The organism is Shewanella sp. Isolate13 (assembly GCF_022398325.1).
GTDB lineage: Bacteria > Pseudomonadota > Gammaproteobacteria > Enterobacterales > Shewanellaceae > Shewanella.
In genome coordinates, this window is the sequence record NZ_JAKEVD010000001.1 from 1 (window position 1) to 57,671 (window position 57,671).

The following is a 57,671-nucleotide window of genomic DNA, read 5'->3' on the forward strand; positions in this document are numbered from 1 at the left end:
ACACTGCTCAAACCTTAAAATAAAATTAAATTTTTTTCTATTTGCAAAAAGGTGAGCCTCTGGCTCACCTTTTTCATTTCCACTATGGATCTCTCATTACAAAACAAAAAGTTAACCATACGAGCGACAACTCAACCACCACGCAAAAAGCTTTACACCTCGTTTACACTTTTTGACATAGATCAAAAATGGCAATGATAACTATTTGCATTACCAACATCAGTTGTTAGAATTCAGCCAAATTTAGTAACCCTTAAATAACAACAGGGAAAAATGATGATGAAAAAAACCTTACTTGCCACAGCGCTAGTTGGCATGTTCGCGTCGCAAGCTGCTGTCGCGGCTGATGATTCTGCAGAGCTTCGTAAAATTATCGAGCAACAGCAAAAAGTACTGCAAGATCTTGAGAAGCGTCTCGATGAGACTGAAAAGCGTGTAGAGAAGACCGCTGACGTGGTAGAAGAATCTGCAACTGAGTCTAAGAGTGCGACAACTATCGGCGGTTATGGTGAGCTTCATTACAACAACATCACAGATAACAAGTCAGGTAAAGATAAGAAAGCTATCGATTTTCATCGTTTCGTATTGTTCTTTGGTCATGAGTTTACCGAAAACACCCGCTTCTTCTCTGAGCTAGAGATTGAACATGCACTTTCAGGTGACGATAAGCCTGGTGAGGTAGAGCTAGAACAAGCGTATATCGAGCATGACTTTAATGAGATGTTTACAGGTAAAGCGGGTCTATTCTTAGTGCCTGTTGGCATCATTAACGAAACCCATGAGCCACCAACTTTCTACGGCGTTGAACGTAACCCTGTTGAGAAAAATATCTTGCCCGCAACTTGGTGGGAAGCCGGTGCAGCACTTAATGTTAAAGCCGCTCCAGGTCTCGCATTCGATGGCGCTATCACATCAGGCCTTAAGGTTGATGATACTTATAATATTCGTGGCGGCCGACAAAAAGTGGCTAAAGCCGATGCTTCAGATCTTGCCTATACCGCTCGCGTTAAATACACAGGCGTTCCTGGGTTAGAGCTGGCAGCTACCGCACAGTATCAGTCTGATTTAACCCAAAGCAAAGCGGGTGTTGATACAGCTTCTGCAACCTTGCTTACTGCACACGCTATTTACTCAATCCAAGGTTTCACTGTTAAGGCGCTATACGCTCAGTGGGATATCGATGGCAAAGAAGCTGAAGCATTAGGGCGCGATGAGCAAAACGGTTGGTACATCGAACCATCTTACCGCATCAATGAAAGCTTTGGCGTGTTTGCCCGCTATAACGAGTACGACAACAATGCTGGCAACAGCGAAGACACCAAAGTCGAGCAAACCAATGTGGGTATCAACTACTGGTTGCACGAAAACGTGGTATTTAAAGCCGACTACGAAAAAGTGGGCGGTGCTAAAGATGCAGATGGCTTTAACTTAGGCGTGGGTTACCAGTTCTAAGTCAATCTCTGCGGCTTAGTTAGTAGCGCTAATAACTAAGCATTAAGGTGAGTGTCCGATTTGGACACTCATTTACCTCCCCAAGCAACAAGGCTCCAGTTATAAGTTATCGCTATGAAGCTACCTCTTGTCATAATAACCATCCTGAGTCTGTCGCTATTCGCTAACATAGCCAATGCCCGTGGTACTTACCAAACTGCGGAAGACTTTATTAACCAAGCCTATGATGGCAATCCACCAAAATCTAAAGTCCTCTGGATAGACGACGAGACCAAGGCCGTTATCGAGTCTATTCTCGCCCATAGTTTTAAAAAAATGCGCCTGCGTTACTGGCAGCAAGATAACCAAAGCGTGTGGGTCATGGACGAGATAGGTAAAGAGGCCCCTATTACAGTAGGCATTCACGTCAAAGATAGTGCAATCTCCCAGACGAAAGTGTTGGTTTACCGCGAGAGTCGAGGCGATGAAGTTAGGCACGAATTCTTCACAGATCAGTTCAAGTCAGCCCAGTTAACTGATGATTTGAAACTCGATACTCATATCGACGGCATTACTGGGGCGACTCTGTCCGTTAGAGCGCTGACAAAACTGTCGCGTATAGCTCTGTATTTAGATGAGCAGATCACCGCTAACAATTAAGTAATCCTAGGGATCTTAGATTGTGACTTTTATGACTGCAGGCCGACAGGTATCACCTACTAACGGGCCTAGCTCCTGGGGACTGACTTCAGTGAAAATTTAAACTTCACAGCCGTATTAACAGCGAGGGAAAAATCGCTATTGCTGCCAATCAAAACAATGCTAGATTGTGGTTACCGTTTGTTATATCTCAGAGTAGTCAATTAATGAATGCAAAAATAAAAGTGCTAGCGGCAGGTTTGTTATGCCTCAATCTCAGTGGTTGTGAATATATCGAGAATATTTTACATCCAGATGACGACAACGATGAGGTGATCGTTGACGATAACTTCAGGGCTCAAGCCCTGCAACTTGGATTATCAGATGAAACCATAATCCGTTTATGTGCGGCAACAGATGAGATCAGTACACGCTGCATTAGTCAATTTAACGATAAAACAAATCAACAAGAAGTGAGAGTTGAATATACTTTCAATGATGTGATCCACAAAAATAACTACGCAAAAAGCACTAGCGCAAGCCGAGTTATTTTTCAGTTACCGGCAGATGGTGCGACAGCAAGTATTACATTTGAAAACAGCCGAGTTTATCAGTTTGACGACGACTATCAGTACACTTGGCAGGAGCCCACTGACTTTAAAACGGCTAAGATTGCCAAAAGCACACAAGAAACCATTGCCGAACTCGTCAATGTCGCTGTCACGACTCGCTTATCAGACTCTAAATTATCCAATGTCTCAAGTGCAACCATGAGCAATAATGACTATTCTTTAACTGAGGCACAAGATGCCATTAATGCAGCCAACACAATGTTATTCCCAGAGTTAATTGTCAATGTCACCAGCAATGTTCTAACTGAACCTACTGATGCATCATTTGCGATGTTTACTGCTGGTCATAGCGCTATTTTTGCTAATTATTCTGCCACTTTGGCTACTGCGATTGAACAAAGTTGGTTTTAACTTCCAAGGCTAGCACTGGGTATGAAGCAATACTCAGTGCCTTACAATCGAGCACTTCACTAATATAGTGAAGAGGCGCAGCCACAAGGTCGCCAATACAGTGAGCTTGCCCTAAATGATGACAGTCCATTTGCCATGTACCCATCTACCTAGGCTAAAAACTAAACAAGCCCATTAGGATTACCACTTAACGGTTTTGTCATAGCATTGGTTGTTGTAAAGTAAATAGCTTGTATTCGCATTTGAGGCGCCACAATGATGATTTTAAATTTGGCGTTAAAACAATAATAATCGGTCAACAGGCCCAATAAAAATGACCCGAAAACATCCAAGCCTCAGAGTTAAACTGCTGCGTCAACTTCGCCCTTGGCACCGCCGCATAGGGATAGTTTCCACCCTATTGGTGGTCTTTATCGCCGTAACGGGCGTACTAATTAATCATAGCAACCACCTCTCTCTCGATACAGCTCAAGTCAAGCAAGGCTGGCTGCTGGATTACTACGGCATTAAAGCGCCTACCGATGTCGCCCTGTATCAAGCCAGCCCGCAACCGTTAATCAGCTCCGAGGCTCAGCTTTGGCTAGAGGATAAGCTTATTCTAGAGGCTAGCAGCCAAGTCTTAGGCGCCACAGTCCACAACGAAATGATCGTTGCCATCGACCGCCGGCATCTCTACCTTCTCTCTCCTCAAGGAGAGCTGTTTGAGACCCAAAGCCTAGCTACGGGCCTACCGGAAAACCTTGAGGCACTCGGCCAAAGTGAAGGACTATGGCTCAAAACCGCTACAGGCCTATATATGGCTGATACCGATCTTATCGAGTGGACACAGGCTCAGCCCTTCGCAGCTATCGACTGGGTTAAGCCAATCGATAGCCCTGAAACTGTCGAGTTTGCTCAGCAGATAAGATCGAGCCACCTTAGCTGGGAGCGAGTACTACTCGATCTTCATAGCGGCCGCTTCTTCGGCACTCTTGGCCCTTGGATAATGGATTTGGTTGCCTTAAGCATGCTTATCATGGCGTTTACCGGTTTCTATATTTGGCTACAACACAAGCCACCAAGAAAGAAGAAAGTAGGTTTAAAAAGAAGGTTCTAGGTTCTAGGTTCTAGGTTCTAGGAAAAGCCAAGAAAGGTCCTAGGGCCTAGGAAGAGCAAAGACTGGACAAGCTAAGACGCTACAAGCAGGACGGATAAAGACGGAAAAGCTAAGACGGTAAGAGCCGAACGGCCTGCGGCCTAGGGAGAAAGCGAAAAGCTAAAAAGGTAGTGATATTTGCTTTTGCTTTTCCTAGCAGGGCTTCAGCCCATCCTCGAAGCGGAGCGCTCTAGAGCCTAGATTCTAGACTCTAAGGCAAAGACGAGCTAAAACAATAAATGGAAGTTGAAATGACAGTAAAAGTAGATGTGCTCCATAACGAAGACCTGTCGGTGTTTGATGCCTTGGTCGATGGCGTCCGCCAGCATAACTTCGCTCATATGGGGCCTGAAACCTCAAAACCTCTCGCGGTAGTGGCCCATGATGACAGTGGCAAACTCATCGGCGGTGTCGCGGGACGCACTATCTATGACAACTTCTTGATTAACGTGGTATGGGTCGATGAAAACGCCCGAGGCTCGGGACTTGGTCGCGATCTTATGCAGCGAGCCGAAATTGAAGCCAAACAGCGTGATTGCACTATGGCACAAGTCGATACCCTATCCTTCCAAGCCCCTGTATTTTATCAAAAGCTCGGCTTTGAAATTATCGGTACAGTACCTAGTACAGCTAAAAGCCCCGAGCGTTACTTTTTATTGAAGAAGTTTTAAAGGGTTTAAAGAAGGTGCTAGGGAAAGCAGGTTCTAGGTTCTAGGAAGAGCAAAGGCGGGATAAGCTGAGACGGTACTAGCAGAGCCGAACGGCCTAGGGAACGTGACTGCGTCACTTACCGAGCACTGCGCTTAGAGAGAAAGCCGAAAAGCGGGAAAAGTAGTGATTCTTTGTTTTTTCTTTTGCTTTTTCTAGCAGGGCGCAGCCCGCCCTCGAAGCGAAGCGCCCTAAGTCCTAGCCCCTTCTTTTAAAACTACTGCTCTGCTCACAAATCAAACATTTTGCATTCTGACAATCACTTCCACACTCGCCAAAAATTCGATTTGAGCGTAGACTTGCCGCCCTTTCAATTTTGGATGTTAAACCCGATGAAACAGCGCCTTATCGCCTGGGCACCTGTGTTTTTACTGGCGCTTACCGCTTTTGTTTTTGTCTCGACTGAATTTGTGCCAGTGGGGATCTTAGCCGCTCTCGGCCAAAGCTTTAATATGAGCGCCGTTGCCATCGGACCTATGCTGACGGTTTATGCCGCCGTGGTCGCGCTTGCCTCCCTGCCTGCCGTGTTGCTGTTTGCTCGCTTTGAGCGTAAGAAACTCCTGCTAGGCATAATGTTGGTGTTTATCATCAGCCATGGGATCTGCGTCTGGGCACCAAGCTACAATATTCTACTATCGGGTCGCATCGGCATCGCCTTAACTCATGCGCTTTTTTGGGCTATCGCGCCAGCTTTAGTGGTGCGCCTAGCCCCTGACGGGCAAGGTGCAAAGGCACTTAGTATCTTCGCTACTGGCTGCGTACTTGCGCTTGTGCTGGGCATACCTATGGGCCGTGTAATCGGCCAATTAATGGGCTGGCGCAGCATCTTCGCCTTAATCGGCATACTCACGCTGGCAATGATGTTACTGCTGTGGCGCGGTCTGCCAAACCTGCCCGCCACCCATGGCGGCAGTTGGCGCAGTCTGCCCTCATTAGCACGCAATAAAGCCCTGCTCTGGTTGTATCTGTTGACGATGACTCTGGTTACCGCTCACTACAGCGTTTACACTTACTTGGAACCGTTACTGCAGGAACATTTCGGCTATTCGGCCAATATCACCACCATGATCTTGCTGACCTTTGGTGGCGCAGGATTAATTGGTAGCCTGCTATTTAGCCACTTTCAAGGGGCGCATGCGCAACGATTGCTGGCCATTGCGATAGCTACGCTCGGTAGTTGCATGGCAATTTTACCTGTTATTGCCAGTCACCTTTGGCTGTTACTGCCACTGTGTATCTTATGGGGCACTGGCATGATGTTGATGTGTCTGTCGCTACAAGCGAAAGCATTGAAACTGGCGCCAGATGCTACCGATGTCGCCATGGCAATCTACTCAGGCCTATTCAATGTGGGCATAGGCAGTGGCGCGCTCTTGGGCAGTATCATAGCCGCACGCTATGGCGTGATCCAAAACGGCAATTGGGCGACCCTTCTCATTGTTGTAGCGATTATTCCTTTGGTTTACCTAGTCAGAGCTCGCCGAGTGCAAACGCTAGCAAGTTAACCTTGATCGCTATCATTCTCGCACTTAAAAAATATGGCCCAGAGATGCATCACACCTCTGGGCCATATTAAGATTATTGGCTAACGCCTTAAGTTGAACTAACCGCCTATTAACTTCTTCCACCAAGGCAGCGGTTCGCCACAGTTAGCCACTGGCTGATAGCTCTCGGCTAAGGCGGGCACCTTAACCACATTGGCACACTGCGGTTCTTCGGCTTTACCGGTATCACGCTCAAAATAGCCTTGTACTACACCATCGACAGGCGCCATACGTAGGCTCAACGGCGCACGGTTGTTGAGGAAGGCTTGGTACACTGCCATCGCCCCGCTACTACCATATAACCCAGTCTTACCATTATCATCTCGACCAACCCAAATAGCCGCCACATTTCGCTCATCGAAGCCAGCAAACCATGAGTCTCGCGAATCGTTACTGGTGCCCGTCTTACCCGCTAGCGTCACATAGGGGAAGGCATTGCCTAGGCGTTTTGCCGTCCCTGAATCCACCACCTGAGTCATGGCATATTTAACCAAATAGTTACTGGCCGCCGGTAACGCTTGTTTCGCTTGAGGGCGAGATGCCACAAGCGGCTGATTATTAGCATCCAGTACCGTAGTCACCGAGTTCAAATGGCGATAGCGGCCATCATCGGCAATCGTTTGGAACACCTGCGCCACCATTAAGGGCGAGCCGTTTACTGCACCGAGCAGCATGGATGGATACTCTGGGATTTTTTCCCGCCAACCCGCCTTATCTAAGGTGGTCGCCACGCTGCTCACCCCTATCGCCATGCCTAAATTCACCGTCGGCACGTTCATCGACTTTTTAAAGGCGGTTAATAGCGGCACCTGCCCACGGAACTGCTTGTCCACATTCTGTGGCGACCAGGTCTTGCCTTGATCATTCTTAAGGGTAATCGGCTCATCTTTCAGTGGTGACACTAAGTTGTAGGTATTACCTTGACTCAACGCAGTGGCATAGACAAACGGCTTGATCAAAGAGCCTATGGGTCTGCGGATCTCAACTGCACGGTTAAAGCCTTGATAGCTTGGCACCTTATCACCAACCATAGCGGCAATGCCGGCAGAGTATTTATCGGTCAGCACCAAGCCTACCTGCAGACTCTTATCGTTTTTACCTAGCTGTTTTAAGGTCTGCTCAACAGCCTTTTCGGCAGCCTCTTGGGCCATAGGATCCAGCGTGGTATAGACCTTCACCCCTGATTGCTGCAGCAAGGCGTCACCATAGCGGCTAGCAAGCTCATGTTTTACCACGGAGAAGAAGGCCGGCAACTTTTGATGCACAGACTTATTAGCTTTACGTAGCCCTAGCGGTGACTCGACGGCGGCCTGATACTGCGCCACATTCAGATCGCCCGCTTCCATCAATAGGCGCAAGACTAAGTCTCGTCGCTCTTGAGCACGCTCAGGGTAGCGCCATGGGTTGTAGTATGACGGTCCCTTGATCACCGCCACCAAAAATGCCTGCTGCGGCACGGTTAACTCGGCAATCGGTCGGCCAAAATAGAATTGCGAAGCCAAGCCCATGCCGTGCACACCACGAGCCTTATCCTGCCCCATATACACTTCGTTGAGGTAGGCCTCTAAGATCTCATCTTTCTCGTAACGGAAATCAATAATGATCGCCATCAGGGCTTCACGCAGCTTACGGGTTATCGAGCGCTCGCTAGACAAGAAGAAGTTCTTCGCTAGCTGCTGAGTCAGGGTCGAGCCGCCTTGAACCGTACGCCCAGCGCTGATGTTAACCATGGCGGCACGCAAGATCGCAAACGGGTTAACCCCGTGATGCTCATAGAAGGTGCGATCTTCAACCAAGATCAGCGCGTTAACGATCGACTTTGGCATCTCCTCTGTCGGTACAAACAGTCTATCTTCACCATCACCCGTGATGATTCTATCTAGCAGTACTGGCTCAAGGTGGAACACGGCTAACTGGCGCTTATCGCTGTTACGGGCGACGGAGACCACGCCGTTGCTGTCGAAGGTGATCATCACCCTCTGCTCAAGCTGATCCCCTTGAGGATGGAGGAATGGACGACGCCAAAGATCGATCTTGGTCTTAGAGGCGGAAAACTCACCCACTTGGCGAGGATTCGCCACCTTACGATAACCAAGCAACTTAAGCTCAGACATCAACTGACCATGACTCACCGCTGCGCCAGGATAAAGTGCCATAGAGCGACTAAATACCTGAGCCGGCAGATGCCATTTTTGTCCTTCAAATTTGCGAGCTATGATTTGATCCAGATAGATCCCATAGGAGGCGATGGCCACGGCGAGAATAAGGCCAAGCTTCCAGCTAATAGACCAGATCTTCCTCCCCCAACTCGCACCCGCTTTCTTCGGCATCGACTTTTTAGCTCGAGGCTTTTTCGCGGCCGGGCGCTTCTTAGCTGGCGCTTTTCTGGTTGCCGCTTTAGGTTTTGGTGTAGCTTTATCTGTCATTGTACTTCCACGACGTGCTCAAGCTTACTGCGAGCTAAACGTCTTCTTTTTAGTAAATTTGGTCGGTTGAGTGTTGGCGGGATCATCTGGCCATAAATGTCTTGGGTAACGCCCCTTCATCTCTTTTTTCACATGCTCATAGGGACCTTGCCAAAAACTTTCAAGATCGGCGGTTAACGCCAGCGGCCTATGGGCAGGCGACAATAGCTCCATGGTGACCACTAACTTTCCCTGAGCCAGCCTAGGGCTCTGCTGCATGCCTAGCGCCTCTTGGAGTCTGACACTCAAAAGTGCTCGACCCGTGGCATCATACTCGATTTTTACGCTCGAGCCTGTTGCCATCGGCCACTTTCTTGGCAATAACGCCTCGAGTTGCTGCTGTAGCTCCCAAGGCAACAAATTAAGCAGCAGAGTATAACAATCTAATTGCTGCAATTGTACGAGACTACGCACCTCATCTAAATAAGGTGCGAGCCAATCATCAAGCTCACTCAGCAAGCTATCATCGTCTAGAACAGGCCAGTCGTGCTCTGGGCAGTACTGGTTGGCTAATGCCACTCGTCGCTGTAGTTGCTGGCAGGCATCATTAAAGTTCATTAATGCCAACCCCTTGAACCTAATTTGCTCAAGGAGTGCCTGCTTGATTAGGTGCTTATCAACCTTATTAATCGGGGCTTTAGATAATAGGATCTCACCTATTTTTTGCTGTTTCTCGGCAAAGAAGCGCCCCTTGGTTTCATCCCAACCGGCATATTCTTGAGTGACAACTAACTCGGCTAACTCACTATCAAATAACCCTGAGTCTAGCTGCGCAGCCAGATAGATCTTCCCCTGGCTTCGGCCCTCGGTTTCTTGAAAGTCAGCAACCACTAACCAAGGAGAGCCTGACAATTGGTCATCATTGGCCAACTCGACACCGCTACCGTTTGCCAGTTGGTACCCTGTTACGCCGCGTGCCTTAGCGATGCGGTCGGGATAGGCGAGCGCCAGCAACATAGCGATATCATGGCTAATCGCATGGCGAGCAACCTCGGCTAAATCAAGCTTGCCAAGGGAGGAAAGAGCCAGTGTGTTAACCCAGTTACGGATCTGTTTTTGCGACTCTCCCTGCAGCGCTTCGCTCAGATAGCGGCTGATATCCGCCCCCAGTCGACTGCGGCTGCGGGCTTCTAATGTGCCAGCCAATATACAAGCTAACAAAGCGAGGTTTACATCTTGCTCCTCTCTTGCCTTTTTCTTTGCTATCAACAACATATGCGCAAGTCTAGGATTACAACCTAGCTTGTGCGCCTCGCGGCCATGTGGGGTGATTAAACGGGATCCATTCACCATCCCCATTAGCTGAAGTAAGTGCCAACTGACTTCTTCATTTGCTGCCGAGGGCTCGGTGAGCATAGGTAACTCATTGAGGGATTTTACGCCCCAATAGGCCCCATCTAATACCATGGACAGCAGATCGCTATGCACTATCTCTGGCTCATCGGCTTTGAGCAAGCGTCCATGCTCCTCCTGGCTCCAAAGACGAGTGCAGAAACCCGCCATTAAGCGCCCAGCACGACCCGCTCGCTGCGCCGCCGATGCCTGGCTAATTCGCTTGAGCGACAGACGTGTCACGCCTGTTCTAGGGTTGAATCGTGCCTGGCGTTTATAACCTGAGTCAATAACCTGAGTAATGCCTTCGATGGTCAAACTCGACTCGGCGACGTTAGTGGCGAGCACCACCTTACGCACTCCCTTTAGCGCAGGGGCAATCGCCAAGTCCTGCGCTTTGGCACTCAAGCTGCCATAGAGTGGGCAGATCATATAAGTGTTTGATTCAAGACGAGCACTTAAGATGCCGTGTAATTTGTTGATCTCCCCCTGCCCCGGCAGAAACGCCAGTAGCGAGCCTTGAGCATGTTCGCTCAGGCTAGTCACTATCACCTTAGCCATATGTTCTAACCAGTGGCTCTGATTGGGAACGGCACTATAACTGTGCTCAACAGGAAAGCTACGCCCTTCACTCTTTAACAGCTTAGCTTCTGGCATTAACTCGCTCAGAGGCAAACCCGATAGAGTCGCGGACATCGCGAGGATCTTTAAGTCTTCACGAAAGCTCGCTTGGATCTCCAGCGCTAGGGCCAGACCAAGATCGGTGGTCAGATGGCGCTCGTGAATTTCATCGAAAATCACCATATCGATCCCAGTCAGCTCAGGGTCTTGCTGGATCATTCGGGTTAACACCCCTTCGGTGACAATCTCTAGCCGCGTATTGGCCGACACCCGCGTATCGCCTTTGACGCGATAACCCACCTCAGCTCCCAGCTCACAGCCGCGCTGCTTGGCAATAAACTGCGCCACATTACGAGCCGCGACTCTACGTGGCTCCAGCATCAAAATTTTACCGCCGATCTCCGGCCAGTTCAGCATATCCAGTGGTAGGGCAGTCGATTTACCCGCCCCTGTTGGTGCTTCGAGGATCACCTGCTGGCAACACATAAAAGTGTCACGCAGTGGCTGTAGCAGTGCATGTATAGGTAGCGATGTCACGAGTGGCTCTATTACCCTTATGTTCGAATTCATGGCGCGATGATAAATTTAATAAAACTGGGTTATAGTCAGCTTTTTAGTCAAGGTTGGTTTTAATCGACTTATGCTTCAGTCAAAAAAGAGCAACACAATTGAGCAGGTTCTCATTGCCGCCTAGTGTACTCTAAAAGGGGCTATAGACTAAACTGCTAGTATTATCACAGCATTAAATACTCAGGAAATCTTAGATGCCTAACAACACAAACAACCAAATTAAGCGTGTATTCTTAGGCTTCTCTCTCGATAGTGCACAAACCCGAACTATCACCGCGATTCAAGCTCAACTACCCAGTAGTGTTCGCTTAGTGCCTAGCGCTAACCTGCATATGACGCTGGCTTTCTTAGGTGGTGCGACACCAGAGCAATTAACGGCACTTATCGATAACGTTAACCAACTGAGCAAACCTAAATTTAGCGTCACCCTCGATACCTTAAGTCATTGGGCAAAACCAAAAATCCTCTGTCTTAGAGGTCGGGCCGATGACAGGCGCCTAGTACAACTCGCCGATGACACCCAACAGCTCGCTGCCGAGCTCGGCTTACATTGCAGCGAACATCACTACAACCCCCACATCACGCTTTCCCGTAAGGCCAAGGCTGAAGTCAACGGAATCGACTATCAGCCCTTAACCCTAGCACCTACGAAACTGCAGCTATTCGAGTCCTGTCCAGGTGCCAACGGGGTCGAATATCCAACGCTCTATTCGTGGAAACTAGGTGCTTTATAAAATCTACGCTACCCTATGCAACATTATGTTCTAGCTATTTGAGATAATCATGGAAACAACCGAAATTACCAAAGCACAGCTGCTTGCCCTACTGACCTCTTGGAAACTAGGCGAGATTGATGCCGAAGCACTGCAAAACTGGATGATCACCCATTACGATCCACCAGAAGTTAAAATCGGTAGCGGTGAGCCAGAATGGACTCAAGAAGCGATGAATATCGTGATGAATGAATATGAGATTGCAAAAATTGAAAAGTTTAGACTCGATAACGCCCAGTACGCCATCGACTTCGTAAACTGTAGCGAAAGCAACTTTAACCAAACTAAGCATCTATTTATTCAAGATGGCTTTAGGGATTAACTCCCACAGTCTGCTCGGTAAAAAACAGCTAAAAAAAGGCCACCTTTCTGTAGGTGGCTAATCGAAGAAGGTTAGTAACAATTAAGCACTCTCCTAATCAAGCGCTCTGTCCACTCCCTGTATCACTAACCAGCAAGCCAACAATCTGTTAGCTCTATTGATATCACAAGCTTTTGAAATTACCCACTGACAAGATTTGAAATTGTTTGAAAAGTTTTGAATTTTAAAGATTTAGCCACTTATTGCTGTTCAACCTGACTCAATACCAGCTTATAGAGCGACTCTGAATCAAGCACCACAGCCTGACCACCGCTTTCATAAATCGCATCCACAAGCCCAGGTGACTCCACATAGGTATAGAGGTAAAACGGCGTGTTATTTCCCTCGGCACGAATGGCCTGCAGTAGCTTTAATCCAGCCAGTGAATCGCCATGTCGCCCCATATCGGAGATCACCGTTTGGTAGTTGTACATAGACAATAACATCAGTGCTTCCTGCGAGGTCACCGTGTTATAGACACCGATATTTTTCTGCTCAAAATAGGCTTTCTCTACCAAATTATTTTCCGGATGGTCATCAACCCAGAGTATGCGGCCAATCGAGCCTTTAGGTTCGCTATAGCTTAGCGTTGTCGCAGCAGGTTTATCATGATCAGAGCTTGTGACATGCCAAATCTGAACAACTAAGCCTATGGTCAATAATAGTAGGATCAATACCTTGGCAAAGTTCTCCCAATTAGAAAACCAATTGGTTGCATTCGTTTTTTGGCTAGCAGCTGACGTCAGCGGCAGGTCACTGTCGGTGGAGTCTACGGCTCCGCGCTGAGGGCTAACTTTTTCTTGGCTTTGGCTTTGGCTTTGGTTTTGGTTTTGGTTTTGGTTTTGGTTTTGCGACTGAGCCTGCGCGATAACTTGCTTGCCCAGCACATGCTCTAAACGGTAACCACGACCATGCACCGTCTGAATAAGCGGGCCTTGGTAACCAGCTTTACTGAAGAGTTTACGGGTGTCAGACACCAACTTTGACAGTGACATATCAGAGACCACAGTCTCTTGCCAGATAAGATCTAAGCACTCCTGTTTACTACAGTGCTCAGGGTAACGCTGCGCCAATATCGATAGCAGAGCAACATTGCGCTCATCGATTGCAACGCTTTGATCGCCAACATGCAATTCAAAAGTTTCGCTGTCGATAGAGAATTCACTAAAAGTGAGCTTCATATGCACAAGAGCCTTTGCTAAGAGTAACCAAGAGCGATGTAACAATAGTGCAACATTAATAAGGTTTTAGCAAAGGCTGATTTCAAGAAGGAGCCATCAACACGCCGCTTAGGCTAAAAAAAAGCCCTACTATATGCAGGGCTTTAAGTGATTCAGGCTAAAGCACTTAGTCTTCTAGCAGCCCCGCTATGGTTAGCACACCGTGGGTCGTGGCACCCGCTGACCACAGGTGATCACCTGTATCTGAAAACGCCGAGGCTAAATCGATATGCAACCAGTTGGCCTCAGGTGCGACAAAGCGCCATAAAAACCCTGCGGCATTCGAGGCACCGCCGGCACCACCGCCCTTCATAGGACGACTGTTTGCCGTATCGGCATAAGCACTTGGGCAGTTATCTTTATGCCAAGGGTCTAGCGGTAGCGGCCAAACGCGCTCACCAACTGCTAGTGCTTTTTGTTGTGCCAGCGCTAGCATCTCAGCCTTAGGCGAGAAGATGGCGTTATAGTTCGTGCCGACCGCCATCACAGCAGCGCCTGTTAGTGTTGCCGCATCGATGATCACTGGCGCGCCAGTTTCTGATGCCGCTTGCAAACCATCGGCGAGTACTAAACGGCCTTCGGCATCGGTATTGACCACCTCAACCGTGACACCATTCTTATATTTAAGAATGTCACCCAGCTTGTAGGCATGGCCACTGATTAAGTTTTCAGCGCAGCACAAGAACAACTTAACGCGTTTATTAAGGCCTGATTTCATCGCAAGACCTAGGGCTGCGGTCACGGTCGCAGCACCGCCCATATCACACTTCATTCCGAGCATCCCCTCGGAGCCTTTAATGCTATAGCCGCCGGAGTCGAAGGTAATACCTTTACCCACAAGTGCGACAGAGACAGGGGCATCATCGGCTAGCGGATTAAAGTCTAGTTCGAGTAGCGCAGGAGGGCGCTCACTACCACGGCCGACAGCGTGAATGCCGATCCACTGCTCCTCCAGTAGCGCTTCGCCTTCGATGATGCGATAGCTCACCTTGTCACCGCCGATAGCGCTGAGCCAAGTGGCCGCCTGCGTCGCCAGTGCCATCGGCGATAGGTTTTCAGGAGTTTCGTTAATCAGGTGGCGAGCAAATGTCGCGCTCTCGAGACGGCTAGTTAGTAGCGCCTGAGTTGCATCATCGCCTGTCCACTGGATAATGGGCGTAGTCAGCGCAGTGGCAAAGCCTTGGGCGAATGCCCACTGTAGATCGACTGTCCACAACTCCCCTGTAAGGGCGACTTTAGTCACACCTTGAAGCTCTAACTTACGCGCCGCTTGCTGTACATGCAGCAGGGCATCTCCCTCGATTAGGTGAATAGAAGCAACATCCCCCTGAAAAGTTACATCAGCCTTGCCCCAATGGGCAGCTGCACTTTCACGAGTCAGAGTCACTTTCATAAAATCCGTCATGCTAGGTCCTTATTATATAAATCGATGTTCCAGTAACCCTTCAATTGCGCTTGAGTTATCGGTAACTAGCCTATTTTTAGTGCAAGCAGTCTACTGGATCCCTAAAGATATCTAAAGGCTGCCACCGCAAGTGAATGACTATTTATAGTGGCAGCATTTTGAAACGGTGGGCTAGCCTCGCTCTCCTAATACCAATAAATCAAAGTAGACCGACAACTATCTGTTGCCACAGCCGCGCCAAATTTTGCTAACCTAGCCCAAAATCGATTAACAGCAGATGACTCAATGGAATTTAGTCCCGCTTTTGAAACTGGCGTATTACTCAAACGCTACAAACGCTTCTTAACCGATATCACCTTAGACGACGGTGAACAGGTTACCATTCATTGCCCTAATACTGGCTCAATGAAAAATTGCTTGTTTCCCGGTGAAAAGGTCTGGTTCTCGGTATCAGATAATCCGAAACGCAAATACAGCCGCACCTGGGAGTTAGCCCAAACGCCTGAAGGCCACGTGATTGGCATCAATACCGGCCGGGCTAATGCGTTGGCAGAGGAGGCCATTACCTCAGGCATCATCACTGAGCTACAAGGCTATGAATCATTACGCCGCGAGGTTAAATACGGTAGCGAAAACAGTCGTATCGATATCCTCCTCGAAGACAGCAGCAAAGCTAACTGCTACATAGAAGTCAAAAGTTGTACGCTGTTAGAGCAGGGGCAGGGGTACTTCCCCGATGCGGTAACCACTCGCGGCCAGAAACACCTACGTGAGCTAATGGAGATGGTCCAGCAGGGACATCGCGCCGTATTGTTATTTGTTGTTCAGCATTCGGGCATAAACAGTGTCGCCCCCGCCGCTCATATCGATGCCGACTATGCAAAATTATTGGCTGAAGCGCACCAAGCTGGAGTAGAGGTTTTGGCCTACAGCGCCGACTTATCGCCCACACAGACACGTTTGGTTAAATCCTGTCCGGTTAGGCTTTAATTCTGAATATAGAGTTGAAATTGTTCTTAATAGCGGACATAGTCAAAGAATAGAAGCGATTTAATATAAATTATTTGCCTAGTTCAAAGCTTTCTGATATAGATAGCGGCCGTTATTAAAAGACGCCCTACAACGCAAATGATTAACAGGAGATGCGTTATGCCTGAAGGCACTAAAAAACTTGGCGTGCTCGCTATTGCAGGTGTAGATCCTTACCAGGAAAAGCCGGGTGAGGAGTACATGAACGACGCTCAATTGGGTCACTTCAAGACGATTCTTGGAGCATGGCGTAACCAATTGCGCGAAGAAGTTGACCGCACTCTGAATCACATGCAAGACGAAGCTGCTAATTTCCCAGATCCTGTCGATCGCGCAGCTCAGGAAGAAGAGTTCAGCTTAGAGTTACGTGCTCGCGACAGAGAGCGTAAGCTGATTAAGAAGATCGAAAAGACAATGCAAAAGATTGAAGATGACGATTTCGGCTTCTGTGAATCTTGTGGCATCGAAATCGGTATTCGCCGCTTAGAAGCGCGCCCAACAGCCGACCAATGTATCGACTGTAAAACGCTTGCTGAGATCAAAGAAAAACAGATGGCAGGCTAAATGCTATCTTAAGGTGCGGAGCTTATGGCTCCGCTCTTTTATTTTGACGTCAGTAAATGATTAACGTGACTCCCTATATTGGCCGTTTTGCGCCTTCCCCATCTGGTCCCCTGCATTTTGGTTCATTAATTGCTGCCCTCGGCAGTTATCTGCGTGCCCGCTCTATGGGCGGTAAATGGTTGGTTCGTATAGAAGATATCGATCCCCCACGTGAAATTCCTGGCGCAAGCAGTGAGATTCTAAGAACCCTCGAAGCCTATGGTTTTGAATGGGATGACAGCGTCCTTTATCAAAGTCAGCGTCTCGATGTTTACCAAGATAAAATTGAGCAACTGCTACAAGATGATCTGGCTTACTACTGCCAGTGCACTCGTAAGCAGATCCAAGCCATGGGTGGCAGCTACGATGGCCGCTGTGGCAAGCTAATCCAGCCTCTGAGGCAAGGAGCGATCAGGGTGAGAAATCCCTATGCTATCGAGCAGTTTGTCGATCAACATATGGGACTCGTCTCGGTAGATAAACGTTTTGCGTCGGAAGATTTTATTATTAAGCGCAGCGACGGCTTATATGCCTACCAATTGGCGGTCGTGCTCGATGATATTCATCAGCAAATTAGTGAGGTTGTCAGAGGTTGCGATCTACTGGAACCCACCTGTCGTCAAGAAAGCTTATACCGACTACTCAAATCACCTGCGCCTAAATGGTTACATCTGCCTTTAGCTTGTGCAGAGAAAGGTCGGAAACTGTCTAAGCAAAACCATGCGCCAGCGATAGATAATCTTCATCCCCAGGCCAGTATTAATGCCGCTTTAGCCTTTCTAGGCCAGAGCGCCGTAGCAACAGAATCTCAAGCGGGTAAGATGATTGAGCAGGCCGTGAGTCAATTTGATCTCACCAAGGTGCCTAAACAATCGGAAATACTCCTCGATACGTGAGCTTAATCGTATACTCATTAAGCTTTAATTGAGTTATCATAGCCCACTTGTTTTTACCCCAATTAAGATCCAAATCAGAGGTGTCCCATTTTTCGCCGTATTAGCCAATTCTGTAAACAGCTATTTGAAGACAATTCAAAAGTTGAAGAAAACACGCAGACAGGTCTTAGTTTAGAGGTCGTGCCTAGAAATGAGCACGCAATTTCTCGTAGACAGATCAGTGAAAATGCGATCAAAGTACTCTATAGACTACACAAGTCTGGCTTTAAGGCTTACTTGGTAGGCGGCGGTGTACGCGATATTTTATTGGGCATGCAACCAAAAGATTTTGACGTTGTCACCAATGCGACTCCCGAAGAGATTAAACGCCTATTTCGTAACTGCCGTCTAGTCGGCCGCCGCTTCCGCCTCGCCCATATCGTTTTTGGACGCGATGTCATTGAAGTGGCGACGCTGCGTGGACACCATGTCGATAGCGGTGAGAAGATCTCAAAGACCAACGAGTCGGGCCGACTGCTACGCGATAACGTCTATGGCAGTATCGATGAAGACGCCGAACGCCGCGATTTCACCGTCAACGCCCTCTATTACGATATCAGTGATTTCTCGATTCACAGCTACGGTGGTGGCTTAGATGATCTTGAGTCACGTACAATCCGCCTAATTGGCGATCCTGAGACACGCTATCGTGAAGATCCGGTACGTATGCTACGTGCCGTGCGTTTCGCCACTAAGCTAGATATGAGCATTGAGGACAAGACTGCCCAGCCAATCAAAGCCTTAGCGGGTCTGCTGAAAGATATTCCTGCCGCACGTATGTATGAAGAAGTACTCAAGCTGTTTTTCGCTGGAAGAGCGCTTGAAAACTACCATATGATGCGTGAGTTTGGCTTATTTGAACCACTATTCCCTCTCGTTGAGGCTCAGCTTAAAGAGACACCAAATGGTGCTATCGCTAAGCTGATGCAAGAGATGATGGCCAACACTGACGAGCGTGTCGAACAAGATAAGCCGGTAACCCCCGCATTTTTCTATGCAGCGCTGCTTTGGTACCCACTAAGCCAACGCGCCGACGATATCGCTTTAGAAAGCGGTTTGACAATGTACGATGCCTATAATGCCGCCATGGGCGATATTATGGAGCAGCAGTGCCGCTCTATCAGCATTCCACGCCGTTTCAGCACAGTCACCAAAGATATCTGGCAACTACAACTGAGATTCGAGCGTAACCGAGGCACAAAGGCGTTTAGATTTATCGAACATCCTAAGTTCAGAGCGGCTTACGATCTACTCCTACTGCGTGCTCATGCAGAGGGGGGGGTGATAGCTAAGAATGCCGCTTGGTGGAAGAGCTTTGTTGAGGGCAGCGAAGATCAGCGCAATGTGATTGCTCGCTCAGCCAATAAAGGCGGACGCAACCGCAGCTCTAACCAACGCCGTCGCCGCAAGCCGAGTGCTAAATCGGCGCCAAAATCTGCAGAATAATGGCACAAGTCTATGTCGCATTGGGCGCTAACTTAGCGGACCCAATCAGCCAGCTCAATAATGCCTGTGAGGCCTTATTGAGCCTGGCCGCTCCCCAGTCATTTTCTGTCTCCTCCTATTATCGCTCCGCCCCCATGGGGGACGTCGAGCAGCCTGACTACGTTAATGCGGTAGCGGGTTTCAACACAGAACTGACGCCTATCGAGTTACTCGATGCATTGCAAAATATTGAGAATCAGCAGGGCCGCTTAAGAGAGCTGCGTTGGGGGCCAAGAACCCTAGACTTAGATCTACTGCTCTATGATAGTCAATGCATCGACACCCCTCGCCTAACGGTCCCCCATTATGGGATGCGCGAGCGCAGTTTCGTGTTGGTGCCACTATTCGATATCGCGCCTACGCTTACCTTGCCAGACAACACCAAGCTGGCGAGCTTAATCAGCGATTCGCTGAGAGCCGAGTTAGTATTAGCACAAGATTTCACAGGCGAATAAGTGACATGCGCAATGGGAGTATTTCCTGCTAGTATGACGCCTATCCGTTAACACAAAAATTTGATACCGAGATCATTGAAGTTGTGCCTTTATTGGCATATAACCACTTCACAATTGGGTTAAAAGTTACCATTATGTCCAAAATTACAAGTTCTACACTGCGTACCTTCAAACAAGAAGGTAAGAAGTTCACTGCATTAACCGCCTACGACGCCAGCTTTGCCGGCGCATTCGATAGCGAAGGTATTGACGTGCTATTGGTCGGTGATTCAATGGGAATGGTACTGCAAGGACATAGCGACACCCTGCCAGTAACGGTTGAAGATATTGCCTATCACACGCGTTGCGTCCGTCGTGGCATCGAACGCTCTCTGCTTATCGCCGATATGCCGTTTATGAGCTACGCCACCCCAGAGCAGACTATGACCAACGCCACTAAGCTGATGCAGGCGGGTGCGAGTATGGTTAAGGTCGAAGGCGGTAAATGGCTACTCGAGAGCGTGTCTATGCTCACCGAACGCGGTATTCCTGTGTGTGCTCACCTAGGGCTAACGCCACAATCTGTGCATGTCTTTGGTGGTTTTAAGGTTCAGGGCCGCGATGCAGATAACGCGCAGCGTATTCTCGATGAAGCGAAAGCGTTAGAAGCTGCCGGTGCGCAGTTGTTAGTGCTTGAGTGTATTCCCGCTTCTTTAGCAAAAACGATTACCGAAGCGTTAACTATTCCTGTGATTGGCATAGGTGCGGGTAAAGATACCGATGGCCAGATCTTAGTGATGCATGACGTGCTCGGGATCTCTAGTGGTTACATCCCACGTTTCTCTAAAAACTACCTCAAGCAGACTGGCGAAATTCGCGCCGCCGTTCGTGCCTATATTGATGAAGTTGCCGAGGGTGTTTTCCCAGGTGACGAGCATACATTTAACTAATTAGTCTAATCACTCGCTCTCAGCCCATGGGTTGAGAGCCAATCTTTAAATTGCGTACCAGAGCAGTAAAATCATGATCACGACTCAATCTATCGCCGATATCCGTGCCCAAGTTAAAGCATGGAAACAGAAGGGCGAGACAGTTGCATTTGTTCCTACTATGGGCAACTTGCACTTAGGTCACATCACCTTAGTCAAAGAAGCTAAGACACGAGCGGACCATGTGGTCGCCTCCATTTTTGTTAACCCGATGCAGTTTGGGCAAAACGAAGATCTCGATGCTTATCCAAGAACCTTAGCCGATGATCAGGCCGCACTCGTTGAAGCGGGCGCCGAACTGCTGTTCACGCCGACACCTGAAATCATCTATCCCAAAGGCATGGATGCACAGACTTTTGTCGAGGTGCCGGGGATCTCTGATGTGCTTTGTGGCGCGAGTCGCCCAGGGCACTTCAGAGGCGTTGCCACCATCGTCTGTAAGCTGTTTAATATCGTACAACCTGACATCGCCCTGTTCGGTCAGAAAGACTTTCAACAGCTATTAGTGATCCGCACTATGGTTGAAGACCTATCTCTACCCGTTGAAGTCGTTGGTGTTGAAACCATCCGTGAAGACTCGGGTCTTGCCATGAGTTCACGCAACGGTTATCTCAGTGCAGAGCAGAAGGCTCAAGCGGCGCAGATAAAGCGCACCTTAGACAAGATGGCCTGTTCACTTAAAACTGGTGAAAGCATCGAAGCCGTTATTGCTCAGGGACAAGTAGAACTAGCAGACGCTGGTTTTAAAAACGATTACCTCGCTATTCGACATGCAAGTAGCTTTGCCATTGCCGCAGCCGAAGATAAAGAGTTAGTGATTTTAGTGGCGGCCTATATGGGCTCTACTCGCCTTATCGATAACCTTGTCGTCAAGCTTGCTTAAGCTGCGATGAGCAAAAAGACAAACGGCTTAAAACTGGGTTTTAAGCCGTTTTTGTATTAAAGAAGCTAGATTGCCATTACACAGGCCTGTGTTATCAGCCCTGTCTTGGCGCCTACTTCCCCTAAAGCGCCAAGGCTTTAGTGCTCAACCTTTAGTATGGTTCACGACCATCAAGGCTCAATCCCCTACTATCACATATCAAAACACTAGCGTTATGATCCAACTTACGCCATAGTATGGCCTAATGTTAAATAGTTAACTTCTTTGTTAATAAAAACAGTGTTAACACTGTAAACATAAGCGTTTTCAGTACCTAACTAAGCACCAAGCTCGATAAGGATATTTAGCCGGATGGCGAAAGTTATTTTTACCATTATCTGTTTTATGCTATCTAGTGCCGCACAGGCGAGTAGTATTTTTAAGTGTATCAAAGACGACAAGATCGTCTTTAGCCAGCACTCGTGCCCAAAAGAGTTTCGTCAGCACAAGATTGAGTATCAGTATGGTATCACCACCGAAACCGACTCTGATGCTCGCATAAAGACGCAAGATCCACTGCAGGCATTGCTAAATAAGAAAACCATCTCTAAGGCGCGCTTACTACAGCTATTAGACAGCGAGGTTTATCGCCTGAATCAAGAAAACAGCTATTATGAGATCCTCAGAGCCAGTGAGCTGCAAAAGCTTGAACGCAACCGTTATTGGCAAAAGAAACAGCCAAGCGATCCCGAGTACCAAGCATCAGTCAAAGAGATGAACCAACATTTCGACCAACTTGTACAGGTTAACAGCGGCGCCATTGAGCTGCTCAAGATGAGAAAGCTGCAGATAGAAAAAGAAACCACTGAGATCCGCTAAGCCTAGCTTGCTTGTACCTCATAGGGTAATAGAATACTGCTGCCAGACCTCAGGAGATCCCTTGAATATCCAGTCACTTAGTTGGCCCGTTGTGGTTAAGCAGCCGCAACAAGATGAACTTATCTACCTCGAGTCTATGGAGTGTTATCAAGCGCAATTGGACTTACTCGGGGAGCTTGAATCGGTCATTGTTATCGACAGACAGGGCACGAGTTACCAAGTTAGCAACCCAGACAAGGCTCAATTTCTTCAGCGGTGCACACCACAGCTCCCATTCAACACACTCTTAGACTGGACGCGTCAACATGCAAGCCATGCTGGGCAATGTTGCGTCAGCAAGCTCAAGGCAAACAATATCCAGTCGCTATTTGAGATCATTGAGTTTATCGAACAAGAGCGCTAAACAGAGCAACTCACTAATGGAAGAGCCATACCAAGCCAATAAAAAAGCCAACTGTTGTGCAGTTGGCTTTGCTCATGTTTGTGCTATGGCTATTATGTTGAGGCTATTATGCTGAGCCTGTTAGCTTCTCAAGCCAATACCACGGGAGATAAGATAATAAGCAATACTCCACAAGCCAACACAGAAACCCACCATCACGGCGATAGATAGCGGCACGCTCATATCCGCATAGCCCAAGAAGCCGTAGCGGAACACGTTAATCATATAGACCACAGGGTTGAGTGCCGACACCCCCTGCCAAAAATCTGGGAGTAGAGACAGCGAGTAGAACACACCACCAAGGTAGGTCAGCGGGGTTAACACAAAGGTAGGTACGATACTGATATCATCGTAACTCTTGGCAAATACCGCATTAATCAAGCCGCCCAAGGCGAACAAAATCGCCGTAAGCAATACCGTCACCGCCACTAAGCCCACATGGTGCAAGCTGATATCGACGAAGAACATCGCCACTAGAGTAACGATAGTGCCCACACATAGGCCACGGGCAACACCGCCGCCAACATAACCTGCAATAATCACATAATGGGGCACCGGTGCGACAATGAGCTCTTCAAGGTTGCGCTGAAACTTAGCGCTGAAAAATGACGAGGCCACATTCGAATAGGAGCTGGTAATGACCGCCATCATGATCAGACCCGGTGCGATAAACTCCATATAAGAGACACCGCCCATCTCACCGATGCGTTTGCCGACCAAGTTACCAAAAATTAAGAAATACAAAGTCATAGAGATCGCCGGCGGCACCAAGGTTTGCACCCAAATGCGGGTAAAGCGGTTGATCTCTTTGGTTAGGATACTTTTAAAAGCTGTGAAATACAGCGCTTTCATATTCATTTCACACCTCCGTCTTGCTTACCTTTCTCTACAAGCTCTACAAACAACTCTTCCAAACGGTTTGCCTTGTTGCGCATCGATAACACTTGGATCCCTAACTCAGTTAGCTGAACAAATACGCTGTTTAAGCCCTGCTCTTTGGCAACATCCACCTCTAGTGTATGGCTATCGCTCAGGCGACACTGCACACCACTAAGCTCTGGCACCGAATTAAGATCATCTTTCAGATCAAGAATAAAGGTTTCCATATTCAAGCGGCTCAGCAAAGACTTCATGCTAGTGCACTCCACCAGCACACCTTTGTCGATGATACCGATATTCCGGCACAGCATTTCCGCTTCTTCTAAGTAGTGGGTGGTCAGAATAATCGTCACCCCTTGAGCGTTTAGCTCGGTCAGGAAGCTCCACATCGAGCGACGCAGCTCAATATCGACACCTGCGGTTGGCTCATCGAGAATAAGCAGTTTTGGCTCATGCATCAGCGCACGGGCAATCATCAAGCGGCGTTTCATGCCGCCTGATAGCTCACGAGCGGCGCTATTACGTTTTTCCCATAAGTCGAGTTGACTTAGGTACTTCTCGGCGCGCTGTAATGCGACATCGCGTTTTACGCCATAGTAGCCCGCCTGATTGACCACAATCTGCTGAACGGTCTCAAATTGATTGAAATTGAACTCCTGTGGCACAAGCCCGATACACAGCTTAGCCAACTCAAGCTCGGTATCTATGTCATGTTCAAATACGCTGACCTTGCCCGAACTCTTCTGTACCAGTGAGCTGATAACGCCAATCGTGGTCGATTTACCTGCGCCATTGGGTCCTAAAAGGGCAAAGAAATCGCCCTTATTAACGGTTAAGCTGATCCCCTTAACTGCTTCGACTCCACCCTTATAGGTTTTTTTTAGGGAGTCGATAACGAGGGCGGCTTGAGAATTTGCCATGGTTATTTCAATCCATTTGAAAAATAAATAAAAACTCCCGCTATTGCGGGAGTCAGTCATCTAATCACATCCCTAATCACAGCGCTACGCGTTAATTAAACACTTCCAGCGCTGGCATTAGGGCTGAAATTTAGTCTTCTAGTGGTACAACTTTAGCGATATACGGCAGGTTACGATACTGCTCCGCATAGTCGATACCATAGCCAACGATAAACTCGTCAGGAATCGTAAAGCCAATAAAATTAACAGGTACGTCAACTTCACGGCGTTCAGGCTTATCCAATAGCGTACAAAGCGCAAGGCTCTTTGGCTCACGGATCATCAGCATTTCGCGTACCTTGTTCAAGGTATTGCCTGAGTCAATTAGATCTTCAACGATCAATACGTCACGCCCCTGAATTTCAGACTGTACGTCTTTAAGGATTTTTACGTCACGGCTGCTCGTCATTTCGTTGCCATAGCTTGATACCGACATAAAGTCGATCTCGACATGACCCTTAATGCGTCTACAAAGATCTGCCATAAAGACAACAGAACCTTTGAGTAGACCGACCATCAATAGGCGATCGCTGTCGGCATAATGGGCATTGATCTGCTCAGCCAGAATATCCAATTTTTGATTGATCTCTTCAGCAGTGATCATCACTTCAGTGGTGTGTTTCATATAACTCTCAATAGTCGATGTCGCTAACGTTATGCTTGTCATAACCCCAACGATTCGTTAGTGCATGGTTAACGCCCAGATGGTCAAGAATTCGAGCGACCATGAAGTCTACCAGATCTTCAACCGATTTGGGATTATGATAAAAGCCCGGTGCCGCAGGCATGATGGTTGCTCCTAGCTTAGATAGCGATAGCATATGCTCTAAGTGTATGGCGCTAAAAGGAGTTTCTCGCGGAACTAAGATTAATTGGCCGCGCTCTTTTATTACCACATCCGCCGCTCTTTCGAGTAAATTATTACTCATTCCAGTGGCTACGGCTGCTAATGTGCCAGTACTGCAGGGACAAATCACCATCTGCTTAGGCGCCGCTGAACCCGATGCCGGTGGAGAAAACCATTCCTCTTTTCCTAAAACGACTAACTCGCCTGCGACTTCGCCAAACTGGGCCAATAATTGTGCTTTAGCCTTTTCCCCATTAGCACTGAGCTGCAATCCCTGCTCCGTTGCCAATACGACTCGAGCGGCGGAAGAGATCATCAAGAACACCTGATAATCACTCTTCAATAAACACTCCAGCAGCCTAAGCCCATAGGGGGCTCCAGACGCGCCAGTCCATGCCAAACTGATAGACTTATCTGCTTTACGGTATGTCACGCTCATGGCCTATTATTTACCTGTTTTACTGCGAAGTTTAGCCAGCAACTTTTGATGTAAGCCACCAAAACCGCCGTTACTCATAACAATAATAGTATCAGAGCTCTGAGCTTGGGACGCGACTTGCTCAACGATATCGTCAATCTCATATAAGACCTTAACCGGGATCGAGGCTGAACTCATCGCCGATGCGATATCCCAATCTATATTGCCCGCCTGATAGAGAAACGCGTTGCTCGCCAAATCTAATGAACTGGCTAAGGTGTCTTTATGCACACCGCTCTTCATGGTGTTAGATCTAGGCTCTAAAATCACGGTGATCTTGCCATCACCCACACGAGCACGCATCCCCTTGAGTGAGGTCGCGATCGCCGTTGGATGGTGAGCAAAATCATCATAAACTTCGATACCATCGACATCAGCTAACAGCTCCATGCGCCGTTTTGGCGGGGCAAACTTTGCAAGCGCTGCTATTGCCGCATCGGGTCTAACGCCCACATGTCTCGCCGCTGCTATCGCCATCACCGCATTTTCGATGTTGTGTTGACCAATCAACTGCCAGTCGAGAACACCTTGAGACTCACCATCGAAGAACACCTCAAATTTATGGCCATCTTCAGTTAAGTTCACTGCATACCAGCCCTGCTGTTCCGCGGCTAAGTGATAGGTTTCTTGCTCACTCCAGCAGCCCATCTCAATCACCTGTTGCACACTCTTAACGTCTGCAGGCCAGATAACCTTGCCCTCACCGGGAACCGTACGTATGACATGATTAAACTGGCGTTGAATCGCCTTTAGATCGTCAAAAATATCCGCATGATCGAACTCTAAGTTATTAATCACTAAGGTACGCGGCTGGTAGTGTACGAACTTGGAACGCTTATCGAAAAAGGCGCTGTCATACTCATCGGCTTCTACCACGAAGAAAGGTGAGCCACCGAGACGCGCCGATACCCCGAAGTTTTGCGGCACGCCGCCGATCAAGAAGCCCGGCTCATAACCACAATCCTCTAAGATCCAAGCCAACATGCTCGATGTCGATGTCTTACCATGGGTACCCGATACCGCTAATACCCAACGCTGGGGCAAGATATGCTCGGCAAGAAACTGCGGACCCGAGGTATATTTAAGACCACGGTTTAATACCGCCTCGACACAAGGATTGCCTCGACTCATGGCATTACCTATCACCACCAGATCCGGTGCATCATCCTCATTCGTCCCCAACTGAGAGGGATCGAAGCCTTGAATAAGCTCGATGCCTTGCTCTTCAAGCTGGGTGCTCATAGGAGGATAAACATTGGCATCGCTACCCGTTACCTTGTGCCCTTCTGCTCTAGCCAACAAGGCTAAGCCGCCCATGAAAGTGCCACAAATTCCTAAAATATGTACGTGCATACCATCACTCTGGTGAATGAAAAATCTGCCTCATTCTACCCAATTGCGACCAGCTTTGTCAGTTAACTCTTCTTTAAATACTCACTTAAAATTACCAAGCCTGAACCTGATATTGCTTGCTTGGATAACTTAGCCATGCCCGCTTTGGCACATGGCTAATAACATCATCAAGCTGCGTAGTTAACGCATGATCAATAAAGGAACTGTACTTTTGGCTAGCACTTGAGTTGTGTTGCTACCCACAAAATACTGCCTCAACCTTGTATGGCTATAGGCTCCCATCACTATCATATCGAGCTGCTGTTGCTGCTGATAACTTAATAAAGCCTCATCGACAGCGCCAGTTAACACACTCTGAGTGATAAATAGCCCTGCTTGTTTCAGTCTTTGTGCCGCGCCCTCAAAAGCCAAGCTTTTATCTCCATGATTACTGACCATCACTAAATGACACTCCAAGCTAGCCAGCAGAGGAGATTTGATGACTTTTTCAATGAGCACTTCGCTGGCCTCACTCGCATCAAAAGCGATCATGTAGGCATTTGGCGGATTAAAGTGTTCACTGACCACGAAAATATCAGACTTAATCGAGCGAACTACACTTTCTAGCTGCGAGCCAATCGTGCTGCTGGCGCTATGCTCTTCACCTGATTTCCCCATCACCAATAAGCTCAAGTCCGCATCTAAATCGGCTAAGGTCTCGAGAAAGTTGCCATGACGCTGTAACTGCGTCACCTCATCAACACCTCTAACTAAGGCGAGTTCCTTGGCATCTGCCAACAATTGCTTGCCATGTTTTAAGGCGACTTTACTACGCAGCTCATCAAGCTCAACTAACTCATTAAGCAGTTCTTCTTGGCTGCCTAAGCCAATTTGGCCCGACAGTTCACTCACCACAGGTCGAGTTGTTTTTTCCAGTACATGCAGCAAGGTTAACGGTTGCTGAATTTGTTGAGCTGCCCAAGCACTGGCTTCACAGGTCGCTAAGGTCAATTTTGAGCCGTCTATACAAGCAACGATATGTTTCATTTTTGCCATCCTCTTAGTGTCCAGCCAGTAATTTTTCAACTTCTTCAGGTTTATCATGTACACCAAACTTATCAACAATAGTCTGCGTGGCTTGATTCATGCCGATCAAATTCACATGAGTGCCTTCACGGCGAAACTTGATCACCACTTTATCTAACGCAGACACAGAAGTGACATCCCAAAAGTGCGCATCACAAAGGTCGATAGTGACCGACTCTGATACCTCTTTGAAGTTAAAGGACTGTATAAACTTGTCTGCGGAGGCAAAGAATACTTGACCAATCACGCGGTACTCACAAGTATCACTTACCGCATCGCGCTTTTTTACCACCATCATGCGGCTAATCTTATTAGCAAAAAATAACGACGCCAGTAACACACCAACAAACACACCAAGAGCAAGGTTATGTGTCAGTACAACAATCACCACAGTGGCTAACATTACAATATTGGTCGACAATGGGTGTTGCTTCATATCGGTAATCGAGCGCCAAGAGAAGGTGCCAATGGCCACCATAATCATTACAGCCACTAGAGCTGCCATTGGGATCTGTTGTAACCAAGGTCCTAGAAACACCACCATAACCAGCAGATATATACCTGCGGCAAAACTTGATAGCCGGCCTCGCCCCCCCGATTTAATATTAATCATCGACTGACCAATCATGGCGCAGCCGGCCATGCCACCAAGTAAACCACTAGCGATATTCGCTAAGCCCTGACCTTTACACTCGTGGTTTTTATCACTTTTTGTATCGGTTAGGTCGTCGACAATAGTGGCTGTCATCATCGACTCCAACAAGCCGACAATCGCCAGTGCAGCAGAATATGGCAATACGATAAATAAGGTTTCGATATTCATCGGTACGTCGGGCCAAAGGAAGATAGGTAAGGTATCAGGTAACTCTCCCATGTCACCAACCGTGCGCACATCGACATTAAACATCACCGCCACTGCCGTAAGCACTACGATGCAAATTAATGGCGAAGGGATCAGTTTGCCAACAAGGGGGATAAGCGGAAAAAGGTAGATAATTGCGAGGCCAGCAGCGGTCATAGCGTACACATGCCAAGTTACATTGGTAAGTTCAGGTAACTGCGCCATAAAAATCAATATTGCCAACGCGTTAACAAAACCCGTTACCACCGAACGCGATACAAAGCGCATTAAGTTACCCAGCTTAAGGTAGCCAGCCAATACTTGCAGTACACCAGTTAAGACTGTGGCAGCAAGCAAATATTCTAAGCCGTGCTCTTTTACCAATGTCACCATTAATAAGGCCATCGCCCCAGTTGCAGCAGAGATCATACCGGGACGAGCTCCCGTAAACGCAATGACGACAGAAATACAAAACGAAGCGTATAACCCCACTTTAGGGTCAACTCCAGCAATAATAGAAAATGCGATGGCCTCTGGGATTAGAGCTAACGCAACAACGATACCCGCAAGCAGATCGCCACGAATATTGGATAACCAATCGTTTTTAAAATTTTTTAGCATTAAACATCTCAGTTATTTTTGCACGGCAATGCGCACCAGAGATTAGGCTGGCGTAGTAAGCGTGCTTCTTTGATAAAATTTGGCGCAGAAAACAGTCGTAAGAATTCGACAACGAATTTACGTGCGCAAAGGATTAAGTGTGGTACTTAAGTTAGCAATGAAAGCTATAGGGAGGGCAAAACGTTAGGGCGGCGTAATTAACACAGTGATTAATATCCTCTTAATGATAGGTGCTGCTATTTTACACAGAAGAGTCAGTATATAAAATAGCAAATACAGCCTTAAGCAACCTTTTTAACCAACAAAAACAAAGCCTCAAGCGCAAATCACTAAAAACCAAACTTAACTTCAAATAGGCACCACAATTGCTGAATGATGCCAGTTCACATTTTTACTAAAAAGTTGATCAAATCAATGCGTGCTATCACCTTGCAGAAGCCCCGCTATTTAAGCAATCGTTCACATACGGTATAACAGCGCCATGAAAGGCCGTTATCATCAACAGCCTCTGCACTTACTGCTATTAAGCTACTCTTTATTAAGACCGATTTGTAAAGGAACCCGCTATGTTTTTCATACATATGCTCTTGCTGTTAACTGTTATCTTTGTGGGGATCCGCCACGGTGGTGTGGCCTTTGGTCTGCTCGGTGGTTTAGGGGTATCGATATTAGCGTTTGCATTCGGCATCGCACCTGGCACGCCGCCAATCAACGTGATGTTGATTATTCTGGCTGTGGTCGCCGCATCGGCAACCTTAGAGGCCACTGGCGGTCTTAAACTACTGGTGCGTTATGCCGAAAAGCTGCTGCGTAAGCACCCGAGTCAAATTGTGTTTCTTGGCCCACTCTGTACCTACTCCTTGACCGTATTAGTCGGTACAGGACACTCGGTCTATCCCCTACTGCCGGTTATCTATGATGTTGCCTACAAAAAAGGCATTCGCCCCGAGCGTCCGCTTGCCATCGCAACAGTTGCCTCACAGATGGGGATTACCGCCAGCCCAATCGCTGCCGCGGCGGCCGTGGTTATCGCCACCTCGATGGAGAATAATCTCGATATCAGCCTAGTGGATGTATTACTGGTCACCATTCCATCGACATTAATCGGTGTGTTAGTAGCTGCGGCGTGGAGCCTAAAGCGCGGTAAAGATCTCGATAAAGACCCAGAGTTTCAGGCGCGGTTGCAGGATGAAGAGTTCAGAAATAGCCTGCTAGATAGTGAGGTGGAGTCAAACGACTCGAATCACAACGAAAGCACCGCGAAGAAGGGCCTAAGCATCTTCCTACTGGGGATTTTATCCGTTATCGCTCTGGCGATGTTTAGCGATCAGCTGCTGCCTGAAGGCGTTAAGATGTCGGTAGCGATTCAGTTTATGATGCTATCGGTTGGCGCGGTGATTTTACTGGCGACCAAAATTGATCCGAAGAAAATCGTTCACAGTAACGTTTTTATCGCAGGCATGACGGCGGTGATCATCATCTTCGGTATCGCATGGCTTAGTGACACCATCATAGGTCACCACAAGAGCTACTTAATCGAGTCGGTCAGCGATATCGTGCATGCCCATCCGTGGTCATTTGCTATCGCTATGTTTACCGCCTCGGTATTCCTTAAGAGCCAGGCAGCGACCTTAACAATTATGCTGCCACTCGGTTTCTCTTTAGGAATTCCAGCCCCAGTGCTTATCGGTGTCTTACCAGCGTGTTACGCCTATTTCTTTTTCCCGTTCTACCCAAGCGATCTGGCGGCCATTAGCTTCGACAGAACTGGCACCACCCATATTGGTAAGTATATCGTCAACCACAGCTTTATCATGCCGGGCTTTATCGGGGTGGTAACGGCGACCGTTGTTGGCTACTTCATCTCTATCATGATCAACTAGCACGAGCCGCTGTCGCTCTCCTTAAAACGAATTATAAGGCGCCTCATTGGGCGCCTTTTTTTAGTAATGCCGAAAAGTTGCGAACAATAAAAATAATTCAAAAAAAGATAACCCTTTTCAAAAATGACTACGTTTATAGCTAACAAGATAACCAATCCTTATTCGTTTCAATTTTCGGAGTCATTATGAAATCATCAATTATCGCCGCGCTTATCTCAGGTCTTATCGCTTCAACTAGCATGGTCGCCACGGCTAAGGCTGCCGATGTCGACTTCCCGACTCTAAACACTGTTGGCAGCAGCCAACTCAACGTTAAGGCCGATATGGCCGAGGTGAATGTCGAGGTAGTGGTAAAAGCCAAAACTGCCAAAGAGGCAAAAAACGAGTCCGATAAAGCGGTTGCTAACTTTTTAGATCGCCTTGAGAAGGCTGGCGTCGATAGAGAGCTTATTCAAAGCGCCAATATCAACTTACAGCCGCAATATCACTATGAAAAGAACAAGCCTAACCAACTTATAGGTTACAGCGCGAATCGCCGCATCAAGGTAACGGTACTAAAGCTTAGCGAGCTCAATAACATTCTCGACTCCGCGCTCGAGCAAGGGATGAACCGTATCAATAGCATCGCCCTTAAATCGAGCAAGGAGGCAGAGTACCTAGAGCAGGCAAGAATGGCGGCCATTAAAGATGCCCAACAAAAAGCCAAGATGTTGGCCGAAGGCTTTGGCGAAAAGCTCGATGGCGTATGGCGCATCAGCTACTTTGAGCAGCGCCCGGTGCAACCTGTAATGCTCAGAATGAACTCTGAGGCTAAGGGCTTCGATGCTGGCCCGAGTTACCAACAGGGTCAGGTAACCATCCAAGACAGAGTCGAAGTGACCTACCGTTTGAAGTAAACTCGATTCTATTTTTAAAATACAAAGGCTTACCCATGGGTAAGCCTTTTTTGTGTGCCTGAGTTCAAGCCGTTACAGGGTATAACGCACCCCGATGGCAACACCATCGTCTTCCGATAGTTCCTGGGCGGCCTGTTTTTCAGGATCAGAGCTTGAGAAATCACTAAAGTCTTTCCGCCCCTCTAGATAAAAGACCACACTGTTATCCCAAATATAATGCACCCCGGCAAAGGCAAACTGACGCTTAAACACATCACCGTTATGGGCCGCCTCATACTTATCCCCCGCCTCTAAAATGTTGTAAGAGGCCAAAATCTTTACATTATTATCAAACAGATAGGATGCAATTGACTCTAGACCGACGGCCTCTTGCAGAAATCGCCCTAGGTTATCGGTATCGTGAAACTCGTTGGCATTCACATTGGCAGCCATGTAGAGGCCATAACCGTCCCAATTTCCCCAAGTCACTCCCGCACCATAGATATAATCGGTTTCTGAGATCACATCCCCCTGGATAGTCGTGCCTTCTGGCTCACCAATATTCCCCCCCGCCGTTAGAGTCAACATATCGGTCGCCGCATAGGTCAGCCCTATGCCATAAGTGTTGTCGTATTCTGTCATCACCAAACGATTGGGATTATTTGAGCCATCATCCTCGATATCTGAGACGCTATTTTTAAGCTGCATCTGAATCGCCATGCTAAAGTCACCGAAGCTATTGCGGTATTGGATGACTTTATCACCACGGCCGACACCGTTGATGGCACCGTCTGATTTGTTGTAGGTGTAGGTTCCCGATGCGTTACCGTCCCAAACATAACCATAGTTAGTGTTGTACACCACGTCATACCAAGCGCCCCACTGCTTACCGATAGTGAGAGAGCCATAATCATCGTGGCTAAGGCCGACATAGCCTAGGCGGTTATTGAGAAAGTCACCACTCTGGGTTTCGAAGTTACTCTCACTGCTATAAGAGATGGTGCTGTTACCGAAAGGGTTTACCCCCCATTCCAGTTTTACGTAGGTTTTCCAGTCATTAGACATGTCTCGGGTAAAGCCAAAATTAATCCTTGAGCTACCGTTGACCACTTCTGTTACCCCTTGCGTATCGATGACTCGGGCATCGACAAAACCACCGATCTCCACGGCATTCTTATCATCTTTAAAGACTTCTGTAGCTGAGCATGTTGGCGCAAAAGCCAAAGCGGTGATGGGGAGTATTGCTAGCGCTTTTCTCATGGGATCTCCAATATCATATCAATTCATCAATCCGTGCAGCGAACATCCTAGCTGGCTTAGTGTCGCGCTCTCACGCGACACTAAGCCAGCATTCGCTATACAAAAAACATAGCAAACAAATGACTTAATACAAGTTGGAGTCCCAGTTATTCAGCTTATGGTAAGGCGCTATAACGGCTCTACAAAAACAATATCGGGTAAAATGAAAAGCTGCCCAAAGCAGACCGGGCAGTAGAGAAAGAATTTAAGCACACTGCTCAACAAAGTAGACTCGATTCTTACCTGAAAACTTTGCCTTATACAGCCCCCGATCCGCTCGATTAATCAGTTCGGTCAAACTAGTTTGAGGCGCATTCAGTGCCGCGAGGCCAAGGCTTACGGTCAACTCGATCACCTGCTCATCGAACTGAAATGGCTGGGCAGCGATCCCCTCTCGCAACCGCTCAGAGATATCCATCGCTTCCGCCTCTGTGACATCGGGCAAGACAATCAAAAACTCCTCACCGCCTATTCGTCCAATCAAATCACAATCTCTAAGCCAGCGCTCAGCCCGCCTCGCCACCGCTTTTATTGCCAGATCTCCGACATGGTGGCCAAAGCGATCGTTAATCGACTTAAAGTTATCGATATCAAAGATGATCACCGCCAAAGAGCGCTGCTTCTTTATCGCCCTGTCGAGCATCCGCTGGCCTTGTTTAAAGGCATGACCACGGTTAGCGATACCGGTTAAGAAGTCGGTTTGAGCACTATGCTTAAAGGCCTTACGGGAATGCCATAGGAACATGATAGCAATCACTAGAACCATGGCCACCAAGAAGAAGATACTCACCCTAAGATCGTAGATCCGCTCTTTATCCTCCACCGCGGCCAGGCTTAACTCATTGATCGCCAGCTGATTGGCCAAGAGCTGATTCTCAAACTCGGCCAGCTTAGCGTTATGCTCTAGCGCCGAATCGATCACCTCATTATCGATAATCTGCTTACTCTTATCCCGCTCCTTATCTATCACCTCTAGCAGGGCGTGGATCGCGCTCAGGTATTGTTGCTCATCAAGCGCGATAATGGCATTGGCGGTTAACGCCATACCGGTCATATTCTTGGGGAACTGGCTGTTTTGCTTAAAGGTACGCGCCATATCCGCCGCCTTCTTCACTTCGCCTGTTCGCAGATATGCTTGAGCCAAAAACAGATAACTACTTGTGACGAAGTACTGTTCCTGGGTGGTATCTTTTAACAAGATAGCTTGCTTTAAGTGCTCGATGGCATCGCTGTAATTGTGCGTTGCCAGTTCCACACGTCCGGCATTGAGGTGGGCGAAAAAACGAAAGTCGATAAACTCTGGCGCCGATAGCGCCAAGGAAAACTGCCGGGCAATATTACTGCGGGCTTGGTCCCAGTCCCCCAGCTTAACCGCTTCGCTAATCATATTATGCAGCATATTAAACATGTCTTGGGTATCGTCTATCTCGCTCCAAGTTTGATAGGCCTTGTTGAAATTGACATAACCGCGCTTATGCAGCCCCACGGTGCGATAGAGAGAGCCTGTCGCGTTATAGATCATCGCCTTGCGGTTGTAATCGGTATTGCCTTCAGTATCGATGAGTAACATGGCCTCATCTAACAGGGCAATCCCTTGATGAACGTTTGTCACCTTGTTATAGCAAAACGCTTTCTGGGTTAAGCTCTTAGCCAATAACGTCTTATTGCTATACAACCTAGCCAGTGTCAGCGCCTTATCTCTGTCACCGCAGTAGACCTCGGGATCATTGGTCTTTAAGTAGAGTACGAAGGAGCGCTCCAGATGAGTGTTAATAAGCAGGTCTGATACCGCTAGAGATTGGGTCAGTGCGATCGCCGTATCATAGCTGGCTATCGCTTTATCAAGTTCGCGACTGCGTTGGTACTGCATGCCATATAGAAAGTGTAACTTGGCTTTGTCGTAGCTGCTGGCACTAATAGGTTCGAGTCGAAACTCATCCAGCAGCGTCAGGGCCTCGGCCGCAGATACTTGGGAAAGTTGTTGTTCTAGCTCTTGAAGTGGCTCGGCAGCCTCTACCCATAAGCTGATCACAGCAGCAAAACTTAGCGTCAAGTATAGGCCTGCACTCTTTAACCACTTTTTTGCAATGTACACCTAAAGTCCAAATTATTTACAATAAACCTCACGCAGCTTAACACAGCAAAATAGTATATTTATAGAGCGGATTTCACAGACCCGATTTGATAAAGAAATTCAATTAAAAAGCAGTGACTTATCATGGGAAATATTAGTAATAACACACAATGAGCTGAAAGTTTCAAATAAGGCGATAGGTTTAAGAGAAGGTGCTAGGTTCTAGGTTCTAGGTTCTAGGTTCTAGGTAAAGCAAAAACGCTACAGGCTAAGACGGGAAAGGCCGAATAAGAGTCGATAAAAGCTAAGACGGAAAAGCAAAGGGTTTAAGAGAAGGTTCTAGGTTCTGGGTTAAGCCAAGACGCTACAGGCTAAGACGGGAATGGCCGGATTAAGAGTCGATAAAAGCTAAGACGGAAAAGCAAAGGGTTTAAGAGAAGGTTCTAGGTGCTAGGTTCTAGGTAAAGCCAAGACGCTACAGGCTAAGACGGGAAATGCCGGATTAAGAGCCGATAAAAGCTAAGACAGAAAAGCAAAGGGTTTAAGAGAAGGTTCTAGGTTCTAGGTGCTAGGTGCTAGGTAAAGCAAAAACGCTAAAGGCTAAGACGGGAATGGCCGGATTAAGAGCCGATAAAAGCTAGGACGAGGAAGGCAGGACAAGCAAAGGGCAAATGCAGGCAAACCAAGTTATCGGTTTGCCTGCATCGTATAAGCTTAGTGAATCTTAAACAGCTTTTTCCAGCGCCTGTGCGACATCGGCAATGATGTCATCGATATGCTCTATCCCCACCGAAATTCGCACTAAATCTTCGCTCACTCCCGCTTTAGCCAGCTCTTTGGCATCCAACTGCCTATGGGTAGTCGATGCGGGGTGACAGGCCAGCGACTTGGCATCACCGATATTAACCAGACGCAGTATCATCTGCAGGGCATCGATAAAACGGCCACCAGCGACCTTACCATCATCGGATTTTATGCCGAAGCTGATGATCCCCGATGCCTTGCCGCCAGTAATTTTATGGCAGTTATCTTGGAAAGGACTGTTTTCCAATGCACCATAGTTAACCCAGCTTACCTTAGGGTGTGACTCAAGGTACTGAGCAAGTGCTAAGGCGTTGTCACAATGGCGCTCCATCCGCAGTGCCAGTGTCTCTAACCCCTGTAGCAGTAAGAACGCACTCTGGGGCGACAACGCAGCACCGGTATTACGTAGCGGCACCACGCGGCAGCGGCCAATAAAAGCCGCAGGCCCAAAGGCCTGGGTATAGACCACGCCATGATAAGAAGGATCCGGCTCATTGAGCAATGCGAAGCGTTTTGGCTGCGCCGCCCAGTCGAACTTACCACTATCAATAATCACGCCGCCAATAGTCGTGCCATGGCCACCGATATATTTAGTTAACGAATGAATAACGATATCGGCACCATGTTCAAATGGCTTACACAAAACTGGCGTGGCCACCGTATTATCGACAATTAACGGCACGCCATGTTTATGGGCGATTTCTGCTAGGCGCTGCAAATCGACGATATTGCCCGCTGGGTTACCGATAGACTCACAAAACAGCGCCTTAGTGTTATCGTCAATCAAGGCTTCTAGCTGCTCGAAATCATCGAATGCCGCCATACGTACTTCAACGCCTTGGCGCGGCAAGGTATGGGCAAATAGATTATAGGTGCCACCATAGAGCTGACTGGTGCTAACAATATTGTCACCGACTTGAGTCAGAGCCTGAATCGCATAGGTGATTGCTGCCATGCCAGAAGCCAGCGCCAAGGCACCGATGCCTCCCTCTATCGCCGCAAGACGCTGCTCCAGTACATCTGTGGTGGGATTCATGATACGGGTGTAGATATTACCCGGCACTTTCAGATCGAATAGATCGGCACCGTGCTGAGTATCATCAAAGGTATATGAAGTGGTCTGATAAATAGGAACGGCTGCAGCCTTAGTAGTCGATTCCGATTCATATCCGTGGTGCAGCGCTAAAGATTCGAGTTTCATCGCGTCATATCCTATTTCATTGATTGAAATAGCAACATAACAGTTAGCCATCTAGAAGTCTAAGCAAAAGTTGCTGTCTCCCTCGATGGCCGAATAAGGCGTTAATTGAGTTTAGATCTGCTCTAACATCCGTGGTTCAAACTGCTCTGGTGTGATGGTTAATCCCAACGCTGCGATCTTGTCATTTAACTGCGCGAGATCCTTTTCCACCGTAGATATGGTGAGCGTGTTGTCATCAAGGCTGTAGACCTGCTTTAGACTGGCAAAATAGAAGCTCAAGATGATAAAGGCGTTCACCTCTTCATTGTCGGCAGCCTGTTTGATCTTAGCTAACTTGCGATAGATCTGATTATGTAGCTGCTTTAAGCGCCAAACGTAATACACCTCTCGCATAAAGGGCTTCTGCTTTTGGCTATTGAGTACACCTCCACAGGTGAACATCGCGAGGATGACGCCGATCAGATTCAGGTGGAAGTTACCGGTAGACTCACCGCTCACCGTCTCGGTGGCGCCAAAAAAGTGGATCAGCACACTGCCGTATACTAGCGCCAATATCGCCAGACTCGCCACAAAGCCCATAATTACTAAGTTAGTATTTTTACGGTAGGTCTGCTTATCAATATCCATCAACTGCATGATTCATCTCTTTTATTTCTAGTTTGAGCCTCTGACTTAGCGCTCTGAAAAAGCCTACTCTCATTCAGTGTAAGCTGATTAAGCGCACTCGCGGCACCGATTATCTGTAGGAGCTTAACATTGAAAGCTAAAGCCTAAATGAATTATCGTTAAATTTAATCACTATAGCCCAGCGATCACTTCAATTTATAACCACGGCCTATGTTCGTTAAAGTGAAAAGGTTTGTGTTTCCCTACCAAAATTGGCAACTTAAGCCATTAATTAAGAATTGACTTAAATAGTGATAACTAACCCAACCGAGTTCACAACTTTCGTCAAAGTCACTATTAGCAGTAAAAACATCTAGACGTCTAAATTGACAGACGTCTTTCGATCTCATATCCTCTCATCCATTGAGATGTACCATTCTATAAATTAGCCTAGGCTGATGAGTAGTTTGTTCCAGCTAGGAGGGCAATGGGAACAATGGTTCGAAGACAGGTTTAAGATAAGAGAGATAACATTGACGACTTCCAATAATGCCCAAAATGCTGCAGCAAGCTCTGCACCATCGTTTTTAGCCCTAACGCCACTATTTCTGTTTCTAGCACTTTTTATCGGTGCAGGCGTTTACTTTCAAAGCCAAGGCGTAGACTTTGCCTTCTATCAACTGCCGAGCGTAGTGGCGATTCTCCCTGCCATTATTTTCGCCATTCTGATCTCAAAGCAGAAGCTTAACCAGTCAATCGAAACCTTTTTAGGCGGTATTGGCCACTCAAATATCATCGCCATGTGTATGATCTATTTGTTGGCAGGCGCTTTTGCAGCAGTAGCTAAAGCGACTGGCGGTGTCGATGCGACTGTCGCACTGGGTCTATCTTTAGTGCCTTCAAACCTACTGTTACCTGGCTTTTTTGTAATAGCTGCCTTTATCGCAACGGCCATGGGTACCTCTATGGGCACCATCGCTGCGGTAGCCCCCATTGCACTAGGCGTTGCCAATGAAGCACAAATCGATTTAGCGATTATGGCGGGCGCGGTGATCTCTGGCGCGCTATTTGGTGACAACCTATCTATCATCTCTGACACCACGATTGCGGCGACCCGTACTCAGGGCTGTCATATGAAAGACAAGTTTAAAGAAAACCTGATTTTCGCGATTCCGGCCTCTATCATCACCTTGGTGCTATTTACCCTAGCAGGTCAGGGACAGGCTGATGTTGCCCCACAAGATGTTGACTTCATCAAGGTCATTCCTTACCTAACGATTCTATTTTTAGCGGTCGCAGGTCTTAACGTATTTATCGTATTGACCATAGGTATTTTACTGGCTGGTATTACAGGCATCGCCACCATGGATTATGGCGTCATTCAGTTTGGCCAAGATATCTACGCAGGTTTTGGGAGCATGCAGGAGATCTTTATCCTGTCGATGTTAGTCGGTGGTCTAGCGGCGCTGATGCAGCAGCAAGGTGGCCTAGCATTTGTAAACCAGCAGATTGAAAAACTAATCGCCCGTTTCTCAAAGGCGAAAGGTGAAGCGTCGTGCCGCGCATCAGAGCTAGGTATGGCGGCGATTGTGGCAGCGACCAACACATGTGTCGCTAACAACACTGTATCGATTGTCGTAACCGGTGATATTGCCAAAGAGCTCGCCCAGAAGCACGGTGTAACACCAAAGCGTGCAGCAAGCGTACTAGATATCTTCTCCTGTATTGTTCAGGGTCTTATCCCTTACGGCGCACAGGCACTCTTGGTTGCCTCTACATTTAGCCTGTCACCACTCGATGTTGTGACTCACGCTTGGTACTGCATGATCTTAGCCGTAGTGGCAGTCGCGATAGTTAGCTTGCGTAAACGCAAATAATCAGGCAACTTATAGGGTAGTTTTACAAGAACATATTCGAATCGATAGAGGAGTACATGGATATGTACTCCTTTTTTTGTGGCTCACGCTAACAAAAACACCCAACATGGATCAATATGGACGACAACATACAGCGCCAGTCAATGCAATACGATCTTCACCGTCTTGTGGTGCTCAGTATTTTCATTGGTGCGCTCATCGCCGCAGCCGGTGTTTTCTCCTCCGTCTGGTTTGAATATCAACACTCAGGCCTCAAAGTACTCAACACCCGCCCGGATCAACTCGGGGACTATACCTACACGCCCCTCGCCTTTGTCTATAACATCTCTTTAATGGTAGCGGGGCTGTGCATCATGCTATCCATGCTCGGTCTCTACCTGTTAAAGCTTGGTAACTTTAGCCATTACCTATCCGTTACTGGCGCATGGGTCGGTCTGGCGGTGATCTTAATGGGCATGTTTCCGATTAACTATATTGAGCTACATAGGTTCGTCTCCACCTGCTACCTAATCGGCACTGTGGTGATGTTTTTCCTTTGTATCAGCGACAAGTTCAACCATCACTCGATATGTAGCTGGCCAGTGTTCTTTTTCAGTATTTTAGGTTTTATTGCAGCATCGGTACTGATATTTCAGTTAAACTGGCGCATCTTGGATTTCCCCCCCTGTGAGAATCACAGTTATAAACAGCCCTATTGCTGGGTCGCGATCACCATGTGGCTGCTGACTAATATCATTATGCTGTGGTGTCTTTCGTTTGCATGGAATATCCGTAACATAGCCATTAAAAGCTATCTAGCTCTGTCACAAAGCTACTTAGCAGGTGATTAGTAATAGACCCCATGAGACTCGCAAAATACCTTGCCTTAACCGGCTGCTGTTCCCGCCGCGCCGCGACCCGTTTAATAAGGGATGGCCAAGTTCGTATCGATGATCGCTTAGCCAATCATGTTGACAGTGTAACCCTTATCGACACGCCTGAAGGACAGCGCTGCATTGAGCTGATCTATGTTAACGATAAAGCCGTTCGCCCCGTCGAAGCCAAGGCCTATTGGTTATTTAATAAAGCCGTTGGCACCGACAGCCGACTGCTCGACCATCTTCCCAACAGCTTAATACATCTGTTGCCTGAGTCACCGCGACTCTACCCCATCGGCCGCCTCGATAAAGACAGCCGTGGCTTACTGATCTTAACCAACGATGGCGAGCTAACCTACAAGCTGATGCACCCCGACTTTGGCCACGCTAAGACCTACCATGTGCAGCTCGACCGCGATTTTGATGATAATTTTCTTACCAGCATGGCTGCAGGAGTGAGTTATAAAGATGTCACCACCTTGCCTTGTATCATGCAGCGTTTAGCTGCTGATAAGTATCAGATCATCTTAACTCAGGGGCTGAATCGCCAAATACGCCGTATGTCTCAGGCTTTGGGGTTTAAAGTTATCGACCTTAAACGGGTATCGATTCAGAGTTTACAGTTAGGGGATTTGGCAGAGGGTGCTATGAGGCCTCTGAGTTCTGCAGAGTTAGCAGATTTGTTGGATTCTGTTGGCTCAGTTGAAGGTTCGAATTAACCATTAAACTTTGTCTTACCAAGCTGCGCTTGATTACTTAAACGTATTGTTCAGACGAGTTTGAACTGGAAACCCAAACCACCAAAGATCAAAAAAGCCGAAACACTTTCATGTTTCGGCTTTTGCATCCAAAAGGCTACCTAATCATAGCCAATATGATTAATGCACAATTTCCATCTCTTCTAGAAGGTTATCGGCATTATCCAGATACTTCATTACCCAAAGCATATAACGGCTATCCACTTGGATAGAACGGTTAGTCTCGGTATCGTAACCCCAGTCACCGATAATACTCTCGTAAACACCATCAAACAGAAGGCCAACTAACTCGGCGCGACCATTTAACGTGGGTGAACCTGAGTTACCACCTGTGGTATCGAGAGTCGACAGGAAGTTAACCGGCACAGAGTCCAGTGACTTCACATAGTAATCACCGTACTGCTTGTTGGCGATAAGCTCTAACTCTTTAGCTGGTGCGTTAAATGGCTCAACACCCGTGTCTTTCGCCAAAATACCTTCTAGACGGGTAAATGGCTCAGCGTAAAGGCCATCTTCAGGCGAGTAACCTTTCACATGACCCACAGTCACACGTAGGCTTGAGTTTGCATCGGCGTAAACAGGCTTACCGAGCTCGCGGTTATAGGCGATGATGGCATCCATATACATAGGACGTACCTTCATTAGCTCACCCGCTAACTGCTTTTTCTCTTTCTCACGCTTCATGTTTTCATCATAGGTCGCTACCGCGTACTGAATGAAGGGATCGTTTGACTTGTTGAACTCGGCAACAGACTTATCCATCCACGCTAGGCGCACTTCTTTGTCAGAAAGCGTTGTATTGGCATACATCTTATCTAGGGTCTTGTTGAGCTTAGCCCCATCGAAGTTATCGGTGATCCCAAAGGCTTTATCGAACGCGGGTAGGCGCTGCTCCTTTGGTAATGCCGCGTAGCGAGTAATTAAGTCCGCTAGCATAGCTTTATCAACACTGGCTGCATAACGGCGCTCGATACGCTCCATGCCCGAGGTAAAACGAGTCATATCACGGTCTTGATAACCAGGCTCACGCTCCATATCAGGCAGGGCTTTTTCATTAGCCAGACGATATAAACGGTTTGCAGTGCTCATCATGGTGCTGTAACCCATGTAGCCCAGTAGCAGATCGCGCTCTTGGCCTTGCTGGCTCTTGGCGATTAACTTATCAAGCTCGGCTAATACTTTGCCGTATTGCTGCTTACGCTTGCTGTCGGCGTTAATCCAGTTAGCCAGCTTTTGCTCTAGTGCCTTTCGATCATCGAGCATGGTTGATTTACCGTAAAACTCGATCATCGAGGTGAAGTTTTTAGCGTAGTTAGCAAGACCTGCAATTGAGCTTTCATACTTGATGCGCTCATCGCTGCCCTCTGGTGCCGCTTCTTTAATGATCTCGATTAGGCGCTCACGCAAAATCTTGCCTTCTGGATACGCCCACTCAAACTGGTTTTCCACTTCGTTAGCGGTACGGTAACGGTTGGTGCGGCCAGGATAGCCCGCCACCATGACGAAATCGCCTTCACTGACGCCTTTAGCGGATACTTTCAAGAAACTCTTCGGCTCAAAAGGTACGTTATCTTTACTGAAATCTGCAGGCTTGCCGTCTTTCGATACATAGGCGCGATAGAATGAGTAGTCGCCTGTGTGGCGTGGCCACATCCAGTTATCGACATCGCCGCCGTACTTACCCACGCTTGCAGCTGGGTTATATACGAGGCGCACATCTCGGATCTCTAACTGCTTAACGAGATAATATTCCAGACCACCGTGGAAGCTATATACCTTACAACGGTAGCCGTCCTCTTTCTCACACTCGGCCACTAAGCCTTTCTCTTTCTGCTCTACGCCTTTGTAAAACGCATTACCAGTTTTGTCTTCAAGGCCATCTTTGACCTTGTTAGTCACATCGACAACACTTTCTGTCACGTATACGCGCGAGCCGGGGGTTGCTGGCAGTTCATCAGCAAATGTCTTAGCTAAGAAGCCGTCACGCAGCAGGTTGTTCTCTGGTGTTGAGTTGTATTGGATTGAGCCGTAAGCGCAGTGATGGTTAGTCACAACTAGCCCTTTTGGAGAAACGAACGACGCAGTACAGCCACCTAGGCTGATCACGGCATTCATTGGAAATTCGGTGAGTTTTGAAATCGAGTTAACATCGATCTCTAACCCTTTTGCCTTAAGTTCATCAGCCATAGCAGGCAGCTGATAAGGCTGCCACATACCTTCGTCAGCTACTGCGCCAAATGAGGTCGCGATAGCCGCTGTCAAAAGCCATTTTTTCATTTTATAAGTCCATTTTTTTATTTATTAAAATTTTTGTTGGTTGCTTGTCTCTCGATATTCAATTAATAGCGCTGGGCTTAGCCTAAACCGAGCAAAGTCCGTGCTATTTTTGGGCCATAAAAAGCAAAAAAGCCGAGCCCAATATTTTCATATTCGTGCTCGACTTTATCATAAGAAGCGGCGTTGATAACAGCTTCTGAATTAATCTCTTACAAAGCTATAACTTTGCATGTATCAGCATAGGGCAGGCCTCTAACGCCTGATGCCAGCATTTACTATAGTGCAACCCATAGCTGAGCCAGAATAATGGTTAAACCTGCAATGGCCGCTAAACCCAGTGCCGCGTTGCCACCCGATACCTGATAACCACCTAGGTTTTGCTTACGTAGACCCAGTGCCATCGCAATCGGTAAGAAGATAATCATCACCACCAGTGGAATGGCAGCGAAGCCTAACACCTTGAAGAAGCCATCTGGGTAGTAAAGCGCACACAATAGTGGTGGCACAAAGGTCAGTAACCAAGTTTGTGCGCGTCCCTTCCAGCTCTCTTTCGCACGAGTCAGCTCGGCAACATAATCAAACAGGCTCATGGTCACGCCAAGGAACGAGGTCACCAGTGCTAGGTTGGCAAATAGATCGATGAAGTGCTTCAAAATTGAAGACTCGGCAACGCCCTGCAGCGCTGTTACCAGTAGTGGCAGAGAGCCATCAAACTCATGGACGGTTTTGCCGCCTAAGGTGCCTAGGGTCACCACTAACCAGAGGATATAGCACACTAGCGGAATGGTCGAACCGATAATCAATACCTTACGCAGCGACATAGCATCGCCGTCTAGGTAACGCACGATAGTCGCGATACAGACATGGAAACCGAAAGAAGTGAACACGATTGGAATCGCCGCCAGCCATAGGTTAGTCAGATCACGCCCATCGACTAAGCCTTCGGTGGTGTTGGTCATCATCATGCCCATGTCGACTTCTGGCATCAAGTAGGCGACGACAACAACCAGCAGTGCGATCATGGTGCTGAACAACACCCGTGAGACTTTATCGATCCAACCGACACCGACGGCAATGAAGCCACCAAAAACCGCCGTGAACACCAGTACGGCGAGTTGATTGTCCATCTTCATGCCCACCAGTTCCATCTTAGATTCAAGCAGTGAAGAACCGCCCATCAGATAGACCATGGTAAGTGCAAACAACAGGCTTAAAAATGAGCCGCCTTGAATAAGCTGACCTAGCTTACCTAAGGTTTTCCCCGTGATGCTATGCAGGTTTAGGCCCACACCGACACGTAGGTTAATTTCAAGCATTAATAGGGAGGTATAGATAGATACACCCCAAATAGCGATAAGTAAAAGCAGTGCGGGGATGGTGCCTAATGAAGCGGTAGCCAGCGGTAATGCCAACATGCCACCACCAATTGCCGTGCCAGCAACAATGGCGATAGAGCCAAGTATTTTTGAGTTCACAAAATTGTCCTGTTAAATTTTATTTTTTATTTAGATAGGTCAGATTTAGAACGACTTTGAGGGAGAGGATTTTGCAAGCTAACAATATCATTAACAGCCCCCAATCGAATCTGGTCAAAATCAACCTTAGCGATTCCAATTGGCCCCAACGGCTAGTTAAATAATACGTGTATTCACCTTATCAACTTAGCCACTGAGGCTGGATAAATCGTGGAAAATACAGATTGAATTGCTTCATTACGGCTCTTTCTCTAAAAAATGACTGTGAGTGACATTAACAGCTGTATTCCCTGCTAGCAAGCCATCTAGAGCAGTTAAAATCAACTTAGCACGAGTTGGCAACATCAATGTAAAACTTAAGCAGCAGTTACATTACGTTTTGCTTGTTTTACCAAAAATTTTCGCGCCATCCTAGTCGACATTGATAAAAAAAAGTAAGTCGCTATAATGTCGCCTCCGCTTCAGGGGAGTAGCTATCGGTGCGTGACTCAAGGATCACTTAAGTCTTCTACCGAGTATGTATCAACATAATTGGCCACATGCCATGGTACATACAGCAGCTTGATGCGCGCCAGCCATCGAGTTTGCCCAGCAAGACCTGAGCACCGCACCTCTTAATTTGGGGAAGAGTTGCTGTGCTTAGAGTTTGCTATTTGTCCCCATTATAGGATTGAACCTTGGAAGCTCTGCTCGCCTCGACGCTTACCGTTGCCATCGCCGAAATCGGTGATAAGACTCAGCTATTAGCACTTATCTTAGCCGCTCGCTTTAAAAACAAGACAGCCATTATTCTCGGCATATTTCTGTCGACTTTAGTTAATCACTTTGCCGCCGCTTGGCTTGGTCAATGGGCCATCTCTTGGATCAGCCCCGAAATGGGACGCTACTTGGTGGCTGGTTCTTTCTTTGCCATCGCGCTATGGGTATTAATTCCCGACAAAGTCGATGCCGAAGAGAGCCGTTTCTATGCCATGGGACCGTTTATAGCCACCTTTATTCTATTCTTTATCGCCGAGATGGGCGATAAGACCCAGATTGCTACCGTGGTGCTATCGGCCAAATACGATGCCTTAGCCATGGTGGTAATGGGTACCACCTTGGGTATGCTCATTGCCAACGTTCCAGTGGTCATAGCCGGGCACTTTAGCGCCGAAAAGCTGCCCATGAGCTGGATCCACCGCGGCTGCGCCGTACTATTTGCACTGCTTGGTGTCGCGACCTTAGTTTTTTAAAGAAAGGTTCTAGGTTCTAGGTTCTAGCACAAACAAAATACAAAAAGGCAAAACAGCATCCACTGTTTTGCCTTTAGCTTTTCAGATCTTAGCTCCTGCTTTTCCTAGGACCTAGAACCTGCTTTCACCTAGAACCTTTCTTAGCCTGATTAACCCTTTAACGCTTCTTCTACTCGGCGACCATAGTCGCTGTCTGCGGCGCTGAAGTGCTCAACCATCTTATTCTGAGTCGCTTCGCTCACGACACTTAATGTGCTGACAATGTTAGCAACCAATCTCGCCTTCTCATCTTCTGGCAGTAAGCGATATAGATCACCGGCTTGGCTGAAGTCATCTTGGTCATAACGGCTGTAGCGATCTGCTTCACCATCTAAACGCAGCGGTGGCTCGGCAAACTGCGCCTGATCTTGCAGACCATCGTGACTGTTTGGGCCGTAGTTACGACTCGCATCACCACCAGTCTGACTACCAGAGAATGGGCACTGTGTTCCCGCCATCGCACCGCCACGCTGATGGTGATTGGCCGTTGTAGCATGAGGACAGTTAACCGGTAACTGGTTGTAGTTCGCGCCGATGCGGTAACGCTGGGCGTCGGCATAGGCAAATAAGCGCGCCTGCAACATCTTATCGGGTGAAGCCCCCACACCTGGCACTAGGTTGCTTGGCGCTAACGCCACCTGCTCAACCTCGGCAAAGTAGTTATTAGGCATGCGATTTAACTCAAGCTCACCGATCTCAATCAGTGGATAATCGGCGTGCGGCCATACCTTAGTCAGATCAAACGGATTGATATGGTAAGTATTGGCGTCTGCCTCTGGCATGATCTGCACTTTAACAGCCCACTTAGGGAAGTTACCGTCGGTGATAGCGGCAACCATATCGCGCTGTGATGAGTCAGGATCGATACCTTTTAAAATATCTGCCTGCTGAGCCGTTAAGTTGGCGATGCCCTGCTTAGTCTTAAAGTGGAACTTAACCCAGAAACGCTCACCTTTGGCATTCCAGAACGAGAAGGTGTGGGAGCCAAAGCCATGCATCTGACGGTAGTTTGCAGGGATACCGCGATCAGACATTAATACTGTCACCTGATGCATGGCTTCAGGGTTTAGCGCCCAGAAGTCCCACATCGCATGGGGATCTTTAAGGTTTGTCTGTGGGTTACGCTTTTGCGTATGGATAAAGTCTGGAAACTTGATGCCATCACGCAGGAAAAAAGTCGGCGTGTTGTTACCCACAATATCGTGGTTACCCTGTGTGGTATAGAAACGCAAACCAAAACCGCGAGGGTCACGCTCTGCATCGGCCGACCCCATCTCACCACCCACAGTTGAGAAACGCACGAAGGTTTCAGTCTGCTTACCTACACCGCTGAAGTGATCGGCGATGGTGTAATCACTCATGTCACGAGTCAACGTAAACGTGCCGTAAACCCCGGTTCCTTTAGCATGGACAATACGCTCAGGAATACGCTCGCGGTTAAAGTGGGCAAGCTTCTCAATAAGGTGCCAGTCTTGAAGTAATAATGGTCCACGCTCGCCTGCTGACAGTGAGTTTTGGTCATCGCTGATTGGTGCGCCATTCTGTGCGGTAAGAACTCGGTTTTGCTGACTCATACATTACTCCTCAGTCTTGGCTTGTCTCAAGCCAAGTTTCGATTAAATCAAAAATAGTGGCCATGGTTTATCTCCTGCGTACAAACGCTATAACGGATAGGCCTTAAGTGTTGAGTTAATACTAGTCAGTAATTAATGATTTATAAAACGATTAAAGTAGATAACTCTAAACTAAAATTCAGATTAGAATTAATTAAAAAAATCGGTTGGGTAAAACTGTGTCGGAAGATTGGTTAGATAGAATGGCTTGGTTAGAATTGAAAAGTGGAGTGAGGCGGGAAAACAGCGACTGAGTATCACGGCTGCTCTCCCTATTGTTATAGCGCCTAGGTTTGACTCTTTAATTTGGTTTCAGCCTTATAGAGTTTAACTAAGTAATAGGCATCGATGAGTACGATAAAGAAGTTAACCAAGGCTACCGGAATCGCACCGATAGCGAGTCCGTAGGCTACGAACAGTGCCGCTCCAACTAGGTTCCACCAACGTAATTTTTTGATGTTAGACATCATTAAGGATATTGCGACGACGACTGACGCTAGGTATCCGACCCACTCCCATATTGTTGCGTTATCCATTCGCGCTCCTAACTATCGATATTCGGCCTAAGCAGCGCCTAGGCATAATAAAAGACTTAGTATAAGTATGAGCAAAAGTTAGCCATTAAAACAGGCCTTAGCTAAATAAAATTACTCACACTGGAGTGGAACTTAGTCGCAGGATCGCACACTGCTAATGTTTAACCACTGCGGCAGTCATGGGGAGCTAAACTTTAGCGTTTAACCACTGCGGCAGTCATGGGGGCGGTAGATCATATACAGCCACTCTCCGGCGCTTGGTGCGCGATATTAAACAGTTGAACAAGCGTTTAAGCGTTTAGCTTTTTACCTTTAACGCTTAACCACTGCGGCAGTCATGCGCGAGATACAGCACAGCTCACCGGCACTGTTATGGATAAGCACTTCCCAAACCGAGCTACGCTTTCCTAGGTGCACCGCTTTTGCCGTGGCGGTAAGTATGCCGTTGCGGGAGGCTTTGAGGTGATTGGCGTTAATCTCTTGGCCAACACAGTAATAGTTTTCAAAATCGACCGCGAAATTAGCCGCGTAACTTGCAACGGTTTCTGCCAGTGCCACATTGGCACCGCCATGAACGATGCCGAGGGGATTATGCACAGCGGGAGTCGCAGGCATTGTTGCCTTCATATAGTCATCACCAATCTCGGTAATGGTGATCCCAAGCGTCTGCATCAGGGTACCTTTACCATGCATCCCCGCATCCATTTGCGCGCATACTTCAAGGGTTACAGGTTTAAACCAAATCGACATATTTAACTTCCACTAATGTTATTGTTGACTGTTATTGATTCTCAATATTGAGCACAGTCTACTTTGTCAGACAAGATCTTGAAACAGCTAATAGAGCCAAGGGCATGAATTGGCTCATAGCACTAACCTAATAACTCGATAACTTAAGATCGGTACAAGTTGGGCTTTATGCTAAAGAGGCCGTGAGGGGAAATCGATAGGGTAAAACAGAGTTGGTCCGCGAGAATACTTAATATTTTTTGTCGATTACGTAAACGTCCAACTTAGTGTGCATAATCGCGGACCAGAGGGTAAAGAGATAAGCCAAACTATATTCTTTTTAAAGAGTCGCGCAGCCTATCTTGCCAAGCTTAATTCTTTATTAAAGAAGATCTTCAACAGCATCTAACGTGAGCTTGATCATGTCGTTCAGTGTCTGCTGACGCTCTTCTGCCGTTAGGTGTAGGCCTTGGCGAAGGTGATCGGTTACCGTCATCATCGCCAGTGCGTTGGCACCAAACTCGGTTGCAACGCCGTAAAGGCCAGCCGCTTCCATCTCGACACCTAAGATGCCGTACTTTTCCATGAAGTCATAACGAGTCTCGTCAGCACAGTAGAACAAGTCTGAAGAGTACAAGTTACCTACATGGTAGCTAGCACCTAACTTTTCAGCTGAGTCAGCCGCACGCTTCAACAAATTAAAGTCGGCGATCATAGCAAAATCTGTGTTCGCAAAACGGGTTCTGTTTACCGCAGAGTCAGTGCTTGCACCCATCGCCATAACCACATCCATCAACTTGATCTTGTCGCTAACCGCGCCGCAAGAACCGATACGGATGATGTTCTCAACACCATACTCGGTGATTAGCTCTTTAGCGTAGATAGAGATAGATGGAATGCCCATACCTGAACCCATCACAGAGATCTTCTTGCCTTTATATTCGCCGGTGTAACCCAACATATTGCGTACGTCGGTCACTAGCACGGCATTTTCTAAGAAGTTATCGGCAATGTATTTTGCTCTTAGTGGGTCGCCAGGCATTAATACGGTTTTAGCAAATGCACCGTTTTCGGCGTTGATATGTGGAGTCATGATACTTTCCTTACAAAAATAAGATGCTTGTTTGCGCTATAAACAAGCATCGTTTACTAAATATTGTTTTTTATTAAATGCTTAGCCCGCTAAGCTATAGAGTAGACCCGCGATGGTACCACTCATTAAGTTCGCAAGAGCAGCGGCAATCAAGGCCTTCATACCTAGAGCACTTAAGTCATGGCGACGCTCAGGGCAAAGTGCCGCTAAACCACCGATTACCATGGCCAGTGAGCCGATGTTAGCGAAACCACACAGAGCGAAACTGATGATGATTTGAGTCTTTTCTGATAGCTGATCGGCCACTTTTAAGAAGTCGATATAGGCGACGAACTCGTTAATCACCATCTTTTGACCGATAAATGATGCCGCTTGTGTCGCTTCACTCCAAGGTACACCCATCACCCAAGCTAGCGGTGCGAGTAGGTAACCTAAGATAGCTTGCATGGTTAGGTCTTCAACACCAAACCAACCGCCAATGCCGCCTAGCATGCCGTTAACCATAGCGATAAGTGCTACGAAGGCTAATAACAGTGCCGATACAGAAAGCACTTGCTGCATACCCATTGCTGCACCGCCTGCGGCTGCATCGAGTACGTTGGCAGGCTTGTCTTCTACATCGTCCATCACTTTCTTGATGTCGTTTTGTGGCGTTTCTGTTTCAGGCCACATCAACTTAGCAAATAGTAGACCCGCTGGCGCCGTCATAAAGGCTGCGGTTAGTACGTACTTAACGTCAACACCCATCTGGATATAACCAATCATGGTGCCACCAGCGACTGAAGCTAAACCACCTGTCATCACAGCAAATAACTCAGAACGAGTCATGTGCTTAACGAATGGTCTCACCATAGAAGGTGCTTCGATTGGGCCAACGAATATGTTTGCTGTTGCCGATAAAGATTCCGCACGGCTTGAGCCTAAAAGCTTAGATAATCCGCCACCAATTAATCCAATAACCAGCTGCATGATGCCAAGATAATAAAGTACGGCGATCAATGAGCTGATGAAGACCACAACAAACAGCACGTTAATCACAAAAATGAAGCCAACACCGAATTTAGCTAGGTCACCAAATAGGAATGCTAAACCTTCGTTGGCATAGCCGATAACGTGCATCACACCATTTGATGCACCATCAAGCACTGCCTGCCCAACAGGCACATACATAACAAAGGCACCAAAGGCGACTTGAAACGTCAGCGCACCCAGTACGGTTCTAGGATTAATTGCTTTTCTATTTTCTGATAATGCAACCGCTAAGCCCATAAGACAAAGCATGCCGAACAAACTGATGAAAACTTCCATACATTTATTACCATTTAAATATCAATATGACGGCAGTGTATACAGACGGAATTTTGCTGCAAGGAAATTGCTCGAGTTTGTCGAAGATAAACGAAGGTTTTATCGGCTTGGACAACAAACCCAGAAGAAACGGGCTGAATGCAAAGAAAAAACAATAAACAAAAAACAGAAAGACAACCTCAACCTTACAGAGTACTCACCCAAACAGATGAATCTCAACATAAGGACTAAAATTAAGGCAGCTTATAAATAATGAGATTTGGCTGTTTAACGCCAAAATTTAGATCAAACGACTACAAAACTGAAAGTTTACAACCTGAAAAATAACAAAAACTAACCAAGTTAAGGCTCATATCACAACTGAGTGGCGGGCTTAACTCAATTCTTTGCGCCATTATTAGCTAACAGAACTTAAACCGAGATTAAGGCATACTTAAAAAGAAGGTCCTAGAACGCTCCACTGCGAGGACGGGCTAAAGCCCTGCTAGGAAAGGCAAAAGCCAAAAGTACAACGCTGTGATCTTTTGCTTACCGCTTTATCTTTTCCTAGAACCTGCTTTTCCTAGCACCTAGGACCTTTTATTTCTAATAACCTAGATTCTAGAACGCTTCGCTACTAGAGCGGACTATGTCCTGCTATACAATCCAAAGCTGTGTATGCTGTTGCTAATGTGGGTTGGGCTATAGCCCATCAGCCTTGTCGCTAAACACACCTAAATTAACAGCATAAATGCCGACCTACATTAATAAAAGGGCCTAGGACGCTTCGCTTCGAGGACGGGCTGAAGCCCTGCGAGGAAAAGCAAAAGCCAACAGCGTCAAGTTGTGATCTTTTGATTTTCCGCTTTATCTTTACCGGCTTTATCCGTCTCTGCTCATACCGTCACAGCCTTTCCGGCCTTTCTCAGCTTTCCCCGTCTTAGCTTTTATCGGCTCTAACCGGCTTTCCCCATCTTAGCTCTTCTCTTCTTTACCCAGCTTTTACCGTCTTTGCCTTTACCCTGAGACTATAAACTGACTCTGAAAAGATTGCGCCCAACGTAATAGCTCGACTCGATTTCTCGCTTGGGTCTTCCTGAAAATAGAGGAGATGTGTGCTTTAACTGTGTGCTCACTGATGTTCAGCGTGTTGGCGATCTCTTTATTACGCGCACCACTTGATACCAGCTGGATAATGGTTTTCTCTCGTTTGGTTAGCAGCTGCAGCATTTCCGAGCTTTGCTCCGATAACTCATCCGGTGCTTCGACTCGGCGGATCAATTGGCGTAACATCTGACTCATAAGGGGGCGGTCGAACCACAGCTCATCGGCCAACATCTTACGCAACCCCGTCAAAAGGAGATCTATCCGCTCTTCGCTAAATAACAAACCACGGAGTCCCATTAACAAAGCGGCATCGGCGGTCAGCTGTTCTCGCTCAACTTGATATAGGGCGACAGGGACATGCTTAACCAATTGACAGGCAATAAGCGGGATACCATTAGCATCGAGTGCGGCTCCCTGTTGTGATAACAGATAAAAGCTATTCACGTTAGCATTAGCTTCTAACTGTTCGACACTGGATAGGACGCGTGTTTTAAGTCCTATTGACTCCGCTAGAATTGCTAAGTGGCAAGGAGATGCCACCTGATGAAGAAAGACAACCTCATCAATTTTACTCATCACTTTTCTCCCTGAAAAGTTTTGCCTGTCCGCTAAATAGAACAAACTCCGATGTTAAGTCAGAATCGAATCTGAGATAACATGAGAGCCTGCAACCTTAAATAGCACTTTTACTGCGGCATTATTTTTATTCATCCCTACGAGGCACATCATGTGACCCGCTGAAGGCAAGAAGATAAAATCTTGCCTTTCTAAATTCCTTAGAATTCATTCAGCCTATCATAATTTCTCTAACCTAAGCTTTGTGCTCAACGCCTTATCATGCAAACGACTGAGGAGTACGATTGCTGATATGCCACCGATTAATGCCATCGCCATATCAGACTGTGTATCCCACACGTAGCCTTGAGTACCTAAAAATGCCTCGGCATCTTCTCCTGTCAACTCGGCTACCCACCACTCAATAAGCTCGTAAAAAGCTGAAAATGCCAAAGAAAAACAGACAGCTAAAAAATTACACCAGGCACCAACTTTAACCACACTCAAGCGGGTAAACACCTCTCGAGCCAGAATGGTCGGAATAAAGCCTTGGGCAAAATGCCCGACCTTGTCGTAGTTATTACGTTCCCCACCCGTCCAGTCGCGAATCCAATCGAACAGCGGCACTTCGGCATAGGTGTAATGCCCGCCTATCATCAAGATAATGCAGTGAATTAAGATCAAGCCGTAGGCCAAACTGGTTAAGGCAAAGCTTTTACGGGTATAGATCAAAATTGGCAATGCAATTAAGGCCGGTGCCACCTCTAAAAACCAAGTGAATTGATCCTTTGGATTTATCCCAGACCAGATCAATACGGCAAAGAATATCACTAGCCACGCAGCGCTTTTATTCAAAATATCTTCCTTATATACCATATTGTTCTAAATTAAGAATAAACACTTTAGCCATCTAGCCCTCCACAGCAACAAAGAAAAGTGCTACTTTGTTACCTCTGTTACGCTTTCGAAGTAAATTTCGGTTGTGAAGGCTTTACAGTCCTTAGTACATTGACAGTCTATACCCAAACCACACCTACAACGTAGAGTTTAGTCGTCTTTGCGGTGGCATTAAGTATACATAATACAAATAAATAGAAGGGTACAAAAATCATGGCGAAACATTCGCTGGACAAGGATAAAATTAAGATCCTGCTGTTGGAAGGCGTCCACCAATCTGCGGTAGATGTATTTGAACGTGCGGGTTATAGCAACATTGAATACCACAAAGCATCGCTAGCCGAAGATGAGCTGCACGCAGCGGTTAAAGATGCCCATTTCATTGGTATTCGCTCCCGTACCCAATTGACTGAAGAAGTATTATCCCAAGCAGAAAAACTCGTTGGTATTGGTTGTTTCTGTATTGGCACCAACCAAGTTAACTTATCGGCAGCAGAAAAACTGGGGATCCCAGTATTTAATGCACCATTCTCTAACACCCGCAGTGTGGCAGAATTAGTGCTTGGCGAAATCATCATGTTACTGCGCGGTATTCCGCAGCGTAACGCGCTAGCTCATCGCGGTGGCTGGCTAAAGAGCGCTTCTGGCAGTTATGAGGCCCGCGGTAAGACCTTAGGAGTCATCGGCTACGGCCACATAGGCACTCAGCTAGGTATTCTTGCAGAGACCTTAGGCATGCGAGTGATCTTCTTCGATATCGAAGACAAGCTACCACTGGGTAACGCCCAGCAGGTGCATTCTCTGCAGCAGGTATTATCCCTTGCCGATGTTGTCAGTTTGCATGTTCCTGAGACGCCACAGACTAAAGAGATGATAAGCCATGAAGAGCTAGCCTGCATGCGTAAGGGCAGCATTTTAATCAATGCCTCACGTGGCACTGTGGTCGATATCGATGCCTTAGCGGCTTCATTAAAAGAGGAACATCTAGCGGGCGCGGCAATTGATGTATTCCCGGTTGAGCCTAAGTCTAATGATGACGAATTTCTGAGCCCACTACGCGGCCTAGACAATGTGTTGCTAACTCCTCACGTTGGCGGCAGCACGGCTGAGGCACAGGAAAATATCGGTGTCGAAGTTGCTGGTAAGCTGGCTAAATACTCAGACAATGGCTCGACCATGACTGCGGTAAACTTCCCTGAGGTTTCACTAGCGCAGCATTCTGGTACTTCTCGTCTACTGCATATTCACCATAACCGCCCTGGCATTCTTATCCAGATTAACTCGGCGTTTGCAGAGAAAGGCATCAACATCGCCGCTCAGTATCTACAGACAACCTCTGAGATCGGTTACGTGGTAATGGAAGTCGACTCTGATCAGGCAGAAGATGCATTAGTGGAACTGCAAGCGATTGAAGGCACGATTAGAACTCGCCTGCTGCACTGATATCTTAGTGACATAAAGCCGGTATAGTCGGCCATAAATAAAAGCCGTATAACTGAGGTTATGCGGCTTTTATTTTTATCTGCGTAAGCACAAAATGTTTGAACGACTGCGCTTGCGCAGTACAAATTTAGCGGTACAATCATTATCTCTTTGGTTTAACTCTTGGATCTTCATATGACCCTGTCAACTTCTCAGCCAACTTGGCCTCTTAATGGACAACAGCCTGAACTGCTTTTCTCAGAATTAACGCACTTAGGTTTAATCTCGGTCACCGGAGAACAGGGTCGCAGCTTTATACACGGCCAAGTGACGACCGATATCAGCTCACTCGAGCAAGACCAATGGCGCTGGGGCGCCCATTGTGACCCTAAGGGGAAAATGCTAGCTAGCTTTAGAACTTTCGCTAAAGATGACTGCCTATTCTTAATGATGCCAAGAGAGACTTTGGCGCTGGATCTGCCTCAACTGCAAAAGTACGCCGTCTTTAGCAAGGCTGAACTGACAGATGTTAGTGATAGCTACCTATTACTCGGTGTGGCAGGTGAGCAAGCCAAGGCATGGTTAACCGCGCAATATGGCGAGCTAAACCATGAGCTAACATTAATCGATGGCGGTATGATCATCCACGATGCGGGCCGCTATATTCTTGTGGTTGAGCAAAGCCAAGCCGATTCCATCATCGGCGCTATCGAGCAGCCTATTTTCGATGCCACTGCATGGCAGGCACTGGAAATCGCAGCTGGTTACCCAAACTTAGGTGCTAGCCATCAAGGGCAATTCGTACCGCAGATGTGTAACGTGCAAGCGATCAACGGCATTAGCTTCAACAAGGGCTGCTATATGGGCCAAGAGACGATTGCCAGAATGAAGTACCGCGGTGGTAACAAGCGCGCACTTTACATCGTTAGCGGCAGCGTATCGGCACCATTAACGAACGACAGCCAACTTGAGATAGCGCTGGAAGATGGTGAAGGATACCGCCGTGCGGGAACGATTATCGAGGCGGTTCAACGTGATGGCCAAGTGTTATTAACTGCCGTACTGGCTAACGATACTCAACTCGATGCCAAGCTTAGAGTTGCCGATGATGACCAGTCTGAACTCACCCTGATTGCTCTACCTTACTCCCTCGAAGAGCAAGAGTAATTTGTGGATTTAGCAGAAAAACAAAAAGGCGCTTAATGCGCCTTTTTATTTACCCCAACGAATCAACACAGAATCGATTCAAACTATTCAGACTCATTATGGGCATCGCGGATTTTAGTC

The 57,671-nt window shown here is 47.4% G+C and carries 50 protein-coding genes (1 of these 50 running past the window's edge); 25 read left to right on the forward strand and 25 right to left on the reverse strand.

The features are described 5' to 3' along the window. The first annotated feature begins 273 nt into the window (after window positions 1-273). From L1D44_RS00005 to L1D44_RS00030, 6 genes are all read left to right on the forward strand, one after another. Window positions 274-1,452, forward strand: coding sequence for a porin (locus L1D44_RS00005; protein ID WP_239888199.1), 1,179 nt, complete (start codon window positions 274-276; stop codon window positions 1,450-1,452). Between the two features lie 114 nt (window positions 1,453-1,566). Next, window positions 1,567-2,091 carry an FMN-binding protein gene (locus tag L1D44_RS00010; protein WP_239888200.1) on the forward strand — a complete coding sequence of 175 codons (525 nt, stop codon included), beginning with the start codon at window positions 1,567-1,569 and terminating at the stop codon, window positions 2,089-2,091. A 206-nt stretch (window positions 2,092-2,297) separates the two neighbouring features. Continuing rightward, entirely contained in the window at window positions 2,298-3,053 is a 756-nt protein-coding gene (locus L1D44_RS00015) for a hypothetical protein (protein ID WP_239888201.1), read from the forward strand. 313 nt (window positions 3,054-3,366) lie between these two features. Continuing rightward, a complete protein-coding gene (locus L1D44_RS00020) occupies window positions 3,367-4,149 on the forward strand; it encodes a PepSY-associated TM helix domain-containing protein (RefSeq protein WP_239888202.1) in 783 nt (260 codons plus the stop codon). Between the two features lie 278 nt (window positions 4,150-4,427). Further along, on the forward strand, window positions 4,428-4,859 hold the full coding sequence (locus L1D44_RS00025) for a GNAT family N-acetyltransferase (RefSeq protein WP_239888203.1): 432 nt from the start codon (window positions 4,428-4,430) through the stop codon (window positions 4,857-4,859). 369 nt (window positions 4,860-5,228) lie between these two features. Beyond that, window positions 5,229-6,401: a sugar transporter gene (locus L1D44_RS00030; RefSeq protein ID WP_239888204.1), complete on the forward strand. Its 1,173-nt coding sequence runs from the start codon at window positions 5,229-5,231 to the stop codon at window positions 6,399-6,401. A gap of 98 nt (window positions 6,402-6,499) precedes the next feature. On the opposite strand, the gene mrcB is transcribed toward L1D44_RS00030, so the two are convergent. Together mrcB and hrpB are read right to left on the reverse strand one after the other, a co-directional pair. Continuing rightward, on the reverse strand, window positions 6,500-8,866 hold the full coding sequence (gene mrcB / locus L1D44_RS00035; RefSeq protein WP_239888205.1) for a penicillin-binding protein 1B: 2,367 nt from the start codon (window positions 8,864-8,866) through the stop codon (window positions 6,500-6,502). A gap of 24 nt (window positions 8,867-8,890) precedes the next feature. After that, window positions 8,891-11,428 (reverse strand): ATP-dependent helicase HrpB, encoded by a 2,538-nt coding sequence (gene hrpB, locus L1D44_RS00040; RefSeq protein ID WP_239888206.1) that lies wholly within the window; start codon window positions 11,426-11,428, stop codon window positions 8,891-8,893. A 194-nt stretch (window positions 11,429-11,622) separates the two neighbouring features. Between hrpB and thpR the strand changes: the two genes are divergently transcribed. Both thpR and L1D44_RS00050 read left to right on the forward strand, forming a co-directional pair. Beyond that, window positions 11,623-12,162 (forward strand): RNA 2',3'-cyclic phosphodiesterase, encoded by a 540-nt coding sequence (gene thpR / locus L1D44_RS00045; RefSeq protein WP_239888207.1) that lies wholly within the window; start codon window positions 11,623-11,625, stop codon window positions 12,160-12,162. A gap of 49 nt (window positions 12,163-12,211) precedes the next feature. After that, the gene (locus L1D44_RS00050) at window positions 12,212-12,523 is read left to right on the forward strand and encodes a hypothetical protein (protein ID WP_239888208.1); all 312 of its coding nucleotides are present in this window, start codon (window positions 12,212-12,214) and stop codon (window positions 12,521-12,523) included. A gap of 239 nt (window positions 12,524-12,762) precedes the next feature. On the opposite strand, the gene L1D44_RS00055 is transcribed toward L1D44_RS00050, so the two are convergent. Both L1D44_RS00055 and pepB read right to left on the reverse strand, forming a co-directional pair. After that, the gene (locus L1D44_RS00055; RefSeq protein WP_239888209.1) at window positions 12,763-13,743 is read right to left on the reverse strand and encodes a winged helix-turn-helix domain-containing protein; all 981 of its coding nucleotides are present in this window, start codon (window positions 13,741-13,743) and stop codon (window positions 12,763-12,765) included. A 166-nt stretch (window positions 13,744-13,909) separates the two neighbouring features. Continuing rightward, a complete protein-coding gene (pepB, locus tag L1D44_RS00060; protein WP_239888210.1) occupies window positions 13,910-15,187 on the reverse strand; it encodes an aminopeptidase PepB in 1,278 nt (425 codons plus the stop codon). Between the two features lie 285 nt (window positions 15,188-15,472). Here pepB and sfsA point away from each other — a divergent pair, with 285 nt between their 5' ends. The 9 genes from sfsA (at window position 15,473) to L1D44_RS00105 (ending at window position 22,806) form a co-directional block, all read left to right on the forward strand. After that, a complete protein-coding gene (gene sfsA / locus L1D44_RS00065; RefSeq protein WP_239888211.1) occupies window positions 15,473-16,177 on the forward strand; it encodes a DNA/RNA nuclease SfsA in 705 nt (234 codons plus the stop codon). Window positions 16,178-16,336: 159 nt separating this feature from the next. Further along, entirely contained in the window at window positions 16,337-16,780 is a 444-nt protein-coding gene (gene dksA, locus L1D44_RS00070) for an RNA polymerase-binding protein DksA (RefSeq protein ID WP_220767976.1), read from the forward strand. 56 nt (window positions 16,781-16,836) lie between these two features. Next, window positions 16,837-17,715 carry a tRNA glutamyl-Q(34) synthetase GluQRS gene (gene gluQRS, locus L1D44_RS00075; RefSeq protein ID WP_239888212.1) on the forward strand — a complete coding sequence of 293 codons (879 nt, stop codon included), beginning with the start codon at window positions 16,837-16,839 and terminating at the stop codon, window positions 17,713-17,715. 180 nt (window positions 17,716-17,895) lie between these two features. After that, window positions 17,896-19,200 carry a polynucleotide adenylyltransferase PcnB gene (pcnB, locus tag L1D44_RS00080; RefSeq protein WP_239888213.1) on the forward strand — a complete coding sequence of 435 codons (1,305 nt, stop codon included), beginning with the start codon at window positions 17,896-17,898 and terminating at the stop codon, window positions 19,198-19,200. Beyond that, window positions 19,200-19,694 carry a 2-amino-4-hydroxy-6-hydroxymethyldihydropteridine diphosphokinase gene (gene folK / locus L1D44_RS00085; protein WP_239888214.1) on the forward strand — a complete coding sequence of 165 codons (495 nt, stop codon included), beginning with the start codon at window positions 19,200-19,202 and terminating at the stop codon, window positions 19,692-19,694. The genes pcnB and folK overlap by 1 nt, the downstream gene beginning before the upstream one ends. A 134-nt stretch (window positions 19,695-19,828) precedes the next feature. Next, window positions 19,829-20,623 carry a 3-methyl-2-oxobutanoate hydroxymethyltransferase gene (panB, locus tag L1D44_RS00090; protein WP_220767973.1) on the forward strand — a complete coding sequence of 265 codons (795 nt, stop codon included), beginning with the start codon at window positions 19,829-19,831 and terminating at the stop codon, window positions 20,621-20,623. Window positions 20,624-20,696: 73 nt separating this feature from the next. Then, the gene (gene panC, locus L1D44_RS00095; RefSeq protein WP_239888215.1) at window positions 20,697-21,545 is read left to right on the forward strand and encodes a pantoate--beta-alanine ligase; all 849 of its coding nucleotides are present in this window, start codon (window positions 20,697-20,699) and stop codon (window positions 21,543-21,545) included. Window positions 21,546-21,896: 351 nt separating this feature from the next. Further along, on the forward strand, window positions 21,897-22,403 hold the full coding sequence (locus tag L1D44_RS00100) for a DUF4124 domain-containing protein (RefSeq protein ID WP_239888216.1): 507 nt from the start codon (window positions 21,897-21,899) through the stop codon (window positions 22,401-22,403). A 61-nt stretch (window positions 22,404-22,464) separates the two neighbouring features. Then, a complete protein-coding gene (locus tag L1D44_RS00105) occupies window positions 22,465-22,806 on the forward strand; it encodes a DUF4144 domain-containing protein (protein WP_239888217.1) in 342 nt (113 codons plus the stop codon). Between the two features lie 120 nt (window positions 22,807-22,926). On the opposite strand, the gene L1D44_RS00110 is transcribed toward L1D44_RS00105, so the two are convergent. From L1D44_RS00110 to L1D44_RS00140, 7 genes are all read right to left on the reverse strand, one after another. Further along, a complete protein-coding gene (locus L1D44_RS00110; RefSeq protein ID WP_220768033.1) occupies window positions 22,927-23,697 on the reverse strand; it encodes an ABC transporter permease in 771 nt (256 codons plus the stop codon). A 2-nt stretch (window positions 23,698-23,699) separates the two neighbouring features. Beyond that, the gene (locus L1D44_RS00115) at window positions 23,700-24,644 is read right to left on the reverse strand and encodes an ABC transporter ATP-binding protein (protein WP_239888218.1); all 945 of its coding nucleotides are present in this window, start codon (window positions 24,642-24,644) and stop codon (window positions 23,700-23,702) included. A gap of 130 nt (window positions 24,645-24,774) precedes the next feature. Continuing rightward, entirely contained in the window at window positions 24,775-25,308 is a 534-nt protein-coding gene (hpt, locus tag L1D44_RS00120) for a hypoxanthine phosphoribosyltransferase (protein WP_239888219.1), read from the reverse strand. A 7-nt stretch (window positions 25,309-25,315) separates the two neighbouring features. Next, window positions 25,316-25,963, reverse strand: a complete 648-nt coding sequence (locus tag L1D44_RS00125) for a flavin prenyltransferase UbiX (protein ID WP_345773617.1) — start codon at window positions 25,961-25,963, stop codon at window positions 25,316-25,318. A gap of 12 nt (window positions 25,964-25,975) precedes the next feature. After that, window positions 25,976-27,361: a UDP-N-acetylmuramate:L-alanyl-gamma-D-glutamyl-meso-diaminopimelate ligase gene (mpl, locus tag L1D44_RS00130; RefSeq protein ID WP_239888221.1), complete on the reverse strand. Its 1,386-nt coding sequence runs from the start codon at window positions 27,359-27,361 to the stop codon at window positions 25,976-25,978. A gap of 180 nt (window positions 27,362-27,541) precedes the next feature. Continuing rightward, window positions 27,542-28,387 carry a universal stress protein gene (locus tag L1D44_RS00135; RefSeq protein ID WP_239888222.1) on the reverse strand — a complete coding sequence of 282 codons (846 nt, stop codon included), beginning with the start codon at window positions 28,385-28,387 and terminating at the stop codon, window positions 27,542-27,544. 13 nt (window positions 28,388-28,400) lie between these two features. Beyond that, complete coding sequence (locus tag L1D44_RS00140; protein ID WP_239888223.1) at window positions 28,401-29,888, reverse strand: SulP family inorganic anion transporter; 1,488 nt, start codon at window positions 29,886-29,888, stop codon at window positions 28,401-28,403. A 566-nt stretch (window positions 29,889-30,454) separates the two neighbouring features. On the opposite strand from L1D44_RS00140, the gene L1D44_RS00145 reads away from it, so the two are divergent. Further along, window positions 30,455-31,771 carry an anaerobic C4-dicarboxylate transporter gene (locus L1D44_RS00145; RefSeq protein WP_239888224.1) on the forward strand — a complete coding sequence of 439 codons (1,317 nt, stop codon included), beginning with the start codon at window positions 30,455-30,457 and terminating at the stop codon, window positions 31,769-31,771. 185 nt (window positions 31,772-31,956) lie between these two features. Continuing rightward, window positions 31,957-32,667 (forward strand): oxidative stress defense protein, encoded by a 711-nt coding sequence (locus L1D44_RS00150; protein ID WP_239888225.1) that lies wholly within the window; start codon window positions 31,957-31,959, stop codon window positions 32,665-32,667. Window positions 32,668-32,739: 72 nt separating this feature from the next. Here the strand turns inward: L1D44_RS00150 and L1D44_RS00155 are convergent, their stop codons facing one another. The 4 genes from L1D44_RS00155 to L1D44_RS00170 all read right to left on the reverse strand — a co-directional run bounded on the left by L1D44_RS00155 (window position 32,740) and on the right by L1D44_RS00170 (window position 38,660). Beyond that, window positions 32,740-33,906, reverse strand: coding sequence for a porin (locus L1D44_RS00155; protein WP_239888226.1), 1,167 nt, complete (start codon window positions 33,904-33,906; stop codon window positions 32,740-32,742). Between the two features lie 244 nt (window positions 33,907-34,150). Beyond that, window positions 34,151-36,040 carry a diguanylate cyclase gene (locus tag L1D44_RS00160; RefSeq protein ID WP_239888227.1) on the reverse strand — a complete coding sequence of 630 codons (1,890 nt, stop codon included), beginning with the start codon at window positions 36,038-36,040 and terminating at the stop codon, window positions 34,151-34,153. A gap of 703 nt (window positions 36,041-36,743) precedes the next feature. Continuing rightward, window positions 36,744-38,024 carry an aminotransferase class I/II-fold pyridoxal phosphate-dependent enzyme gene (locus L1D44_RS00165; RefSeq protein ID WP_220767962.1) on the reverse strand — a complete coding sequence of 427 codons (1,281 nt, stop codon included), beginning with the start codon at window positions 38,022-38,024 and terminating at the stop codon, window positions 36,744-36,746. A 111-nt stretch (window positions 38,025-38,135) separates the two neighbouring features. After that, entirely contained in the window at window positions 38,136-38,660 is a 525-nt protein-coding gene (locus tag L1D44_RS00170) for a DUF3087 domain-containing protein (RefSeq protein WP_220767961.1), read from the reverse strand. Window positions 38,661-39,088: 428 nt separating this feature from the next. Between L1D44_RS00170 and L1D44_RS00175 the strand changes: the two genes are divergently transcribed. The 3 genes from L1D44_RS00175 to L1D44_RS00185 all read left to right on the forward strand — a co-directional run bounded on the left by L1D44_RS00175 (window position 39,089) and on the right by L1D44_RS00185 (window position 42,083). Further along, entirely contained in the window at window positions 39,089-40,507 is a 1,419-nt protein-coding gene (locus tag L1D44_RS00175) for a Na+/H+ antiporter NhaC family protein (protein WP_239888228.1), read from the forward strand. A 116-nt stretch (window positions 40,508-40,623) separates the two neighbouring features. Next, window positions 40,624-41,337, forward strand: coding sequence for a DUF998 domain-containing protein (locus tag L1D44_RS00180; protein WP_220767960.1), 714 nt, complete (start codon window positions 40,624-40,626; stop codon window positions 41,335-41,337). An 11-nt stretch (window positions 41,338-41,348) separates the two neighbouring features. Beyond that, entirely contained in the window at window positions 41,349-42,083 is a 735-nt protein-coding gene (locus L1D44_RS00185; protein WP_239888229.1) for a pseudouridine synthase, read from the forward strand. Window positions 42,084-42,242: 159 nt separating this feature from the next. On the opposite strand, the gene L1D44_RS00190 is transcribed toward L1D44_RS00185, so the two are convergent. Continuing rightward, window positions 42,243-44,399, reverse strand: a complete 2,157-nt coding sequence (locus L1D44_RS00190; RefSeq protein ID WP_239888230.1) for a S46 family peptidase — start codon at window positions 44,397-44,399, stop codon at window positions 42,243-42,245. A 275-nt stretch (window positions 44,400-44,674) separates the two neighbouring features. Continuing rightward, the gene (locus tag L1D44_RS00195; RefSeq protein ID WP_239888231.1) at window positions 44,675-45,874 is read right to left on the reverse strand and encodes an aromatic amino acid transport family protein; all 1,200 of its coding nucleotides are present in this window, start codon (window positions 45,872-45,874) and stop codon (window positions 44,675-44,677) included. 677 nt (window positions 45,875-46,551) lie between these two features. On the opposite strand from L1D44_RS00195, the gene L1D44_RS00200 reads away from it, so the two are divergent. Then, entirely contained in the window at window positions 46,552-47,106 is a 555-nt protein-coding gene (locus tag L1D44_RS00200; protein WP_202720748.1) for a TMEM165/GDT1 family protein, read from the forward strand. 149 nt (window positions 47,107-47,255) lie between these two features. On the opposite strand, the gene katB is transcribed toward L1D44_RS00200, so the two are convergent. From katB to L1D44_RS00235, 7 genes are all read right to left on the reverse strand, one after another. Next, a complete protein-coding gene (katB, locus tag L1D44_RS00205) occupies window positions 47,256-48,719 on the reverse strand; it encodes a catalase KatB (RefSeq protein ID WP_239888232.1) in 1,464 nt (487 codons plus the stop codon). 326 nt (window positions 48,720-49,045) lie between these two features. Then, window positions 49,046-49,294: a YgjV family protein gene (locus tag L1D44_RS00210; RefSeq protein ID WP_239888233.1), complete on the reverse strand. Its 249-nt coding sequence runs from the start codon at window positions 49,292-49,294 to the stop codon at window positions 49,046-49,048. A 312-nt stretch (window positions 49,295-49,606) separates the two neighbouring features. After that, on the reverse strand, window positions 49,607-50,044 hold the full coding sequence (locus L1D44_RS00215) for a PaaI family thioesterase (RefSeq protein ID WP_220767953.1): 438 nt from the start codon (window positions 50,042-50,044) through the stop codon (window positions 49,607-49,609). Between the two features lie 361 nt (window positions 50,045-50,405). After that, window positions 50,406-51,119, reverse strand: a complete 714-nt coding sequence (gene deoD, locus L1D44_RS00220) for a purine-nucleoside phosphorylase (protein ID WP_220768030.1) — start codon at window positions 51,117-51,119, stop codon at window positions 50,406-50,408. A 78-nt stretch (window positions 51,120-51,197) separates the two neighbouring features. After that, window positions 51,198-52,424 (reverse strand): NupC/NupG family nucleoside CNT transporter, encoded by a 1,227-nt coding sequence (locus L1D44_RS00225; protein ID WP_239888234.1) that lies wholly within the window; start codon window positions 52,422-52,424, stop codon window positions 51,198-51,200. Window positions 52,425-53,420: 996 nt separating this feature from the next. Beyond that, window positions 53,421-54,086: a response regulator transcription factor gene (locus L1D44_RS00230; RefSeq protein ID WP_239888235.1), complete on the reverse strand. Its 666-nt coding sequence runs from the start codon at window positions 54,084-54,086 to the stop codon at window positions 53,421-53,423. A gap of 219 nt (window positions 54,087-54,305) precedes the next feature. Continuing rightward, window positions 54,306-54,920, reverse strand: coding sequence for a DUF2238 domain-containing protein (locus tag L1D44_RS00235; RefSeq protein WP_239888236.1), 615 nt, complete (start codon window positions 54,918-54,920; stop codon window positions 54,306-54,308). 255 nt (window positions 54,921-55,175) lie between these two features. Here L1D44_RS00235 and serA point away from each other — a divergent pair, with 255 nt between their 5' ends. Both serA and ygfZ read left to right on the forward strand, forming a co-directional pair. Beyond that, window positions 55,176-56,405, forward strand: coding sequence for a phosphoglycerate dehydrogenase (gene serA, locus L1D44_RS00240; RefSeq protein ID WP_239888237.1), 1,230 nt, complete (start codon window positions 55,176-55,178; stop codon window positions 56,403-56,405). A 174-nt stretch (window positions 56,406-56,579) separates the two neighbouring features. After that, a complete protein-coding gene (ygfZ, locus tag L1D44_RS00245) occupies window positions 56,580-57,551 on the forward strand; it encodes a tRNA-modifying protein YgfZ (protein WP_239888238.1) in 972 nt (323 codons plus the stop codon). A gap of 83 nt (window positions 57,552-57,634) precedes the next feature. Here the strand turns inward: ygfZ and L1D44_RS00250 are convergent, their stop codons facing one another. Then, a protein-coding gene (locus L1D44_RS00250; protein WP_239888239.1) for a two-component system response regulator crosses the window boundary here: on the reverse strand, window positions 57,635-57,671 show its 3' end. It continues 983 nt past the right edge of the window; the window shows 37 of its 1,020 coding nt (coding positions 984-1,020); its start codon lies beyond the right edge, outside the window — the gene reads right to left on this strand; it ends in the stop codon at window positions 57,635-57,637.

Excerpts from the sequence above, each read along its gene's own strand:
- L1D44_RS00215 (WP_220767953.1), bottom strand. The coding sequence starts at position 50,044 with ATGTCGATTTGGTTTAAACCTGTAACCCTTGAAGTATGCGCGCAAATG.
- L1D44_RS00015 (WP_239888201.1), top strand. The coding sequence starts at position 2,298 with ATGAATGCAAAAATAAAAGTGCTAGCGGCAGGTTTGTTATGCCTCAAT.
- serA (WP_239888237.1), top strand. The coding sequence starts at position 55,176 with ATGGCGAAACATTCGCTGGACAAGGATAAAATTAAGATCCTGCTGTTG.
- L1D44_RS00110 (WP_220768033.1), bottom strand. The coding sequence starts at position 23,697 with ATGAAAGCGCTGTATTTCACAGCTTTTAAAAGTATCCTAACCAAAGAG.
- sfsA (WP_239888211.1), top strand. The coding sequence starts at position 15,473 with ATGGAATTTAGTCCCGCTTTTGAAACTGGCGTATTACTCAAACGCTAC.
- L1D44_RS00210 (WP_239888233.1), bottom strand. The coding sequence starts at position 49,294 with ATGGATAACGCAACAATATGGGAGTGGGTCGGATACCTAGCGTCAGTC.
- hpt (WP_239888219.1), bottom strand. The coding sequence starts at position 25,308 with ATGAAACACACCACTGAAGTGATGATCACTGCTGAAGAGATCAATCAA.
- L1D44_RS00115 (WP_239888218.1), bottom strand. The coding sequence starts at position 24,644 with ATGGCAAATTCTCAAGCCGCCCTCGTTATCGACTCCCTAAAAAAAACC.
- L1D44_RS00165 (WP_220767962.1), bottom strand. The coding sequence starts at position 38,024 with ATGAAACTCGAATCTTTAGCGCTGCACCACGGATATGAATCGGAATCG.
- hrpB (WP_239888206.1), bottom strand. The coding sequence starts at position 11,428 with ATGAATTCGAACATAAGGGTAATAGAGCCACTCGTGACATCGCTACCT.
- L1D44_RS00005 (WP_239888199.1), top strand. The coding sequence starts at position 274 with ATGATGATGAAAAAAACCTTACTTGCCACAGCGCTAGTTGGCATGTTC.
- L1D44_RS00100 (WP_239888216.1), top strand. The coding sequence starts at position 21,897 with ATGGCGAAAGTTATTTTTACCATTATCTGTTTTATGCTATCTAGTGCC.
- folK (WP_239888214.1), top strand. The coding sequence starts at position 19,200 with ATGGCACAAGTCTATGTCGCATTGGGCGCTAACTTAGCGGACCCAATC.
- mrcB (WP_239888205.1), bottom strand. The coding sequence starts at position 8,866 with ATGACAGATAAAGCTACACCAAAACCTAAAGCGGCAACCAGAAAAGCG.
- L1D44_RS00155 (WP_239888226.1), bottom strand. The coding sequence starts at position 33,906 with ATGAGAAAAGCGCTAGCAATACTCCCCATCACCGCTTTGGCTTTTGCG.
- L1D44_RS00030 (WP_239888204.1), top strand. The coding sequence starts at position 5,229 with ATGAAACAGCGCCTTATCGCCTGGGCACCTGTGTTTTTACTGGCGCTT.
- L1D44_RS00230 (WP_239888235.1), bottom strand. The coding sequence starts at position 54,086 with ATGAGTAAAATTGATGAGGTTGTCTTTCTTCATCAGGTGGCATCTCCT.
- L1D44_RS00020 (WP_239888202.1), top strand. The coding sequence starts at position 3,367 with ATGACCCGAAAACATCCAAGCCTCAGAGTTAAACTGCTGCGTCAACTT.
- thpR (WP_239888207.1), top strand. The coding sequence starts at position 11,623 with ATGCCTAACAACACAAACAACCAAATTAAGCGTGTATTCTTAGGCTTC.
- L1D44_RS00010 (WP_239888200.1), top strand. The coding sequence starts at position 1,567 with ATGAAGCTACCTCTTGTCATAATAACCATCCTGAGTCTGTCGCTATTC.
- L1D44_RS00180 (WP_220767960.1), top strand. The coding sequence starts at position 40,624 with ATGGACGACAACATACAGCGCCAGTCAATGCAATACGATCTTCACCGT.
- L1D44_RS00145 (WP_239888224.1), top strand. The coding sequence starts at position 30,455 with ATGTTTTTCATACATATGCTCTTGCTGTTAACTGTTATCTTTGTGGGG.
- L1D44_RS00150 (WP_239888225.1), top strand. The coding sequence starts at position 31,957 with ATGAAATCATCAATTATCGCCGCGCTTATCTCAGGTCTTATCGCTTCA.
- katB (WP_239888232.1), bottom strand. The coding sequence starts at position 48,719 with ATGAGTCAGCAAAACCGAGTTCTTACCGCACAGAATGGCGCACCAATC.
- L1D44_RS00190 (WP_239888230.1), bottom strand. The coding sequence starts at position 44,399 with ATGAAAAAATGGCTTTTGACAGCGGCTATCGCGACCTCATTTGGCGCA.
- panC (WP_239888215.1), top strand. The coding sequence starts at position 20,697 with ATGATCACGACTCAATCTATCGCCGATATCCGTGCCCAAGTTAAAGCA.
- mpl (WP_239888221.1), bottom strand. The coding sequence starts at position 27,361 with ATGCACGTACATATTTTAGGAATTTGTGGCACTTTCATGGGCGGCTTA.
- L1D44_RS00055 (WP_239888209.1), bottom strand. The coding sequence starts at position 13,743 with ATGAAGCTCACTTTTAGTGAATTCTCTATCGACAGCGAAACTTTTGAA.
- pepB (WP_239888210.1), bottom strand. The coding sequence starts at position 15,187 with ATGACGGATTTTATGAAAGTGACTCTGACTCGTGAAAGTGCAGCTGCC.
- L1D44_RS00025 (WP_239888203.1), top strand. The coding sequence starts at position 4,428 with ATGGAAGTTGAAATGACAGTAAAAGTAGATGTGCTCCATAACGAAGAC.
- panB (WP_220767973.1), top strand. The coding sequence starts at position 19,829 with ATGTCCAAAATTACAAGTTCTACACTGCGTACCTTCAAACAAGAAGGT.
- L1D44_RS00050 (WP_239888208.1), top strand. The coding sequence starts at position 12,212 with ATGGAAACAACCGAAATTACCAAAGCACAGCTGCTTGCCCTACTGACC.
- L1D44_RS00135 (WP_239888222.1), bottom strand. The coding sequence starts at position 28,387 with ATGAAACATATCGTTGCTTGTATAGACGGCTCAAAATTGACCTTAGCG.
- ygfZ (WP_239888238.1), top strand. The coding sequence starts at position 56,580 with ATGACCCTGTCAACTTCTCAGCCAACTTGGCCTCTTAATGGACAACAG.
- L1D44_RS00170 (WP_220767961.1), bottom strand. The coding sequence starts at position 38,660 with ATGCAGTTGATGGATATTGATAAGCAGACCTACCGTAAAAATACTAAC.
- dksA (WP_220767976.1), top strand. The coding sequence starts at position 16,337 with ATGCCTGAAGGCACTAAAAAACTTGGCGTGCTCGCTATTGCAGGTGTA.
- gluQRS (WP_239888212.1), top strand. The coding sequence starts at position 16,837 with ATGATTAACGTGACTCCCTATATTGGCCGTTTTGCGCCTTCCCCATCT.
- L1D44_RS00140 (WP_239888223.1), bottom strand. The coding sequence starts at position 29,888 with ATGCTAAAAAATTTTAAAAACGATTGGTTATCCAATATTCGTGGCGAT.
- L1D44_RS00225 (WP_239888234.1), bottom strand. The coding sequence starts at position 52,424 with ATGGAAGTTTTCATCAGTTTGTTCGGCATGCTTTGTCTTATGGGCTTA.
- L1D44_RS00175 (WP_239888228.1), top strand. The coding sequence starts at position 39,089 with ATGAGTAGTTTGTTCCAGCTAGGAGGGCAATGGGAACAATGGTTCGAA.
- L1D44_RS00185 (WP_239888229.1), top strand. The coding sequence starts at position 41,349 with ATGAGACTCGCAAAATACCTTGCCTTAACCGGCTGCTGTTCCCGCCGC.